This window comes from uncultured Amaricoccus sp., from assembly GCF_937891315.1.
In the GTDB taxonomy this organism is placed as follows: Bacteria; Pseudomonadota; Alphaproteobacteria; order Rhodobacterales; family Rhodobacteraceae; genus Amaricoccus.
Genome location: NZ_CALAGI010000042.1, coordinates 1 through 47,760, shown reverse-complemented (window position 1 = coordinate 47,760; position 47,760 = coordinate 1). Strand labels below are relative to the sequence as shown.

Annotated in this window: 49 protein-coding genes and 1 riboswitch; of the genes, 29 read left to right on the top strand and 20 right to left on the bottom strand. The window is 69.4% G+C overall.

Annotated features, from left to right (window positions below; genetic code table 11):
• Window positions 1-106: 106 nt before the first annotated feature.
• Together Q0480_RS03250 and mobA are read right to left on the bottom strand one after the other, a co-directional pair.
• Entirely contained in the window at window positions 107-1,231 is a 1,125-nt protein-coding gene (locus Q0480_RS03250; RefSeq protein ID WP_299130634.1) for an MFS transporter, read from the bottom strand.
• 205 nt (window positions 1,232-1,436) lie between these two features.
• Window positions 1,437-2,045: a molybdenum cofactor guanylyltransferase MobA gene (gene mobA, locus Q0480_RS03245; protein WP_299130632.1), complete on the bottom strand. Its 609-nt coding sequence runs from the start codon at window positions 2,043-2,045 to the stop codon at window positions 1,437-1,439.
• 158 nt (window positions 2,046-2,203) lie between these two features.
• On the opposite strand from mobA, the gene Q0480_RS03240 reads away from it, so the two are divergent.
• Together Q0480_RS03240 and Q0480_RS03235 are read left to right on the top strand one after the other, a co-directional pair.
• Window positions 2,204-2,911, top strand: a complete 708-nt coding sequence (locus Q0480_RS03240; protein WP_299130630.1) for an AzlC family ABC transporter permease — start codon at window positions 2,204-2,206, stop codon at window positions 2,909-2,911.
• Window positions 2,908-3,237 (top strand): AzlD domain-containing protein, encoded by a 330-nt coding sequence (locus Q0480_RS03235; protein ID WP_299130628.1) that lies wholly within the window; start codon window positions 2,908-2,910, stop codon window positions 3,235-3,237. Before Q0480_RS03240 ends, Q0480_RS03235 begins: the two co-directional genes overlap by 4 nt.
• A 13-nt stretch (window positions 3,238-3,250) precedes the next feature.
• Here Q0480_RS03235 and mscL read toward each other — a convergent pair whose 3' ends face one another.
• From mscL to Q0480_RS03205, 6 genes are all read right to left on the bottom strand, one after another.
• The gene (gene mscL / locus Q0480_RS03230; protein WP_299130626.1) at window positions 3,251-3,676 is read right to left on the bottom strand and encodes a large conductance mechanosensitive channel protein MscL; all 426 of its coding nucleotides are present in this window, start codon (window positions 3,674-3,676) and stop codon (window positions 3,251-3,253) included.
• A 132-nt stretch (window positions 3,677-3,808) separates the two neighbouring features.
• The gene (gene pheT / locus Q0480_RS03225) at window positions 3,809-6,214 is read right to left on the bottom strand and encodes a phenylalanine--tRNA ligase subunit beta (protein ID WP_299130623.1); all 2,406 of its coding nucleotides are present in this window, start codon (window positions 6,212-6,214) and stop codon (window positions 3,809-3,811) included.
• Complete coding sequence (locus Q0480_RS03220; RefSeq protein WP_299130621.1) at window positions 6,211-6,609, bottom strand: DUF2513 domain-containing protein; 399 nt, start codon at window positions 6,607-6,609, stop codon at window positions 6,211-6,213. The genes pheT and Q0480_RS03220 overlap by 4 nt, the downstream gene beginning before the upstream one ends.
• Complete coding sequence (pheS, locus tag Q0480_RS03215; RefSeq protein ID WP_299130620.1) at window positions 6,606-7,688, bottom strand: phenylalanine--tRNA ligase subunit alpha; 1,083 nt, start codon at window positions 7,686-7,688, stop codon at window positions 6,606-6,608. Before pheS ends, Q0480_RS03220 begins: the two co-directional genes overlap by 4 nt.
• Window positions 7,689-7,814: 126 nt before the next feature.
• Window positions 7,815-9,236 (bottom strand): magnesium transporter, encoded by a 1,422-nt coding sequence (gene mgtE, locus Q0480_RS03210; RefSeq protein ID WP_299130618.1) that lies wholly within the window; start codon window positions 9,234-9,236, stop codon window positions 7,815-7,817.
• A gap of 260 nt (window positions 9,237-9,496) precedes the next feature.
• A complete protein-coding gene (locus Q0480_RS03205; RefSeq protein ID WP_299130615.1) occupies window positions 9,497-10,129 on the bottom strand; it encodes a ribonuclease T2 in 633 nt (210 codons plus the stop codon).
• Between the two features lie 115 nt (window positions 10,130-10,244).
• Here Q0480_RS03205 and Q0480_RS03200 point away from each other — a divergent pair, with 115 nt between their 5' ends.
• On the top strand, window positions 10,245-10,997 hold the full coding sequence (locus Q0480_RS03200) for a cell cycle transcriptional regulator TrcR (RefSeq protein ID WP_299130613.1): 753 nt from the start codon (window positions 10,245-10,247) through the stop codon (window positions 10,995-10,997).
• Window positions 10,998-11,018: 21 nt separating this feature from the next.
• Here the strand turns inward: Q0480_RS03200 and Q0480_RS03195 are convergent, their stop codons facing one another.
• Window positions 11,019-11,831: an SDR family oxidoreductase gene (locus tag Q0480_RS03195; protein WP_299130611.1), complete on the bottom strand. Its 813-nt coding sequence runs from the start codon at window positions 11,829-11,831 to the stop codon at window positions 11,019-11,021.
• A 175-nt stretch (window positions 11,832-12,006) separates the two neighbouring features.
• Here Q0480_RS03195 and Q0480_RS03190 point away from each other — a divergent pair, with 175 nt between their 5' ends.
• Window positions 12,007-12,315 (top strand): antibiotic biosynthesis monooxygenase, encoded by a 309-nt coding sequence (locus Q0480_RS03190; protein ID WP_299130609.1) that lies wholly within the window; start codon window positions 12,007-12,009, stop codon window positions 12,313-12,315.
• 16 nt (window positions 12,316-12,331) lie between these two features.
• Here the strand turns inward: Q0480_RS03190 and Q0480_RS03185 are convergent, their stop codons facing one another.
• Together Q0480_RS03185 and bktB are read right to left on the bottom strand one after the other, a co-directional pair.
• Entirely contained in the window at window positions 12,332-13,804 is a 1,473-nt protein-coding gene (locus Q0480_RS03185) for an MFS transporter (protein WP_299130607.1), read from the bottom strand.
• A gap of 335 nt (window positions 13,805-14,139) precedes the next feature.
• Entirely contained in the window at window positions 14,140-15,318 is a 1,179-nt protein-coding gene (gene bktB / locus Q0480_RS03180; protein ID WP_299130604.1) for a beta-ketothiolase BktB, read from the bottom strand.
• Between the two features lie 288 nt (window positions 15,319-15,606).
• Here bktB and Q0480_RS03175 point away from each other — a divergent pair, with 288 nt between their 5' ends.
• Window positions 15,607-15,987: a response regulator gene (locus Q0480_RS03175; RefSeq protein WP_299130602.1), complete on the top strand. Its 381-nt coding sequence runs from the start codon at window positions 15,607-15,609 to the stop codon at window positions 15,985-15,987.
• A gap of 23 nt (window positions 15,988-16,010) precedes the next feature.
• Here the strand turns inward: Q0480_RS03175 and Q0480_RS03170 are convergent, their stop codons facing one another.
• A complete protein-coding gene (locus tag Q0480_RS03170) occupies window positions 16,011-17,456 on the bottom strand; it encodes an alpha/beta hydrolase (protein WP_299130599.1) in 1,446 nt (481 codons plus the stop codon).
• Window positions 17,457-17,578: 122 nt separating this feature from the next.
• Between Q0480_RS03170 and dgcN the strand changes: the two genes are divergently transcribed.
• Genes dgcN through Q0480_RS03155 form a run of 3 tightly spaced genes read left to right on the top strand, consistent with a single transcriptional unit; the run spans window position 17,579 to window position 20,398 of the window.
• Window positions 17,579-18,574, top strand: coding sequence for an N-acetyltransferase DgcN (dgcN, locus tag Q0480_RS03165; RefSeq protein ID WP_299130596.1), 996 nt, complete (start codon window positions 17,579-17,581; stop codon window positions 18,572-18,574).
• Window positions 18,571-19,536 (top strand): N-acetyl-D-Glu racemase DgcA, encoded by a 966-nt coding sequence (gene dgcA / locus Q0480_RS03160; RefSeq protein WP_299130593.1) that lies wholly within the window; start codon window positions 18,571-18,573, stop codon window positions 19,534-19,536. The genes dgcN and dgcA overlap by 4 nt, the downstream gene beginning before the upstream one ends.
• A 7-nt stretch (window positions 19,537-19,543) precedes the next feature.
• Entirely contained in the window at window positions 19,544-20,398 is an 855-nt protein-coding gene (locus Q0480_RS03155; RefSeq protein WP_299130590.1) for a D-amino-acid transaminase, read from the top strand.
• 42 nt (window positions 20,399-20,440) lie between these two features.
• Here the strand turns inward: Q0480_RS03155 and Q0480_RS03150 are convergent, their stop codons facing one another.
• Both Q0480_RS03150 and Q0480_RS03145 read right to left on the bottom strand, forming a co-directional pair.
• Window positions 20,441-20,728 (bottom strand): DUF1244 domain-containing protein, encoded by a 288-nt coding sequence (locus Q0480_RS03150; RefSeq protein ID WP_299130587.1) that lies wholly within the window; start codon window positions 20,726-20,728, stop codon window positions 20,441-20,443.
• A 14-nt stretch (window positions 20,729-20,742) separates the two neighbouring features.
• The gene (locus Q0480_RS03145) at window positions 20,743-21,492 is read right to left on the bottom strand and encodes an N-formylglutamate amidohydrolase (protein ID WP_299130584.1); all 750 of its coding nucleotides are present in this window, start codon (window positions 21,490-21,492) and stop codon (window positions 20,743-20,745) included.
• 193 nt (window positions 21,493-21,685) lie between these two features.
• Between Q0480_RS03145 and pyk the strand changes: the two genes are divergently transcribed.
• The 11 genes from pyk to Q0480_RS03090 all read left to right on the top strand — a co-directional run bounded on the left by pyk (window position 21,686) and on the right by Q0480_RS03090 (window position 34,168).
• Complete coding sequence (gene pyk, locus Q0480_RS03140) at window positions 21,686-23,143, top strand: pyruvate kinase (RefSeq protein ID WP_299130581.1); 1,458 nt, start codon at window positions 21,686-21,688, stop codon at window positions 23,141-23,143.
• A gap of 191 nt (window positions 23,144-23,334) precedes the next feature.
• Entirely contained in the window at window positions 23,335-23,535 is a 201-nt protein-coding gene (rpmI, locus tag Q0480_RS03135; RefSeq protein ID WP_299130578.1) for a 50S ribosomal protein L35, read from the top strand.
• Between the two features lie 14 nt (window positions 23,536-23,549).
• Window positions 23,550-23,912 (top strand): 50S ribosomal protein L20, encoded by a 363-nt coding sequence (gene rplT / locus Q0480_RS03130; RefSeq protein WP_299130575.1) that lies wholly within the window; start codon window positions 23,550-23,552, stop codon window positions 23,910-23,912.
• Window positions 23,913-24,150: 238 nt separating this feature from the next.
• A riboswitch (guanidine-I (ykkC/yxkD leader) is annotated at window positions 24,151-24,263 on the top strand.
• A gap of 74 nt (window positions 24,264-24,337) precedes the next feature.
• Complete coding sequence (locus Q0480_RS03125; protein WP_299130572.1) at window positions 24,338-25,414, top strand: putative urea ABC transporter substrate-binding protein; 1,077 nt, start codon at window positions 24,338-24,340, stop codon at window positions 25,412-25,414.
• 11 nt (window positions 25,415-25,425) lie between these two features.
• Window positions 25,426-26,244 carry an ABC transporter permease gene (locus tag Q0480_RS03120; protein ID WP_299130569.1) on the top strand — a complete coding sequence of 273 codons (819 nt, stop codon included), beginning with the start codon at window positions 25,426-25,428 and terminating at the stop codon, window positions 26,242-26,244.
• Window positions 26,241-27,056, top strand: a complete 816-nt coding sequence (locus tag Q0480_RS03115; protein ID WP_299130565.1) for an ABC transporter ATP-binding protein — start codon at window positions 26,241-26,243, stop codon at window positions 27,054-27,056. The genes Q0480_RS03120 and Q0480_RS03115 overlap by 4 nt, the downstream gene beginning before the upstream one ends.
• Before the next feature lie 118 nt (window positions 27,057-27,174).
• Entirely contained in the window at window positions 27,175-27,987 is an 813-nt protein-coding gene (locus Q0480_RS03110) for an urea amidolyase associated protein UAAP1 (protein ID WP_299130562.1), read from the top strand.
• An 8-nt stretch (window positions 27,988-27,995) separates the two neighbouring features.
• Window positions 27,996-28,592 (top strand): urea amidolyase associated protein UAAP2, encoded by a 597-nt coding sequence (locus Q0480_RS03105; RefSeq protein ID WP_299130559.1) that lies wholly within the window; start codon window positions 27,996-27,998, stop codon window positions 28,590-28,592.
• 4 nt (window positions 28,593-28,596) lie between these two features.
• Window positions 28,597-32,067 (top strand): 5-oxoprolinase/urea amidolyase family protein, encoded by a 3,471-nt coding sequence (locus Q0480_RS03100; RefSeq protein ID WP_299130556.1) that lies wholly within the window; start codon window positions 28,597-28,599, stop codon window positions 32,065-32,067.
• 267 nt (window positions 32,068-32,334) lie between these two features.
• Complete coding sequence (locus tag Q0480_RS03095; RefSeq protein WP_299130553.1) at window positions 32,335-33,645, top strand: tetratricopeptide repeat protein; 1,311 nt, start codon at window positions 32,335-32,337, stop codon at window positions 33,643-33,645.
• Between the two features lie 31 nt (window positions 33,646-33,676).
• Window positions 33,677-34,168, top strand: coding sequence for a hypothetical protein (locus tag Q0480_RS03090; RefSeq protein ID WP_299130550.1), 492 nt, complete (start codon window positions 33,677-33,679; stop codon window positions 34,166-34,168).
• A 4-nt stretch (window positions 34,169-34,172) separates the two neighbouring features.
• Here Q0480_RS03090 and Q0480_RS03085 read toward each other — a convergent pair whose 3' ends face one another.
• Entirely contained in the window at window positions 34,173-34,973 is an 801-nt protein-coding gene (locus Q0480_RS03085) for a hypothetical protein (protein WP_299130547.1), read from the bottom strand.
• 91 nt (window positions 34,974-35,064) lie between these two features.
• Here Q0480_RS03085 and Q0480_RS03080 point away from each other — a divergent pair, with 91 nt between their 5' ends.
• Both Q0480_RS03080 and Q0480_RS03075 read left to right on the top strand, forming a co-directional pair.
• Window positions 35,065-36,708 carry a thiamine pyrophosphate-binding protein gene (locus Q0480_RS03080; protein ID WP_299130544.1) on the top strand — a complete coding sequence of 548 codons (1,644 nt, stop codon included), beginning with the start codon at window positions 35,065-35,067 and terminating at the stop codon, window positions 36,706-36,708.
• Window positions 36,686-37,867, top strand: coding sequence for an OpgC family protein (locus tag Q0480_RS03075; RefSeq protein WP_299130514.1), 1,182 nt, complete (start codon window positions 36,686-36,688; stop codon window positions 37,865-37,867). The genes Q0480_RS03080 and Q0480_RS03075 overlap by 23 nt, the downstream gene beginning before the upstream one ends.
• Here Q0480_RS03075 and Q0480_RS03070 read toward each other — a convergent pair.
• The 3 genes from Q0480_RS03070 to Q0480_RS03060 form a co-directional block, all read right to left on the bottom strand.
• Window positions 37,839-38,474, bottom strand: a complete 636-nt coding sequence (locus tag Q0480_RS03070; RefSeq protein ID WP_299130512.1) for an NrsF family protein — start codon at window positions 38,472-38,474, stop codon at window positions 37,839-37,841. The genes Q0480_RS03075 and Q0480_RS03070 overlap by 29 nt on opposite strands.
• An 87-nt stretch (window positions 38,475-38,561) precedes the next feature.
• Entirely contained in the window at window positions 38,562-39,197 is a 636-nt protein-coding gene (locus tag Q0480_RS03065) for a DUF1109 domain-containing protein (protein ID WP_299130510.1), read from the bottom strand.
• Window positions 39,194-39,712, bottom strand: a complete 519-nt coding sequence (locus tag Q0480_RS03060) for a sigma-70 family RNA polymerase sigma factor (protein WP_299130508.1) — start codon at window positions 39,710-39,712, stop codon at window positions 39,194-39,196. Before Q0480_RS03060 ends, Q0480_RS03065 begins: the two co-directional genes overlap by 4 nt.
• Between Q0480_RS03060 and Q0480_RS03055 the strand changes: the two genes are divergently transcribed.
• Both Q0480_RS03055 and Q0480_RS03050 read left to right on the top strand, forming a co-directional pair.
• Window positions 39,699-40,178 carry a hypothetical protein gene (locus Q0480_RS03055; RefSeq protein ID WP_299130506.1) on the top strand — a complete coding sequence of 160 codons (480 nt, stop codon included), beginning with the start codon at window positions 39,699-39,701 and terminating at the stop codon, window positions 40,176-40,178. The two genes, Q0480_RS03060 and Q0480_RS03055, sit on opposite strands and share 14 nt — an antisense overlap.
• A 76-nt stretch (window positions 40,179-40,254) precedes the next feature.
• The gene (locus Q0480_RS03050) at window positions 40,255-41,538 is read left to right on the top strand and encodes an FAD-binding oxidoreductase (RefSeq protein ID WP_299130504.1); all 1,284 of its coding nucleotides are present in this window, start codon (window positions 40,255-40,257) and stop codon (window positions 41,536-41,538) included.
• Window positions 41,539-41,847: 309 nt separating this feature from the next.
• Here the strand turns inward: Q0480_RS03050 and Q0480_RS03045 are convergent, their stop codons facing one another.
• Window positions 41,848-43,437 (bottom strand): phosphoenolpyruvate carboxykinase, encoded by a 1,590-nt coding sequence (locus Q0480_RS03045; protein ID WP_299130638.1) that lies wholly within the window; start codon window positions 43,435-43,437, stop codon window positions 41,848-41,850.
• 305 nt (window positions 43,438-43,742) lie between these two features.
• Here Q0480_RS03045 and Q0480_RS03040 point away from each other — a divergent pair, with 305 nt between their 5' ends.
• From Q0480_RS03040 to Q0480_RS03015, 6 genes are all read left to right on the top strand, one after another.
• Window positions 43,743-44,168, top strand: a complete 426-nt coding sequence (locus tag Q0480_RS03040) for an HPr kinase/phosphorylase (RefSeq protein WP_299130503.1) — start codon at window positions 43,743-43,745, stop codon at window positions 44,166-44,168.
• 38 nt (window positions 44,169-44,206) lie between these two features.
• Window positions 44,207-45,142 carry an RNase adapter RapZ gene (gene rapZ / locus Q0480_RS03035; protein WP_366940814.1) on the top strand — a complete coding sequence of 312 codons (936 nt, stop codon included), beginning with the start codon at window positions 44,207-44,209 and terminating at the stop codon, window positions 45,140-45,142.
• On the top strand, window positions 45,139-45,552 hold the full coding sequence (locus Q0480_RS03030) for a PTS fructose transporter subunit IIA (RefSeq protein WP_299130501.1): 414 nt from the start codon (window positions 45,139-45,141) through the stop codon (window positions 45,550-45,552). Before rapZ ends, Q0480_RS03030 begins: the two co-directional genes overlap by 4 nt.
• A 25-nt stretch (window positions 45,553-45,577) precedes the next feature.
• Window positions 45,578-45,844 (top strand): HPr family phosphocarrier protein, encoded by a 267-nt coding sequence (locus tag Q0480_RS03025; RefSeq protein WP_299130499.1) that lies wholly within the window; start codon window positions 45,578-45,580, stop codon window positions 45,842-45,844.
• A gap of 44 nt (window positions 45,845-45,888) precedes the next feature.
• Window positions 45,889-46,518: a TetR/AcrR family transcriptional regulator gene (locus tag Q0480_RS03020; protein ID WP_299130497.1), complete on the top strand. Its 630-nt coding sequence runs from the start codon at window positions 45,889-45,891 to the stop codon at window positions 46,516-46,518.
• Between the two features lie 93 nt (window positions 46,519-46,611).
• A complete protein-coding gene (locus Q0480_RS03015) occupies window positions 46,612-47,037 on the top strand; it encodes a DUF2852 domain-containing protein (protein WP_299130495.1) in 426 nt (141 codons plus the stop codon).
• Between the two features lie 55 nt (window positions 47,038-47,092).
• On the opposite strand, the gene Q0480_RS03010 is transcribed toward Q0480_RS03015, so the two are convergent.
• Entirely contained in the window at window positions 47,093-47,662 is a 570-nt protein-coding gene (locus Q0480_RS03010) for a cytochrome b (RefSeq protein ID WP_299130493.1), read from the bottom strand.
• Window positions 47,663-47,760 lie beyond the last annotated feature (98 nt).

The window sequence follows — 47,760 nt, the reverse complement described above, 5'->3', positions numbered from 1 at the left end:
TGGTCGAAGGCCAACGTCCCGGGTCGACAGTCCACTGGACTGTCGCCTGATCCGGGCCGAGGCGCCGTTCGGGACAAGGGACCGAGCCGATCAGCCGGTGTTCGTATCAGACCGCCAGTTCCTCGCCGTGCCAGACGCGGGCAAGCCGGGCGCAGACCCCGAGGCCGATCGCCGACATCAGGACGCCGATGCCGTAGGTGAGGCCGCCAAGCGTCGGATAGACCGCCGCCGCCGCCGCCATGCCGAGGGCGAGAACGAGGCCCGCCGCCATCGCCGCCGCCGCGCCTTGCGCCGCCGCGCCGAAGCGGGGCGGGATGGCGCGCGAGATGAAGGCCATCGCCCCGAGATGACCGATCGCGAAGGTGAAGGCATGGAGCGCGGTCAGCGGCCAGAGGATCCAGCCCGTCGGATCGAACATCATCGCGCCCCAGCGCACCACCCCGGCGACGCCCGACAGGGTGAGCGACCCCACCGGCCCCAGGGCGCGCGTCATCCAGGCGCCGATGGTCACCATGAACACCACCTCGGCCCCGACCCCGGTCGCCCAGAGCGCGCCGATCCGCGATTCGCCGAGACCGAGCGCCGTCCAGTGGATCGTGCCATAGGCATAGAACACCGCGTGGCTCGCCTGTGTGAAGGCGAGCGCGGCGACGAAGACGGCGAAGACCGGATTGAGCACGAGCTGGCGGATCTCGCCGATCCTCGGCGGCGTCTGGCCCTGGAGCCGCTGTCCGCCCGGATGGTGCCAGGCGAGCGTCATGGTCGCGAGGAGACAGCCGACGATCCACCAGAGCGCGATCATCACGCCGGTCGAGGCGATCAGCGCCCCGACCAGCAGATTGGCGGTGAGAAAGCCGATCGAGCCGATGCCGCGGGTCGGCGCGTAGGAAAAGCCGAAGATGCGCGCGGCGGCGACGCCGAGCGCCTCGCCGATCGGACTGATGCCGGCCATCATCGCGCCCGCCGCCAGTGTCGCGAGCAGCAGCACCGCCTTGTCGCGAATCCAGAGGTGGCCGACGAAGATCAGCGCCCCGGCGAGCGCGCAGGCGACGATGGTCGCACGGCGCGCGTCGAGCCGGTCGGCCATCGCGGGGATGACGAGGCCCGCCACCACGCGTACGCCGATGCCGAGCGCGGTGAAGAGCCCGACCTCGCTCGCCGTCAGGCCCCAGCTCTCGAGCCAGAGCGGCCAGAACGGCAAATGCACGCCGTTGGCCATGAAGAAGGCCATGTAGAAAGCCGTGGTGTGAACACCCGGCCGCGACAACAGGGGCGAGGACAAGGCGATGGACCTGGGGCGATGGACCTGGGGCGATGGACCGAATGCGCGGACGACCGGGCGACGGGCTGTCGCCTCCCATTTCATCCCTCCGCGGCCCGGGCAAGCGTGATCGTCACGCGCGCGGAACGCGCCGGTCCCGCGTGGCCGGGACGCCTCATCCCCCGCTGGCGGCGAGCCGGCCGCGGGCAAGATCGAGATCGGCGGGGGTATTGATGTTGAAGAAGGCGTCCCCCCCTGGATCGGGAAAGATCGCCGCCGCGCAGCCCATGGTTTCCGCGAAGCGCCGGACGCGGCGCTCGCCCGCGGCGAGGGCGGCGCGCAATGGCGCGCGCAGGGCGACGGGCCAGAGGCCGAAGGTCGGATGCGCGCGCCGCCCGTCGGGTCCCTCCGTGACCGCGATCGCCAGCGGTCGACCCTCGGCGGCGGCGCGCAGGACAGTCACGAGGTCGCTCGGAAAGGCCGGCGTGTCGGCGGCGGCGGTCACGATTGCCTCGAACCCCCGCCCGGCGCCCCAATCGAGCCCGGCGAGCACCCCCGCGAGCGGCCCGACCGCGCCCGGCGGCCCGTCCGGCAGCACCGGCAGGCCGAAGGGGGTGAAGCGCGCCGGATCGCCGTTCGCGCTCAGCGCCAGAGCCTCGACGCCGGGGCGCAGACGGGCGATCACATGTGCGAGGATCGGCCGGTCGCCGAGTGTCAGCAGGCATTTGTCGCCGCCGCCGAGGCGGATCGAGCCGCCCCCCGCGAGGATGACCCCGCCGATCACGCGGCTGGCGATCGCGGGGGCGCCGAACGGCGGAGGAAGGCGAGGACCGTGATCATTTCCGGGGTTGAAGCGCGGCGGCGTCTCACGATAGACGCACGGACAAGGCGTCGCCAAGCGACAAGCTCATGTCCCGCCGCCGACCTTGGGGAAATTCGTCCATGGAACAGGCGCCGCGCCGCCGGGCATTCCTCCTCGGCCTGCGGGACGTGGTACCCTTCGCGCTGGTCGTAGTGCCCTTTGGCCTCATGTTCGGCGTCGCGGCGAGCGAGGCGGGCTGGAACCTCGCGCAGATTCTCGGGATGAGCGTCTTCGTGGTCGCCGGCGCATCGCAATTCACGGCGCTGCAGCTGCTGTCCGACCAGGCGCCGCTCCTGATCGTGATCGTGACGTCGCTGGCGGTGAACCTGCGGCTCGCGATGTATTCGGCGAGCATCGCGCCGTTGGTCGGGGCGGCGCCCTTCTGGCAGCGCGCGCTGGCCGGCTATGTGCTGACCGACCAGACCTACGGCACGACGATCTCGAATGCGACGCTCCGCCCGCCGATGAGCGTGGACGAGCGGATGTGGCATCTGTTTGGCTCCGCCGTCGCGATTTGTCCGCTCTGGTACGCGGCGAGCCTGGCGGGCGCGCTGGTCGGCGCGGCGATCCCGCCCGCGCTGGCGCTGGATTTCGCGGTGCCGGTCACCTTCATCGCCCTGGTCGCGCCGATGCTGCGCGGCCTGCCGCATCTGGCGGCGGCCTTCGTCTCGGTCGCGGTGTCGCTGGCGCTCGCCTGGATGCCCTACAATCTCTGGCTCCTGATCGCGGCGCTGCTCGCCATGCTGACCGGCGCCGGGGTGGAGCTGCTGTTGGAGCGGCGGCGATGAGCCGGAGCGCGTCGATCTGGCTGGTGATCCTCTGCCTCGGGATCGGCACCTATCTCATCCGCGTGTCGTTCCTCGGGCTGATCGGCGACCGGCCGCTGCCCGGCTGGGCCTCGCGGCTGCTGCGTTATGTGCCGGTCGCGGTGATGCCGGGCCTCGTCGCGCCGCTGGTGGTCTGGCCGGCGGCGACGGGGGGCCACGCCGACGCCCCGCGCATCGCCGCCGCCATCGCCGCGCTGGCGATCGGGGCGATCACCCGCAACACGCTCGGCGCCATCGCGGCGGGGATGGCGACGCTCTACCTCGCCATCTTCCTGTTCGGGATCTGAGGGTCCGCCTCCGTCAGACCGACGGCCGCGCCCGCAGCAGATCCCGGATCTCGACCAGCAGATCCTCCTGGGTCGGACCGGCCGGGACTGGCTCCTCCGGCTTCGTCACGGTGGCCTGGAGCTTGTTCATCGCCTTGACCAGCAGGAACACCACCCAGGCGATGATGAGGAAATTGATGATCGCGGTGATGAAGGAGCCATAGCGGAAGACCGCGACCCCCGCCGCCTCCGCCGCCGCCACCGACGGGAATTCCTCGGTCGACATCGCGAAGAACAGATTGGAGAAATCGACCCCGCCGGTGAAGAGGCCGATCAGCGGATTGATGAGATCGGAGACCAGCGAATTGACGATCGCGGTGAAGGCCGCGCCGATGATGATACCGACCGCCAGATCCATGACATTTCCGCGGGCGATGAAGTCCCGGAATTCCTTGAGCATCCCATGCGTCTCCTGATGTTTCACGCCCAAAGAATGGCGGCCCGGCGCGCCGTGGCAAGCTATTTCGCCACGCGGCGGATCGGTGGAAACCGCCACGCCGGCCGGCGCCCCGATGGCGCGCGAGAAATTCGCTCAGGCGCGGAGCACGCCGCCGGTGGCCTTGGCGACGCCGGCGACGACCTTGGCCGAGACGGCTTCGATCTCGGCCTCGGTCAGGGTGGCCGCGGTCGGCTGCAGGCGGACGGCGATGGCGACGGACTTCTTGCCGGCGCCCATCTGCGCCTCGGCCTTCGGCCCCTCGAAGAGGTCGAAGACGGACACGTTCGAGATAAGCGCCTTGTCGGCGGCGCGGGCCGCCTTCAGCACCGCCTCCGCCTCGACGCGCGTGTCGAGCACGAAGGCGAAATCGCGCTCGACCGCCTGCAGGTCGGAGATGGCAAGTGGCGGGCGGGTGGCGCTCCGGACCTTGGGAAACGGCACGTTGGCGAGTTGAAGGGTGAAGGCGACGGCCGGACCCTTGACATCGAGCGCGGCCAAAACCCGCGGATGCAGCTCGCCGAAGGCGGCGAGCACCACCTTCGGCCCGAGCGTGAGCAGCGCCGAGCGGCCGGGATGGAACCAATCCGGCGCCGCGCGCTGGATCATCGGCGTGGCCGGCGCGCCGATCGCGGCGAGCGCCGCCTCCGCGTCGGCGCGGGCGTCGTAGAGATCGACCGGCCGGCGGGTGCCATGGCTGTTGCGCGGCGCGGCGGCGCCGACGCGCAGGCCGGTCGCGACCAGCGTCTGCTCACCCGGCTCGCCGCCCGGAAACACCTGCCCCACCTCGAACAGCGCGAGATCGGCGAAGCCGCGGGCCTGGTTGCGCGCGGCGGCCCGCAGCAGGCCGGGCAGCAGGTCGGGGCGCAGATGGCTCATCTCCGAACTGATCGGATTTTCCAGCCGCGTCGCCTCGGAGCCGCCGCCGAACAGGCCCGCCGCCTGATCGTCGATGAAGCTGTAAGTCACGCATTCGTTGTAGCCGAGCGCGGCGACGGTTCGGCGGACCTGACCCTCGCGGCGCTGGCCGGGGGTCAGGATCGGTCGCGCCACGCCCGCCGGGCGGGTCAGCGGCTTGCCCTCGAGCTTGGTCAGCGAGGCGACGCGGGCGATTTCCTCGACCAGATCGGCCTCGCCATGCACATCGAGCCGCCAGGACGGCACGGCGACCTCGAACCCCGCCCCGGCCTCGGTGACGCCGAAGCCGAGCGCCTTCAGGATCCGCGCCTGTTCCGGCGCGGCGATCTCCATGCCGACCAGCGAGACGACGCGCGCCGGATCGAGCCGGAAGCCGCGCGCCGTCGCCGGCGGACGGCCGGCGGTGAAGACCTCGGCCGGCTCGCCACCGCAGAGATCGAGGATCAGCCGCGTCGCCAGTTCGATACCGGGCCGGGTGAACTCCGGATCGACCCCGCGCTCGAAACGATAGCGCGCGTCGGAATTGACGCGCAGGCGCCGCCCGGCGCGCGCGGTGCGCACCGGATCGAACCAGGCGGCCTCGACCAGCACGTTCACCGTTTCCTCGGTACAGCCCGAGCGCAGACCGCCCATGATCCCGCCGATGCTCTCCGGCCCGTGCGCGTCGCAGACCAGCGTCTCGGAGCCGTCGAAGGCATAGTCCTTGCCGTCGAGCGCGCGCAGGCTCTCGCCCGGCCGCGCCAGCCGCACGGTCAGGCCGCCCTGAACCTTGTCGGCGTCGAACACATGCAGCGGCCGGCCGCGATCGAAGGTGACATAGTTGGTGATATCGACCAGCGCCGAAATCGGCCGCAGGCCAATGGCGCGCAGCCGGTCCTGCAGCCACCGGGGCGAGGGACCGTTGCGCACCCCCCGGATCAGCCGGGCGAGAAACAGCGGGCAGGCCTCCCCCGCCACGTCGGGCGCCAGATAGACCGGCACCGGCGCGGGCTCCACGCCGGGAACCGGCTCGACCGCCGGCGTGATCACGGTACCGAGCCCGCGGGCGGCGAGGTCGCGGGCGATGCCGGCGACGCCGAGCGCGTCGGGGCGGTTCGGGGTGATGGCAATGTCGATCACCGGATCGAAACGCCGCACATCGACGAAGCGCGCCCCGACCGGCGCCTCGGCGGGTAGTTCGAGGATACCCTCATGCGCGTCCGACAGCTTCATCTCGCGCTCGCTCAGCATCATTCCGAAGCTCTCGACGCCGCGGATCTTGCCGACCTTGATCGTCGTGTCGATGCCGGGGATATAGTCGCCGGGTTTCGAGACCACGACCTTGATGCCGGCGCGGGCGTTCGGCGCGCCACAGACGATCTGGGTTTCGCCCGCCGCCGTCGCCACCCGGCAGACGCGCAGCTTGTCGGCGTCGGGATGCGGGCTCGCCTCGAGGATCTCGCCCACCGTGAAGGCCGCGAGCTCCGCCCCGGGATCGACCACCCCCTCGACCTCGAGCCCGAGATCGGTCAGCGCGAAGGTGATCTCCTCCAGCGTCGCCGAAGTGTCGAGATGATCCTTGAGCCAGGCGAGGGTGAATTTCATAGCTCAAGTCCAGTGTGTTTTTCTAGTTGCTTCTTCGCAAACCCAAGAGCTAGAGCTTTCACTACCTCTAGTGTCATGCTCCCTCCGTTCTCCGCTAAGGCACGGGTCGTTTGCTCCCAAACCGTGCCATTGCGGATTGCGTCCAAGTAATCATGTCCAATCCAGGTTATTTCAAAATAACTGAATCCATGTTCATCGCTATCTTTTTTTACGTACCCAGCTTCAAATAGTTTGTCTATTTGATACAATTCGTGATCAGAGAACTTTGAGTCCAGCGAAAAATCTTCATCATTCCACTCGTTACATCGAGACCAATGGCCAATCTCAAATAGTCTGTATTCAGAGTTTTCTGCCGAAAGCAGAATTCTTCGAATGGCCTCCAGGTCACGCTTCACCGGCTGATCCCCGCCTGCAGGGTCGGCACGTCGAGGGCGGCGAAGCCGTAGTGGCGGAGCCAGCGGAGGTCGCTGTCGAAGAAGGCGCGGAGGTCGGGGATGCCGTATTTCAGCATCGCCAGCCGGTCGATGCCCATGCCGAAGGCGAAGCCCTGCCACTCGTCCGGATCGACCCCGGCGGCGCGCAGCACCTTGGGATGCACCATGCCGGAGCCGAGGATTTCCAGCCAGTCGTCGCCCTCGCCGATGCGGAGCTGGCCGCCGGCCCAGGAGCAGCGGATATCGACCTCGGCCGAGGGTTCGGTGAAAGGGAAATGCGAGGCGCGGAACTTGAGCTCGACCCCGTCGACCTCGAAGAAGGCGCGGCAGAATTCCTCCAGCACCCATTTCAGGTTGGCCATCGACACACCGCGATCGATGCAGAGCCCCTCGACCTGATGGAACATCGGCGTGTGGGTCTGGTCATAGTCGGCGCGATAGACCCGGCCCGGCGCGATCACGCGGATCGGCGCGCCCTGCGCCTCCATCGCCCGGATCTGCACCGGCGAGGTATGGGTGCGCAGCACGTGGGGCGGGCGATTGTCCCCCTCCGACCGCGCCATGTAAAAGGTGTCGTGATCCTGCCGCGCCGGATGTTCGGGCGGGATGTTCAGCGCGTCGAAATTGTACCAGTCGCTTTCCACCTGCGGCCCCTCGGCGACCGAGAAGCCGAGATCGGCGAAGATCGCGACGATTTCCTCGGTCACCTGGCTGACCGGATGGACGGTGCCCTGCGCCGCCGGGCGGCCGGCAAGCGTCACATCGCGCCATTCGGTGGCGAGGCGGGCGTCGAGCGCGGCGTCGGCGAGCCGGGCGCGGGCGGCGCCCAGCGCCTCGGTCAGGTCGTCCTTCAGCAGGTTGAGCGCGGGTCCGGCGGTCTGGCGCTCCTCCGCGGTCATGCCGCCGAGCGAGCGCATCAGGCCGGACACCTCGCCCTTCTTGCCGAGCGCCGCGAGCCGCACCTCCTCCAGCGCCGTCTCGCCCTCGGCGGCGGCGATCGCCGTCAGATACTTGTCGCGCAGGCCGGTGATCCCGTCCATCTCTCGCCCCATCGCAGCGGATGATACCCGCGCGGACGCCTAGCGCGAGAGACGGCGGGAATGCAAGTCCGGCGCGGGCGAGAGGGGTTCAAGCCGTCCCTTCACGATCTCGGCCGTCGGCGAAAATCACATCGGCTGGCTGTTCAACACGAGGCTCGCCATGCCGAAATAGATGAGCACGCCCATCACGTCGCAGATCGAAGCGACGAGCGGACCGGAGGCGGTGGCGGGATCGAGGTCGAAACTCGACAGCACGAAGGGCAGCGACATGCCGATGAGCGCGCCCATCAGCACGATGGCGATCATGGCGGCGGCGACCACCATCGTCACATCGGGTGTCGCACGCACAAGGCCGATGGCCGAGACCGCGACCGCCATGGTGACGCCCAGCGCGAGGCCGATCAGCATCTCGCGGGACAGCATCTGGAACCAGTCGCCGCGGCGGACGTCGCCGGTGGCGAGCGCGCGAACCATGAGCGTCGCCGACTGCGCGCCCGCGTTGCCGCCCGAACCGATCAGCAGCGGCAGGAAGAACAGCAACGGCAGGTTGTCCGCGACCACATCCTCGAAGGCGGCGATCCCGGCGCCGGAGAAGATATTGCCGAAGACGAGCAGCACCAGCCAGGCGATGCGCGCGCGATAGAGCGAGAGAAACCCCGCCTCGCGCACGCCGCCCTCGATCGGGCCGACGGTCGAGGATTTGTATATATCCTCGGTCGCCTCCTCCTCGGCGACGTCCATCGCATCGTCCTGGGTCACGATGCCGACGAGGCGGCCTTCGCCATCAAGCACCGGCAGGGCGATGAGGTCGTAGCGCGCGATCAGTCGCGCCGCGTCGCTCTGGTCGGCATCGACCCGGAGCGAGACCGGGTCCGTGTCCATCAGGGAGCCGACCCTCTGATAGGCCCGCGCGACCAGCAACTCGCGCAGCGACAGCACGCCGAGCAGGCGGTGCGCGTCGTCGACGATATAGGCGGAATAGACCGTCTCGCTGTCCACCGCCTGCTGGCGCAGCGCCTCCAGCGCCTGAGGCGCGGTCATCTCGGGGCGCAGGGTCGCATAGTCCGAGGTCAGGATCGAGCCGACGGTGCCCTCGGGATAGGAGGCGAGGCGGCGGAGGTCGTCGCGCTCGGCCTTGGCGAGGCCGGGCAGCACGGCTTCCTGCGCGCGGGGGTCGAGAACGTTGTACAGGTCCGCCCGCTCGTCGTGGCTCATCGCGCCCATCAGCCGGGCGAGCTGCTTGCGGTCCATCGCCTCGCTGAGTGCGACCTGGGTGCTGGGCGAGAGATAGCCGAAGGTCTCCGCCTGATCCGCCGCCGGCAGCTGGCGCATGGCGACAAGCGCGTCGGCGGTCTCCATATGGTCGAGCAGGCCGGCGATATCGGCCACCTCCTGCACCACGAAGAAGCCCTTCACCGCGCCGAACTCGCCACGCCGCAGATAGAGCGCGAGCTCCGCCGCCACGATATCGAGCGCCTCGGTATCCTCGAAGGTCTCGGGATCGATGCGGCGGTCGGGCAGGCGTGTCTCGGTCTTGGCTTCGGTCATGGGCTGTTCTCCGGCGGATTCGCCGCGGCGCAGCAAAGCACCCTCGCCCTGTGCTGTCACGCGGCGAAAATCACATCGGCGCTGATCTCTCGACCATTTTTGGACGTTCGGGCTGTCATGGGAAAAACCAGGCGCCTTCGGCAACGGCGACTTCACCAAGCCGACCCTCACCACCAACGAGCTCGCCCTCCGACCCGGCGATCATCTCGGGCCGGAGATGAAAGGCGCGCCCGGCGCCGCGGCCCGGACGGCGGCCATCCTCAGGGGATCGGCGGCATGTCGAGCGGCTCGGCCGATCGGCAGGCATCGCGGATCACGTCCGGGCCACAGGCGCGGGGCTCCAGCTCCGGCGTGAGACAGATCCGCGCCTCCCGCACCTGTCCATCCGCGCAGGTCACGATCATGTCGTCGGGCCGAAAGTCCGGATTGGCGTCGAGCAGGGCCTGCTCCACCTCGGTCGCCGACCGCCGCCCCGGCGGAAAGGCCGGCAGCGAGATCGCTCCGTAGGCCCGGCGCGACAGGTCGAAATAGTCCGGCGCGCTCAGGCCCGCGCAGCGCCCGTGCTTCTTCCACTGATACCAGGCGAGCCCGGCCGACCCCATGATATCCGCCATGGCCGCCGTGACGCCGCGCGCGGGATCGCGGGCGTCGGTCCGGCAATTCTCCGGCCAGCCGCCATCGGCGTATTGCGGCCAGAGCCCGTGCAGCGAGAAGCCGAGGTCGCGGTCCGGCGCGCATTGCTCGGGCGCGTCGCCCCGCGCCGCCTGCGAAGAGCACCAACTCGGGCTCCAGCTCAGCGCCAGCACGTAATAGTCGAACTCCTGCGCCCGTGCCGGCGCCGCCAGCGCCAGCGCGGCCGCCAGGGCCGTTCCAAGCGAATGACCCTTTATCATCGTGACCGATCTGCCTATATACTGCGCGCTGATCCCCACGAACACGGCTCCGCGTGCCTTGGCACACCCGAGTTTTCGGCTCGGGGAAGGATTGTTTGGACGAAAGGAAAAGGTCATGGCGCTTCCATTGATGCAAAAGGCGACCGCCGTCTGGCTCGTCGAGAACACCACGCTCACCTTCCAGCAGATCGCCGAGTTTTGCGGCCTGCACGAGCTCGAGGTCAACGGCATCGCGGATGGCGAGGTAGCGCAGGGCATCAAGGGATTCGATCCGATCGCCAACCGCCAGCTGACCGCCGAGGAGATCGCCCGCGTCGAGAAGGACCCGACCGCGCGGCTCCGGCTCTGGAAGAACCCGGCCGCCGAGGGCGAGACCAAGCGCAAGGGTCCGCGCTATACCCCGCTCAGCAAGCGCCAGGACCGCCCCGCCGCCATCGCCTGGCTGGTGAAGTTTCACCCCGAGCTCAGCGACGGCCAGGTGGCGAAGCTGGTCGGGACGACCAAGCCGACGATCCAGTCGATCCGCGACCGCACGCACTGGAACATCGCCAATACCGCGCCCGTCGATCCGGTGGCACTCGGCATGTGCAAGCAGGGCGAGCTCGACGCCGCCGTCGCCAAGGCGGTGGCCCGCTCGGCCAAGACCGGCGTGGTGATGAACGACACCGAGCGGATGAAGCTGGTCTCGACCGAGCAGTCGCTCGCCATGGAGACCGAGCCGCGCATCCCCGCCAGCATGTCGGGCCTCGAGAATTTCAAGCTCGGCACCGGCCCGCTCCGCAAGGAAGACCGCGTCTCGCGCGAGGATGCCAAGGCTGATGCCGAGAGCTTCTTCAACCTCGCCCCCTCGCCCGACGAGGATGATTGATCCCGAAGCGCGCGACGCGCCTCACGCCGCGGGCGTATCCAGCGGATCGAGCAGCAGGCGGCCACCGTCCACCGCCAGGATCTGCCCGGTGACGAAGCTCGCGGCCGGCGAGGCGAGATAGATCACGGCCGCCGCCGCCTCTTCCGGCTCGCCGAGACGGCCGAGCGGCACGACCTCCCCGAGCGCGCCAGCCAGATCCTCGATCTCGCCGAGCGCCGATTCCATCGAACCGCTCAGCATGCCGCCGACCGCGACGCCGTTCACCCGCACACCATGCCCGGCGAGCGCCACGGCGAACGCCCGCGTCATCTGGTCGAGCGCGGCGCAGCTGACCGAATAGCCGAGCAGCTCCGGCAGGGTGCGCTTGCTCTGGATCGAGCCGATATTGACGATCGCCCGATCCACGGGGCGCGGCTTCTCGGCGGCGGCGAATTCCATCATCCGCCGCGCCACCACCTGGCTCAGCCGCAGTGGCGCGGTGACATTGCGCTCGAGCATCGCGTCGAACTGATCGGTGTCGGGCAGGAACGGATCGGCGGCGACCATCAGCCGGCTCGCATTGACCAGGACATGCACGTTGTCGAAGGCGTCGAGCGTCGCGGCGACCAGGTTGCTCATGGTCAGCTTCTGGCGCAGGTCGCCGGTGAAGGCCACCGCCCTGCCGTCATGGCCCTCGCGGGCGATGGTCTCGACCTCGCGTTCGAGCCGGGTCTCGTCGATATCGGCCATCATCACACTGGCGCCCGCGCGCACGAAGCCGCGCGCCGCGGCCCGCCCGACGCCACGGGCCGCGCCCGTCACGATCACCGATTTTCCGGCCAGTCCGTCGCCCATTCCGCCCCCGCTCGCCCGTGTCACCGCGAGAGTATCGCCGCGCCGCGCCCCCCGCGAGCGCGAAATGCGGATGACGGCGGCGTCCCCCGCCGCTAGAACGAACTCCGACCCGGCGAGGCCGGCGCGTCCGCCCTGGCCTTCTTCGCACCATCTCAACCACCGAACGAGAGACCCCATGTTCATCGCCATGAACCGCTTTCGCATCGTCCCGGGCGCCGAGACCGACTTCGAGGAGATGTGGCGGACCCGCGACAGCGAACTCGACCAGGTCGACGGCTTCGAGGCCTTCAAGCTGTTGCGCGGCCCGACCACCGAGGAGCATACGCTCTATATCTCGCATTCGATCTGGCAGGACCGCGCGGCCTTCGAAGCCTGGACCCGCTCGGCGCGTTTCCGCAAGGCGCATGCCACCGCCGGCGGCCGCGCTCCGATGTATATCGGCCATCCCCAGTTCGAAGGCTTCGAGAGCGTCGTCGAAAGCTGAGCGCCTTCCGCCACGTTCACTCATGCGCGGCCATCGCGGGCAGCGCCGTCGCCGCGCCAGGCCGGGGCAGCATCCGCGCCAGAGCGGCCACCGCGAGGAAGCTGAGCGCGTTGTAGAGCAGGGCGATCCCGAGCGCGCCGGCGTAGACCGCGTGCGGCGCGGTCCCGGCCATCAGTCCGGCGGCGAGGCGGCCGAAGAAGATCTCGCCCATCATCGCCACCCCGAAGGCGCCGCCAACCTGCTGGACCGATTGCAGCGCACCCGAACCGGAGCCGGTGTCGCGCGCCGACACCCCGGCGAGCACCGTCTGGAACATCGGCGCGACGGCGAGCCCGAGTCCGAGCCCGCCGGTCAGAAGCGCCGGTGCGAAGCGCGCCCAGACCACGGCCTCCCCGGTATCCGCCACCACCGCGCGCAGCCAGAGCATCGCAGCGGCCAGCAGCAGCGCGCCGAGGCTGATCCGGCGGCGAGGCCATCGCATGCCCGCCCGCCCCGAGATCAGCGAGGCCACCACCACGCCGACCGAGAACGGCACGGTGACCAGGCCCGATTCCAGCGGGATCAGTCCGAAGCCGTTCTGCAGATAGAGTGCCAGCACCAGGAAGAAGCCCGGAATCCCGGAGAAGAGCAGCGCGACCATCAGGCAGCCGATCAGGAAATTCCGGTTGCCGAGCAGGCCGACCGGCAACAGCTCGGGCCGGCCGCGCAGGTTTTGCCGGCGCTGCCAGCGGACGAAGATCGCGGCGAGCGGGACGGCGGCCAGCATCACCGCGAAGCACCAGAGCGGCCAGCCGAGCTGACGTCCCTCGATCAGCGGCGCGATCAGGCAGAGCAGTGTCACGCCAGCGATGCCGACGCCGACGAAATCCGTGCGCAAGCCGGGTGCCCCGGGCAGATCGGGGACGAAGCGGCGAGCGGCGAGGATGGCGATCAGGCCGACCGGCACATTGACGAGAAAGATCGGCCGCCAGCCGAGGCCGAGAATGTCGGCATGGATGAGAAGTCCGCCCACCACCGGGCCGGTGACCGAGGCGAGCCCGGCCGCCAGTCCGAACAGCGAGAAGGCGAGGCCGCGCTCACGCGGCGGAAACAGGGTGGGGACGATGGCCAGCGTCTGCGGCGTCATCAGCGCGCCGCCGACACCCTGCAATACGCGGGCGGCGATCAGGGCGTTCATGTTCGGCGCAAGACCGCAGAGCGCCGAGCCGAAGGTGAAGACCCCGACCCCGAGAGTGAAGACGCGCCGCCGCCCATGGATGTCGCCGGCCCGGCCGAAGGGCAGAAGGCCGAGGGCGAAGACCAGGATATAGGCCGCCACCACCCATTCGATCTGGCTGTCCGAGGCGCCGAGCGCGGATTGCATGCTCGGCAAGGCCACGTTCACGATCGAGACGTCGATGAGATTCATGAAACCGGCGACCAGCAGAACCGCCATCGCAATCCATCGGCCGGGATAGAGGCCCGGCTCGCCGGCGGTGATGACAGTCATGGTGGCGCCTCCGCGAACGGCCTCGGCGGCTATATGGCGCGCGCGCCCGCCGCGTCAGCCCGTTTTCGCCCGCTGAACCCATCGGGGCCACCGGACCCGGCGCCCTCGCTGAGCCGGGGCTCAGCCCTCCAGCGCGCCGGAAGCCCCGCGGGCCCACGCCGCCCCTAGGCTTCTTCCAGTTTCATATTGGCAGAATTCCTATCGGGCAGGACGAGGGGCCCCCGCCAACAGGCGGGGAGAAAAAGGCTCGCGGCCAACAGGCCGCCCCACCGCTCCGGCGTCAGCCGGAGCGGGACCCAAGGGCCACGCGCCCCGCGGGAGCCCCCCGTGGCTGTTCAGAGCGCCTCGATGGCCAGCGCGATGCCCTGCCCGCCGCCGATGCACATGGTGATCAGCCCGTACTTGCCGCCGATCCGCTCGAGCTCGTAGAGCGCCTTCACGGTCAGGATCGCGCCGGTGGCGCCGAGCGGATGGCCGAGGGCGATCGCCCCGCCGTTCGGATTGACCTTCGCCACGTCCAGTCCGAGGCCGCGGTTGACCGCGATCGCCTGCGCCGCGAAGGCCTCGTTCGATTCGATCACGTCGAAGGCGTCGGCGGACATGCCGATCTTCGTCAGCAACTGCCCCACCGCCGCGATCGGGCCGACCCCCATGGTGCGCGCCGGAACCCCGGAGACCGCGTAACCCAGGATACGCGCGCGCGCCTTCAGCCCCGCCTTCGCGGCCGCGTCGGCACGGGCGACCACCACCGCCGCCGCGCCGTCATTCAGGCCGGAGGCGTTGCCGGCGGTCACGCCGCCGTCCTTCTTGAAGGCGGGACGGAGCTTGGCCAGCGCCTCGACCGTGGTCGCCTTGGGATGCTCGTCGGTGGCCCAGGCGACCATGTCGCGCTTCACCTTGATCTCGATCGGCACGATCTGGCTGGCGAAACGGCCCTCCTTGATCGCGTTCGCCGCGCGGCTCTGTGATTCGGCCGCGAAGGCGTCCTGGTCCTCGCGGGTGATCCCCGCCTCGGCGGCGACGTTCTCGGCGGTGACGCCCATGTGGCCCGTGCCCATCGGGCAGGTCAGCGCGCCGACCATCATGTCGATCGCGGCGGCGTCGCCCATCTTCTGGCCCCAGCGGGTGGAGGTGAGCGCATAGGGCGAGCGCGACATGTTCTCGACCCCGCCGGCCAGCGCGAAATCGGCGTCGCCGAGTGCCAGCACCTGGAAGGCGGAAGCGATCGCCTGCGCGCCCGAGCCGCAGAGGCGGTTGACGTTCAGCGCCCCCGCGCTCTCCGGAATGCCGGCCTCGAGCGCGGCGACCCGACTCACATACATGTCGCGCGGCTCGGTATTGATCACATGACCGAAGAAGACCTGGCCGATCTGGCCGCCTTCGACCCCGGAGCGCTCCAGCGCCGCCTTGGCGACATGCGCGCCGAGCGTGGTCGGCGGCACGGCCGCGAGGCTGCCGCCGAAGGCGCCGATCGCGGTGCGGGCGCCGTCGAGAATGACGATGTCGGTAGTCATGAGCGTTGTCTCCCATTTTGCTTGCCCTACCCTTGGCGCCGGCGGGCGCCGCGCGCAATCCCCCTAGTGGTCTGGACGGCCCGCCGGAGCGATAAAAGGGCGCCTCGGGATCAAGGCACGCTCGCTTTTCAAACGGCGCGGTTCATGTACTATGATCCCCGGCGGCGCGCGGGGCCGGGTTCCGGCCAGGCGCGCCGCTCTTCCGCGTATCTGTCGTGGCGAATGTATCGGCGCCGCGTCCGCGGGCCATCCGGCCCCGAAGGACGCCGCGCGGGGCGGGGAACGGACGTGCAGGTCCTGATCGTGGAGCATAACCGGGACCTCGGCGACGTCTGGGCCGGCTTCCTGACACGCGAGGGCTGCGCCTGCACGCTCGCCTGCGCCGCGGCCGAGGCTTACGCGGCGCTGCGCGCGCGGCCCTATGCCGCGCTGCTCCTCGACATGGAATTCCCCGAAGGCGAGGCGCTCGCCATCGCCGATTTCGCCACCTACCGCAATCCGGACATGCCGATCATCGCCGTGACGGCGCGGGGCTTCTTCTCGGACGGCGCGATCTTCGAACTCATCCCGAACGCCCGCGGCCTGCTCCGCGCGCCGCTGCGGCTCGAGGATATGGCCGCGCTGGTCCAGCACTACGGCGAGAAAAACGCCGATGCCGGGCCGAAGTAGGCGCTCGGCGCCGATTCCCGCGTTCAGCCCCGCTCGTCGATCATCCGGCCGATGCGCGCGAGCATCGCGTCGAAAAACGGATTCGAGGTCAGGCGGCCGACCTGATCGAGGCTCACGGTCAGCGTTCCGGTCTCGCCCCGCGCCGACAGGCTGCCGAGGCTGATCCCGAAGCTCTCGCGCCCATCCGGGGCATAGCCATAGAGCCCGTCCCACGGCGGAAACGGCGGCGCCACGTGGCTGAGCGAGAAGATGTCGCGCGGATAGTCGGCGCCGAGCGGCGTCGCCACCTCCTCCGTGGCACCGGCCTCGCGCACCCGCTCCACCGCCGCCGTGTCCCCCGGGACGTTGCCGATCACCACGATCCGATAGGGCCGCGCCGCCGCCGGGACCAGCCGCGCCGCGCTGCTGAGCGCCGCCGGTCGCAGCATCGGCGCCATTTGCGCGGCCCGGTTCACGTCATAGAGCACCAGTTCGCTGCCGTTCGCCGGCAGCCGGTCATAGAGGTCGGAGACCACCGCCGGCGCGCTCACCGTCGAATCGACCACCGACTGGAAGGTCAGCACCGGCGCGACCCGCGCGATCGCACCCGAGCGGATCACCGCGTCCAGCCGAGCGCGGAGCTGCTCGGTCAGGAGATAGGACTGGCGACCAGCGTTCACCGGAAAGGAATTGTACTTGAAGGGGTTGTATTCGGGGATGAGGTCGAACCAGGCCGCGCGGTCGAAGGCGGGCAGGAGCGCGGGCCAGCCCGCGATCCCGGCGAAGCGCGCGAAGAAGGTCACCCCGATCATCGGCGAGATGAGCACGATCCGGTCCGGCGCCGGCAGCGTCGGGTTCCCCAGCGCGTCCGCCTCATAGATCATGGCGAGCGCGCCACCGTTCGAATAGCCGACGATGTCGAGCGGCTTGTCGGTTCCGGCCAGCAGCCGCGCCTCGCGGACCGCGAGCCGGGTCGCCGCCATCCATTGCGGCCATTCCGCCCGTTCGAGCCCGCCTGGCACCGTGCCGTGCCCCGGCATGCGGATGCCGACCGCGACATAGCCCTTGGAGCGATAGAGTTCGGCCACGTGCCGCAGGCTGTAGGGCGCGTCGGTCAGCCCGTGCAGAAGTGCCACGGCACCCTTTGCCTCACCCTCGGGCCGAAGCACGAAGGAGCGGTTCCAGTCGGTCGGGAAGGCGGGCGAATAGATCGGACTGCCCTCCCAGTACCGGTTCAGCGGTACCTGCTCGTCGGGAGTGAGCTTCAGCGTGACATTCTCGCGCACCTCGGCGAAGGCGCGGTCCTCGGCGGCCATCCAGGCCGCCCAGTCCATCGCGTCGATCTCCTCCGCGGTCGGCTCGTCGGGCGCGTAGCGGTGCCAGACCGCGAGCCGGTCATCGGTCACCGCGACATAGGTGCGCGCGCCGAGCACCACGAGGAGGAGCAGGATCACCGCCCAGGCGATCCATCGCAGCAGTCCAAGCAACATTCCGACTCCCCGCGACCGGACTCGACGACATCCCTAGCGCGCGCCCGGCCGCCGCGCCATAGTCTCGCCATGGCGGCGCGAAACGCGCTATCGCGGGGCTTGGCCCGCGCTGGGAGAGACCAATGATCGAAACGCCCTACCTGCTCTTTCTTGGCGACGCGCCGGACCCGCTCGCCGCCAAGGTCGCGCAGGGCATCCGCGACTGGCGCCCGGAGGCGGCGGTCGGCCAGTATCGCATGGCTGGCTGCCAGGCCGACATGGGCCTCCCGGACATGACGCTGTCCGAGGCGGCGGCGGCAGGCGCGCGCACCCTCGTCGTCGGCGTCGCCAATCGCGGCGGAGTGATCTCACCCGCCTGGATCACCGTGCTCGGCGAGGCGCTGGAGCGCGGCTTCGACCTCGCCTCCGGCCTGCACAACCTCCTCCGCGACGAGCCCGAACTGCTCGCCATCGCCATGGCCAAGGGGCGCAAGCTGCATGATGTGCGGGTGCCGGAGGTGAGATATCCGATCGCGAACGGGGTGAAGCGCGCCGGCAAGCGCTGCCTCGCCGTCGGCACCGACTGCTCGATCGGCAAGATGTATACCGCGCTCGCCATGGACCGCGAGATGCGCGCGCGGGGAATGAAATCGACCTTCCGCGCCACCGGCCAGACCGGGATCCTGATCACCGGCGACGGCGTGCCACTCGACGCGGTGGTCGCGGATTTCATGGCCGGCGCGATCGAATATCTGACGCCCGACAACGAGGCCGACCACTGGGACCTGATCGAAGGCCAGGGTAGCCTGTTCCATGCCTCCTATTCCGGCGTGACGCTGGCGCTGATCCACGGCGGTCAACCCGACGCGCTGATCCTCTGCCACGAGCCGACACGGACGCATATGCGCGGCCTGCCCGACTACAAGCTGCCGAGCCTCGAGGCTTTGCGCGACCTCGCCCTCACCATGGCGCGGATCGTCAATCCGGCGGTCGTGGTGACGGGCATCTCGGTCAATACCTCCGCCCTGTCCGCGGCGGCGGCGCTGGCCTATCTGGCCGAGACCGAGGCGCGGATGGGACTTCCGGCCGTCGATCCGTTCCGCACCGGCGTCGGGCGACTGGTGGACGCGCTGCCATGAGGCCGAGCGTCGCGGCCGAGGTCTTCCCGCTCGCCCAGGTCTTCACCATCAGCCGCGGCTCGCGGACCGAGGCGCGGGTGCTGACCGTGACGATCGAGGCCGAGGGCGCGCGCGGCCGGGGCGAATGCGTGCCCTACGCCCGCTACGGCGAATCGCTCGAAAGCGTGACGGCGCAGGTCGAGGCGCTCGGGCCGCTGACCACGCGCGCCGCCCTGCTCGACCAGCTGCCGGCCGGCGCGGCGCGGAACGCCGTCGATTGCGCGCTGTGGGACTGGGAGGCGAAGCGCGGCGGTCGCCGGGTCTGGCAACTCGCCGGGCTGTCCGCGCCGGGGCCGGAGATCACCGCCTATACCCTGTCGCTGGCCGCGCCGGAGGCGATGCGCGCGGAGGCGGCGAAGAACGCCCACCGCCCGCTCCTCAAGATCAAGCTCGGCGGCGAAGGCGACATGGCGCGGCTCGAAGCGGTGCGCGCCGGGGCGCCCGCCGCGCGCATCATCGTCGATGCGAACGAGGGCTGGACGGCCGATGCCTACGCGGCACTCGCCCCCGCGCTGGTCCGGCTCGGCGTCGAGGCGGTCGAGCAGCCGCTGCCGGCCGGCGGTGACGGCGCGCTGGGCGAGATGGCGCGGCCGCTGCCGGTGGTCGCGGACGAAAGCTGCCACGACCGCGCCAGCCTGCCCGCGCTCGCCGGCAAGTACGACATGGTGAATATCAAGCTCGACAAGACCGGCGGTCTGACCGAGGCGCTGGCCTTGCGCGACGCGGCGCGGGCGGCGGGCTTCGGCGTCATGGTCGGCTGCATGGTCGGCTCCTCGCTCGCCATGGCGCCGGCGGTGCTGGTCGCGCAAGGCGCGGCGCTGACCGATCTCGACGGACCGCTGCTGCTGGCGCGCGACCGCGACCATCCGCTCGAATATGACGACGAGGGCGTCCATCCCGCGACGCCGGAACTTTGGGGATAGAGCCGCGATGAGCCGAACCGTCTATGTGAACGGCGTCTATGTACCCGAGGAGGAAGCGCGAATCAGCGTCTTTGATCGCGGATTTCTCTTCGCCGACGGGGTCTATGAGGTGACCTCGGTCCTCGGCGGCAAGCTGATCGATTTCGCCGGCCATGTCGCCCGCCTCCACCGCTCGCTCGGCGAACTGGAACTGACGCTCCCGGTGACGGACGCCGAGCTCCTGGCCATCCATCGCGAGCTCGTCGCGCGGGACGGGGTCGAGGAAGGCATGGTCTATCTGCAGGTCACCCGCGGCGCCGCCGACCGCGACTTCGCCTATCCCGAAGCCGCGGTGCCGAGCCTCGTTCTGTTCACCCAGTCAAAGCCGCTGATCGACTCGGCGAGCGCGCGGAACGGGATTCGGGTCATCACCGTGCCGGACCTGCGCTGGGCGCGGCGGGATATAAAGACCGTGCAGCTCCTCGCGCCGTCGATCTGCAAGATGATGGCGAAGAAGGCCGGCAAGGACGACGCCTGGATGGTCGAGGACGGCTTCGTGACCGAGGGCACATCGAACAACGCCTATATCGTCACCACCGACGGCGTGATCGTCACCCGGCAGCTCGGCACCGAGATCCTGCATGGCATCACCCGCGCCGCCGTGCTGCGCCTCGCGCGGGAGGCACAGATGAAGGTCGAGGAACGCCCCTTCACCGTGGAGGAGACCAAGGCGGCGGCGGAGGCCTTCTTCACCTCGGCCTCCGCCTTCGTGACGCCGGTGATCGAGATCGACGGCGCCGCCGTTGGCGCGGGAACGCCCGGTCCGGTCGCCACCCGGCTGCGCGAGATCTACATCGCCGAAAGCCGCGCCCACGCGATCTGAGAGAGAAAGCCCGCCCGTGATCGAGAGGGTGACGGCGCGGGCTCAGGACTCGCCGGCGAATTTCGCCCGCGCCTCGGGGGAGGCGTCGGTCTGGTAGCGGGCGGTCCAGTCCGCATAGGGCATGCCGTAGACGATCTCCCGCGCCGCGTCCTTGTCGAGCGTCAGGCCGCGCTCCGCCGCCGCCTCCTGATACCACCGGCCGAGGCAGTTGCGGCAGAATCCGGCGAGGTTCATCAGATCGATGTTTTGCACGTCGGTCCGCTCGCGGAGATGGTCGCGCAGCGCTCGGAAGGTGGCGGCTTCCAGTTCGATCCGGGTCGCGTCGTCCATCTCTCGTTTCTCCCTCAGCTCGCGGCGATCACCTGCGCGAGGATGGGCGCGAGCCGAGCCGCCCAGGCTCGCTGATCCTCCGGCGTGGCGATGAGATCCTGCCGGAGCTCGATCAGCACGTGGCGGAGGCCGCGCAAGGTGCCGTGCCGGTTCAGCGTGTCGCCCTCGAGCTCGCCATGATAGGGCTGGTTGTCGCCGATGACGAGGTCCGGCTCCGCCCGCAACCGCGCGATCAGCGGCAGGGCGACGCGCCCGTCCTTGTCCCAGAGGACGCCGACATGCCAGGGCCGGGACTCCCGCCCGCGCAGCCGCGGCGTGTAGGAGTGAATCGACACCAGGGCCGGTTCGCGCCCGGCCGCGACCATCCGGTCGATCTCGGCGGTGATCGCCGCGTGATAGGGCCGGTGCCAGGCATCCAGCCGCCGCTCCCGCTCCTCCGGCCCGGCGTGGCGGTTGGCCGGGATGATCGTGCCGTCATAGAGCCGCATCAGCAGCGTCGGATCGTCCTCGCCGCGGTTCGGATCGATGACGAGCCGCGAGAACCGGGTCAGCAGGGCCGGCGCGTCGAGCAGCTCCGCCAGCGCCAAAGCAAGACCGCGCGCACCGATGTCATAGGCGATATGCCGCCCCATCTCCGCCTCGGGTAGACCGAGGTCGCCGCCCGCGACGGCTTCGGGCACCAGGTTCGTCGCATGGTCGCAGAGCACCAGAACGGCGGCCGCGCCCCCCGGATTCGCGACTTCGTATGCGGCGGAGGCGGTCATCGGCTGTCCGTTCGTTGCGTTGGAGCCCAAGTTATCCACGCGGGCTGACCGAAGCCAGAGCAGGCGCCAGTTTTCGCCTCGATGCGCGGCATTTTTCGTTTCAACGCGAGATCGTTCGGATATAACCGGCCGCGATAGACCCGGCCTCGCTCCCGGCCGGTCGGGAACCCCAACCGGATTGGATGGCCCTCGCATGAAAACGCTCCGTCGGACGCGCAACGTCAAGATCGTCGCAACCCTCGGACCCGCGTCCGACACCTACGAGATGATCCGCGACCTGTTCCTCGCAGGCGCCGATGTGTTCCGCCTCAACATGAGCCACGGAACACAGGACGACATCGCCCGCCGCCATGCCATGATTCGCAAGGTGGAGGAGGAGGTCGGCCGGCCGATCGGGATTCTCGCCGACCTGCAGGGCCCGAAGCTGCGCTGCGGCGTCTTCGCGAACGGCCCGGTGATGCTCGAGGTCGGCGCGCCCTTCCGGTTCGATCTCGACACGGCCGAGGGCGATGTGACCCGGGTCTGCCTGCCGCATCCCGAGATCTTCGCCGCGCTCGAGGCCGGCTCCACGCTCTTGGTCAATGACGGCAAGATCCGGCTGAAGGTCGTCGATTGTTCGCCGAACCATGCCAATACCGAGGTGGTGGTCGGCGGCGAGATCTCGAACCGCAAGGGCGTCAACGTCCCCGACGTCGTGCTGCCGCTCGCCGCGCTGTCCAAGAAGGACCGCAGCGACCTCGAATTCGCCTGCGAGCTCGGGGTCGACTGGCTGGCGCTCAGCTTCGTGCAGCGCGCCCGCGACGTGTTCGAGGCGCGCGAGCTGGCCGATGGCCGCGTCGCGATCCTCAGCAAGATCGAGAAGCCGGCGGCGGTGAAGGCCTTCGCCGAGATCCTCGAAGCCTCGGACGGGATCATGGTCGCCCGCGGCGACCTCGGTGTCGAGCTGCCGGTCTATCAGGTGCCGCCGATCCAGAAGCAGCTGACCCGCGCGTGCCGGGCGGTCGGCAAGCCGGTGATCGTCGCGACGCAGATGATGGAGAGCATGATCACCGCGCCGGTACCGACCCGCGCCGAGGTCTCGGACGTCGCCGCGGCGATCTACGAGGGCGCGGACGCGGTGATGCTGTCGGCGGAATCGGCATCGGGCGACTACCCGATCGAGGCGGTCACGATGATGAACAACGTGGCGATCTCGGTGGAGAGCGACACGATCTATCGGCAGGTGATCGAATCGTCGCGAACCCCCTACCGCCAGCGGGTGTCGGACGCGATCACCGTCGCGGCCCGCGAAGTGGCCGAGACGACTCAGGTCAAGGCGATCTGCTGCTTCTCCCACTCCGGCACCACCGCCCAGCTCACCGCGCGCGAGCGGCCGCGGGTGCCGATCATCGCGCTCACTCCGCTGATCGCCACCGCGCGCCGCCTCTCCCTTTCATGGGGGCTGCATTGCGTCGTCACCGAGAGTGTCGACCGCTTCAAGATGGCGGTGATCAGCGCCGCCCGCGCCGCCCGCGACCATGGCTTCGCCACGGACGACGACCGCATCATCGTGACGGCGGGCATCCCCTTCGGCCGTCCGGGCACCACCAACATCCTTCGCGTCGCCCCCTGCAACGAAAAGCAGATCTTCGAGGGCGGCACCGAGGACTGACAAGGGGCCAGACCGGCGGGTGGCCCGATGCCGACAGGCGCGGGCCGCGGGCGTTCCCGATGATCCGCCAGGCGGCGGGTCAACCGGCCCTTGTGCTTTCGCCGCGCACCGCCTATAGGGCGCGGCTTCCAGGACGCGGCCGGCGAACAGGGGCTGCCGAGTCGCGTCGCGACCTCTGACAGGAGACCGAAATGCCCAAGATGAAGACCAAATCAGGCGCGAAGAAGCGCTTCAAGGTGACGGCCACCGGCCGGATCGTCGCCGCCCAGGCCGGCAAGCGGCACGGGATGATCAAGCGGTCGACGAAGTTCATCCGTCAGGCGCGGGGCACCACGGTCCTCTGCGCGGCGGATGAGAAGATCATCAAGACCTACATGCCCTACGCGCGCTAAGGGGAGGCCGAACCATGTCCCGAGTGAAAGGTGGAGCCACCTCCCACGCCCGTCATCGCAAGGTCGTCAAGGCCGCCAAGGGTTACTACGGCGCGCGGAGCACGAACTTCCGCACCGCCACCCAGGCCGTCGACAAGGCGCAACAGTACGCGACCCGCGACCGCAAGGTCCGCAAGCGCAATTTCCGCGCGCTGTGGATCCAGCGGATCAACGCCGCCGTGCGCGCCTATGACACCGACCTGACCTATTCGCGCTTCATCAACGGCCTCGATCTGGCCGGGGTGGAGGTGGACCGCAAGGTTCTCGCCGATCTCGCCGTGCACGAGCCGGACGCCTTCAATGCGATCGCCGCGCAGGCCAAGGCCGCTCTGGCCTGAACCACCGCGCCCAGCGCTGTTTTTAGAAACTCGCCGGCGGCAACGTCGGCGAGTTTTCTTTTGACTCCGATTCGCGGTCCGGGATGACGAACGGGTGGCTTCCGACGGCCATCGGTTGCCCATCGGGCGGGCACTTGCCTTCCTTGCTGAGCACAGGGCGGGCAATGGCCATGCTTCCGCCCGAATGAGGGCACGCCACCCGTTGCATTCGTGCTCCGTGGCGGGCAACTCACGAGCATGAGTTGACGGCTAGGGTTCCGGCGCCCGCGAGAAGCGCGACTGGTCCGAGAGTTGTCACCGGGCGGGGAGAAATCCCGTACGGGTGCACGGCGGGACAAAAACCCGGGAGACCTCGTAGAAGCCAAGGGATTGGCGGTACGAAGGTGTCCGCCGATCCCTTTCAGGAAGACGGAAAGGGACAGAGCATGAAACCGATCGCAACCGCCTTCACCGCCAAGGTTCTTGCGGGGAGCCTTCTCGCGCTCACCCTCGCGATGCCCGCCGCGGCCGAGCAGAAGACCGATTTCAAGGTCGCCTGGTCGATCTATGTCGGCTGGATGCCCTGGGGCTACGCCGCCGACACCGGCATCGTCAGGAAATGGGCCGACAAGTACGGCCTGACCATCGAGGTCACGCAGTTCAACGACTATGTCGAGTCGATCAACCAGTATACCGCGGGCGCCTATGACGCGGTGACGCTCACCAACATGGATGGCCTGTCGATCCCGGCCGCGGGCGGCGTCGATACCACGGCGGTGATCGTCGGCGACTTTTCCAATGGCAACGACGCGGTGATCCTGAAGGACGGCGCCGCGCTGGCGGACATCGAGGGGCGATCTGTGAACCTCGTCGAGTTCTCCGTGTCGCACTACCTGCTGGCCCGCGCGCTGGAGACGCTCGGCAAGAGCGAGCAGGACGTGGCGGTAGTGAACACCGCTGACCCCGACATGGTTGGCGCCTTCCAGACCCCGGACGTGACCGCCATGGTCACCTGGAACCCGATGGTCTCGGAGATCGTCAAGCTGCCCGACGCCACCAAGGTCTTCGACTCCGCGCAAATCCCCGGCGAGATCATCGACCTGATGGTGGCGAATACCGAGACCATCACCGACAATCCCGATTTCGCCAAGGCGCTGTCCGGCATCTGGTACGAGACGCTCGCGCTCGCAACCGCCGACACGCCCGAGGGCGCCGAGGCGCGCGCCGCGATGGGCGCCGCCTCCGGTACCGATCAGGCGGGATTCGAGGCGCAGCTGACCGCGACCAAGCTGTTCGACAAGCCGGCCGAGGCCGTCGCCTTCGTCACCTCGCCCGACCTCGCGACGACGATGAACCATGTGCGGACGTTCCTGTTCGACAAGGGCCTGCTCGGCGCCGGCGCGCCCTCGGCCGACGTGGTCGGGATCGAGCTGCCGTCGGGCGAGGTGCTCGGCGACGGCGGCAACGTAAAGCTGCGCTTCACCGACGACTGGATGCAGCGCGCCGCCGACGGCGCGCTCTGAGAGGAAGCCCGATGCGCTGGATCAACCGTCGCCCGTCGCGCGGAAGCGAGCTCGTCTTGCTGTGCCTGCCGTTCATCGCGCTGATCATCGCCTACCTGATCGGCTCGACCATGCGGCTGGAGGCCAACCCGAACGACAAGGTTCTGCCGAGTCCGGCCCAGCTCTGGGCCGCCATCGAGCGCATGGCCTTCATTCCCGACCCGCGGACCGGCGCCTACCTGCTCTGGTCCGACACCGGCGCCAGCCTGACGCGGCTCGGCGCCGGGCTCGGCATCGCCACGGTGATCGCCCTCGTGCTCGGGCTGGTCATCGGGATGCTGCCCTATATGCGCTCGCTGCTGGCGCCGTTCGTCGCCTTCGTCTCGATGGTGCCGCCGCTGGCGCTGCTGCCGATCCTCTTCATCACCCTCGGCCTTGGCGAGGCGGCGAAGATCACCCTCATCGTCATCGGAGTGACCCCGATCATGATCCGCGACCTGGCGTTGAAGGCGCGGGACATACCCCGCGAGATGATCGTGAAGGCCGAGACGCTGTCGGCCTCCAGCTGGCAGATCGCGCTCCGCGTCGTGCTGCCACAGATCCTGCCGCGGCTCCTCACCTGCCTGCGGCTGCAACTCGGGCCGGCCTTCCTGTTCCTGATCGCGGCGGAGGCGATCTCGGCCGATTCAGGCCTCGGCTACCGCATCTTCCTCGTGCGGCGCTATCTCTCGATGGACGTGATCTTTCCCTATGTCGCCTGGATCACGCTGCTCGCCGTCTTCGCCGACCTCGGTCTCGACTGGCTGCGCCGGCGGCTCTTCCCCTGGTCCGAGCTGGAACGCGGTAGATGAGCGGCCGAACGAGCGGAATCGTCGTCGAAAACGTCTGGAAGGAGTATGGCGACCAGATCGTGCTGGAGAATCTTTCCCTTACGGTCGCCGAACGCGCCTTCGTCGCCCTGGTCGGTCCGTCCGGCTGCGGCAAGACCACCTTCCTGCGCATGCTGCTCGGGCAGGAACAGCCGACGCGCGGCCGCGTCCTGCTCGACGGCCAGCCGCTGCCGCCGGAGCCGGGTGCCGACCGCGGCGTGGTCTATCAGCGTTACTCGGTCTTCCCGCACATGACCGTGCTCGGCAACGTCATGGCCGGGCCGGAACTTCGCGCCTCGCGCTTCACCGGCCGCCTGCGGGGCGCGGCGAAGCGCGAGCTGGCCGTGCAAGCGCGAGCGATGATCGCCGAGGTCGGCCTCGCCGGGTCCGAGGACAAGTACCCCGCCCAGCTCTCCGGCGGCATGCAGCAGCGCCTCGCCCTCGCCCAGGCGCTGATGATGAAGCCGCGCGTCCTGTTGCTGGACGAACCCTTCGGCGCGCTCGACCCCGGCATCCGCGCCGACATCCACGTGCTGATGAAGCGACTCTGGAACGAGACCCCGATGACCGTCGTCATGGTCACCCATGACCTGCGCGAGGCTTTCACCCTCTCGACCCGCATCATCGCCTTCGAGCGCCCCCGCGACCGGCCGGAGGAAAAGGAGCGGTACGGGGCGACGATCACCAAGGACATCGCCATCTGGCCGCCCCGGATCGCGGGGGAGCGCACGCTCTTTGACCCGCCGACGATCGAGGACATCGCCGGCGCGGTCGAGCCCGTGCCCACGGCGTGAACCCCGCGCGGAGGAAGGCGGACCGAGGTCCGCCTTCGCAACCGCCCACAGCGCGCCGGGACGGCCCGGCGCGGCTTCCGCGAATCTCCGGGACGACCCGGAACCAAGGAGCCATGCGATGATCCACATCCCCCGCGCGCCCGACCAGATCGCCGCCGACCGCGCCCGTTACGAGGCGCACCAGAAGAAGGGCCTGGAGGCCGCGCCGAAGTCGCTTCCCTCCCCCTCGCCCGTCCCCGCGCCCGCCCTCGATCCGGCCCGCGTGATCGGCACCGAGGCGATCGCGCCCGGCTGGTACTGGACCACGCGGCTGCTGAAAGGCGAGGCGCTGCGCATCGCGCCCGTGGACACCACCTCAACCGTCGCGCTCGCGGTCTGGTCCGCCGCCGACCCGACCGAGCGGTTGAACCTGCCGGACACGGTCAAGGTCCAGTGGACCACCGAACTCGGCCGCGGCCGGGTGCTGTTCTCCGACATGGGTCGTGTCCTGCTCTCGATCACCGAAGACAGCTCCGGCGCGCACGACGCCCTCACCGGCGGCTCGACGCCCGCGACCAACGCCCGCTACGGCGACCCGCGACTGCGCAACACCCGCGAGAACATGGTCCTCGCCGCTGCCAAGGTCGGCCTCGACCGCCGCGACATCCCCGCGCTCCTGTCACTCTTCGCCCCGGTCCGGGTCGACGCCGCCGGCCGCTTCGCCTGGAACCCCGCGCTGCTCTCGGGGCGCGACTGGGTGGAACTCCGCGCCGAGATGGACGTCCTGATCGCCCTCTCCACCGCGCCGCATCCGCTCGACCCGAACCCCGCCTACGCCCCCCGTCCGATGATCGCGACCCGCCTCGCCGCCCTGCCGGTCGGCGCCGACGACATCTGCCGCGCCGCCACCCCCGAGGCCGTCCGCGGCTTCGAAAACAACGCCCGCGCCTGAGGTCCCCGATGGAACAGATCTTCGACATCCCCGCCGAAAAACCCTGGTCCGGCCTCGTGAAGAAGGGCCAGACCATCCGCATCGAGGACAGCCACGGCCAACAGGCGATCGACACGATCTTCTACGCCGCCGGGAACTTCGGCGAGCGCTACTCCAACCAGGAGACCATGCGCGCGAACGGCGTCGCCTATATCTCCAACGGATCGGCGATCGTCTCCTCCGAGGGCCGGGTGATGCTCACCGTCACCGCCGACACCGCCGGCCGGCACGACACCAGCGCCGGCTGCTGCTCGTGCGAATCGAACTCCGTCCGCTTCGGGCACGAGACCCGCTACCTCCACGCCTGCCGCGAAAATTTCATTGTCGAACTCGCGAAGCACGACATGGGCAAGCGCGACATCGTGCCCAACATCAACTTCTTCATGAACGTGCCGATCAGCCCGAACGGCGCGATGACCATCGATGACGGCATATCCTCGCCCGGCGACCATATCGAACTGGTCGCGGACATGGACGTGCTCTGCGTCATCTCCAACTGCCCGCAGATCAACAACCCCTGCAACGGCTTCGATCCGACGCCGATCCGCGTCACCATCCGGGACTGACGCGATGTTCACCAAGGTCCTGATCGCCAACCGCGGCGAGATCGCCGTGCGCGTCATCCGCACCCTCCGCCGCATGGGGCTGGCCTCCGTCGCCGTCTATTCCGACGCCGACCGCTTCTCCCTCGCCCCGCGCCTTGCCGACGAGGCCGTGCGCATCGGTCCGGCCCCCGCCACCGAGAGCTACCTCGACGTCAACGCCGTCATCGGGGCCTGCGAGGCCACCGGCGCGCAGGCGGTCCACCCCGGCTATGGCTTTCTCTCCGAGAGCATCGGTTTCGCCGAGCGCCTCGCCGCCGAGGGCATCGCCTTCATCGGCCCGCGCCCCGAACATCTCTCCGCCTTCGGCCTCAAGCATACCGCCCGCGAACTCGCCGAAGCCGCCGGCGTGCCCCTGCTCCCCGGCACCGGCCTGATCGCCTCGCTCGACGAGGCCCTCGTCGAGGCCAGCCGCGTCGGCTATCCGCTGATGCTCAAATCCACCGCTGGCGGCGGTGGCATCGGCATGCGGCTCTGCGCCGACGAAACCGCCCTCACCGCCGCCTTCGCCACTGTCCAGCGCACCGCCACGGCGAGCTTCGGCGACGCCCGCGTCTTCCTCGAGCGCTTCGTCGCCGACGCCCGCCACGTCGAGGTGCAGGTCTTCGGCGACGGGCAGGGCCGCGTCATCGCGCTCGGGGAACGCGACTGTTCGCTGCAACGCCGCAACCAGAAGGTGGTCGAGGAAACCCCGGCTCCCGGCCTCGCCGATCCCGTCCGCGCGCGCCTGCACAAAGCCGCCACCGATCTCTGCGCCAGCGTCTCCTACGCCTCCGCCGGCACGGTCGAGTTCATCTACGATCCGGTCCGTCAGGAATTCTACTTCCTCGAGGTCAACACCCGCCTGCAGGTCGAGCACCCGGTAACGGAGGCCGTCTTCGGCATCGACCTCGTCGAATGGATGATCCGTCAGGCCGCCGGCGAAACCGTGATCCCGGACACGCCGCTCGTCCCGAAGGGCGCGGCGATGGAGGCGCGGGTCTATGCCGAACAGCCGCATGCCGACTTCCGCCCCTCCGCCGGGCTGCTGACCGAGGTGCGCTTCCCCGCGACCCGCGTCGATACCTGGATCGAGACCGGTACCGAGGTCACGCCCTACTACGACCCGATGCTGGCCAAGATCATCGTCGCCGCCGAGGACCGTCCCGCCGCCATCGCCGCCCTGCGCACCGCCCTCGACGCCACCACCATCGCCGGGATCGAGACCAATCTCGGCTACCTGCGCGCCATTGTCGCCTCCGACCTCCTCGCCTCCGGCAAGGTCGCCACCACCGCGCTGCGCGGCTTCCCCTTCACCCCGCCCGGCATCGAAGTCCTCGCCCCCGGCGCCCAGTCCAGCCTTCAGGAACTGCCCGGCCGCCTCGGCCTCTGGCACGTCGGTGTGCCCCCTTCCGGCCCGATGGACGCGGCCAGCTTCCGCAACGCCAACCGGCTGGTCGGCAACCACCCGGACACCGCCGCGCTGGAACTCACCGTCACCGGCCCGACCCTGCGTTTTCTCTCCGGCGCCACCATCGCCCTCACCGGCGCCGCCATGGCGATGACGCTTGGCGGCACCCCCGTCCCCCACGGCGCCGCCGTCGTCATCCCGGCCGGTGCCACCCTGACGATCGGCAAGATCAAAGGCCCCGGCCAGCGCGCCTATCTCGCCGTCGCCGGCGGCTTCGACGCGCCGGTAATCCTCGGCTCCCGCGCGACCTTCGCCCTCGGCAAGCTCGGCGGCCACTCCACCGGCACGCTCAAGACCGGCGATGTCCTTCACCTCGCGGCCAACCCCGCCGGCAGTCCCACGCCACTGGAACCCGCCGCCCTCACCGACGAGTGGGACATCGCCGTCCGCCACGGCCCGCATGGCGCCCCGGACTTCTTCCAGCCCTCCGACATGGACACCCTGTTTTCAACATCTTACGAGGTACACTTCAACTCCGCCCGCACGGGCGTCCGCCTGATCGGCCCGACGCCCGCATGGGCCCGCGCCGACGGCGGCGAAGCCGGGCTGCACCCGTCCAACATCCACGACAACGCCTATGCCATCGGCGCCATCGACTTCACCGGCGACATGCCGATCATTCTCGGCCCCGACGGCCCCAGCCTCGGCGGCTTCGTCTGCCCGGCGGTGATTGCCCGCGAAGACCTGTGGAAAATGGGCCAGCTCCGCCCCGGCGACCGCGTCCGCTTCCGCCCGCTCGGCGCGCCCGGCCTCCTCTCCTCGCCGATCCTCGCCGAGACCGACGGCACCCCGCGCGCCGTCTACCGCCGGCAGGGCGACGACAATCTCCTCGTCGAATACGGCCCCATGGCCCTCGACATCGAGGTCCGCCTGCGCGTCCACCTGCTGCGACAGGCGATCCAAGACGCCGGCCTCCCGGTCATCGACATGACCCCCGGCATCCGCTCGCTGCAAATTCACACCGACAACTACCCGCGCGCCAAACTCCTCGATGCGCTCCGGGAAATCGAGAGCCAGCTCCCCTCCGCCGAGCAGGCGACCGTCCCCTCCCGCGTCGTCCACCTGCCACTCTCGTGGAACGACCCGGAAGCCGAACTCGCCATGCGCAAGTATCAGGAGCTGGTGCGCCCAAACGCGCCCTGGTGCCCGTCGAACATCGAATTCATCCGGCGCATCAACGGGCTTCCGGACGAGCAGGCGGTGAAGGACATCATCTTCGACGCCCGCTACCTCGTGATGGGCCTCGGCGACGTCTATCTCGGCGCGCCGGTCGCCACTCCGGTCGATTCGCGCCACCGGCTCGTCACCACCAAATACAATCCGGCCCGCACCTGGACGCCGGAGAACGCGGTGGGCATCGGCGGCGCCTACATGTGCATCTACGGAATGGAGGGGCCGGGCGGCTACCAGCTGTTCGGTCGCACCATCCAGATGTGGAACACATGGCGCCGCACGCCCGCCTTCCACACCAACCCATGGCTCCTCGACTTCTTCGACCAAATCCGCTTCTTCCCCGTTGACCACGAGGAGTTGACCGAGGCGCGCGCCGCCTTCCCGCATGGCGGCTATCCGGTCCGCATCGAGGAAACCACCTTCTCCTGGGCCGACGAGAAACGCCGCCTCGCGGCGCAAGCCGTCTCCGTCGCCGCCTTCAAGGACACCCAGCAAGCCGCCTTCGAGGCCGAACGCGCCCGCTGGAAGGCCGAGGGCCTCGACAGCTTCGTTCACATCGAGGAAGGCGGCGGTCCGGACAGCGACCTTCCCGACGGCTGCGTCGGCGCGGAAAGTCCGGTGCCGGGCAACGTCTGGAAAACCCTCGCCGAGCCCGGCGACCGCGTGGAGGCCGGCCAACCTCTCGCCATCATCGAGTCGATGAAGATGGAAATGTCGGTCCTCGCCCCCGCCGCCGGCAGGTTGCGCGAGTTCCGCGTCGCCCCCGGCCGCACCGTCAGGGCGGGCGACCTCATCGCCGTCCTCGAGGACGACTGACCCGGGCAATATCCAACCAGACGGGATCGTCCGGTGGTCAGGATATCGCGTTGAATCAAGCCTCTGGAGCGGACGGCCCGGCTCTGTCGGGACGGCTTTCGCTCCAGTCGAACCATCGCGTACCGCGGGGATCCTTTTCCCTTCTGTAACGAACCGGCGGCCCTGCCCGTAGGTCGGGACATGAGGCCGGTCGCGCGATGCGCGCATCCCCGACGGGCCCCGCGGTCCGCCGGAAGAAATCCTCCCGGCCATGATGGAGCGAGAGGCATGATACGCGACTCCTACGACCTCATGACCAGCACCGACAGCGATCCCGCGCGCCAGGCCTTCGAAGCGGCCGTTCTCGGTGTCGCGGCGCATCGGCCGAGCACGGCGGCGGCGCTGACGACGACGCTCGCCGCCGACCCGGATCACGTCGGCGCCCATGCCCTGACCGGTTTCGCCAACCTCCTCCTCGCGCGGAGCGAGACGGCGGCGCCCGCGGCGACCGCGCTCGGGCGCGCGCGGGCCGCGCTTCTCGCGCGGGACGGCGGGACGGCGGACGAGCGGATCCTCGTCGATGCGCTCGCCCTCGCGGAGGCGGGGTATTTCGGCGCGGCGGCCGACCGGCTCGACGCCGGTTTCGCGGATCGCCCCGCCCTGTTCCCGCCGTTCAAGATCGCCCACGCCCTGCGGTTCATGCTGGGCGACGCGGCGGGTATGCTGGCCGCGAGCCAGCGCGCGATGGCGGTGTGGGACGAAGACCTGCCGGCGGCGGGCTTTCTGCTCGGCTGCCATGCCTTCGCGCTGGAGGAACACGGGCGATACGACGCGGCGCGCGCGGCGGGGGAGCGCGCCATCGCGCTCGAACCCCGCGATGCCTGGGGACTGCACGCGGTTTCGCATGTCCATGAGATGCGCGGCGACACCGCGCGGGGCATCGACCTGCTCGAGGCGAACCGCGACTCCTGGTCGCGCTGCAACAATTTCTCGTTTCACGTCGCCTGGCACCTCGCGCTGTTCCATCTGGAACGCGGCGAGCACGAGCGGGTGCTCCAGCTCTATGACGACGAGGTCCGGCCGCGGCCGAGCGACGATTTCCGCGACATGGCGAACGCGGTGTCGCTGCTCTGGCGGCTTCGGCAGTCGGGCGTGGCGGTCGGCGGACGCTGGCACGAACTCGCCGAAATCGCCCACGCCCGCCGCGCCGACACAACGCTGGTCTTCGCCGCGCTGCATAATCTCGCGGCGTTGATGGCGGTCGGCGCGCGAAAGGCGGCGCTGGAACTCGTCGCGGCGATCGAGGCGAAGGACACGGAGACCGGCGATCAGGCCCGGGTGGCGGCGTCGGTCGGCGTCCCGCTGGCCCATCTGATCGCCGAGCACGGCGCCTTCGCCGACCAGCGGGCGCTCGACAACCTGCTCGAGGGCCTCCCGAGCATCGGCGGCAGCAACGCGCAGCGCGATGTCTTCGTGCTGGCCGTGGCCCGGGTCGCCGGGCGACGTGGCGACCGCGTCGCGCTGTCGCGCATCGAAAGCATCCGCCATGGCCTGCGCGCCGAGGATCGGTTGTTTCGAACCATCGAACTCCGCGCCTGACCCCCCTTTTCCCGACACGAGGAACGTCACGATGTCCATGACCGACATGAACCCGCGCGCCGCCACCGGCCTTTTTCCGCGGATCGAGCCCGCGCTGATCGCAACCATCCTGCTGGCGGGACTGGCCGCCGACCTCGGCTGGGAAATCTGGGCGCGAGGCATCACGCCCCTGCTGGTCGGCGGGCCGCTGGAACCCGCCGCGCTGGTGCAGTCGGTGTTCGGTCTGGCGAGCCGGACGCTCGCCGAACTGATCCACGCGGTCGTCGGGGTGGTGTTCTACCCGATCGGCTATCTCTTCGTCGCGCGGCCGCTCCAACGGGCGATCTTTCCGAAGCTGCCGCTGCTCCTCACCGGGCTTGGCTTCGGCTTTGGCCTGTGGATCTTCGCGCTCTACGTGATGGCGCATCTCATCGCCGGTCTGCCCGCCTTCCTCGGCTTCGTGCCGCTGGCCTGGGCGTCGCTCGCGGGGCACCTGCTCTTCGGCGTCATCGTCGCCCATGTCGTCGCATGGCGCCGTGCCTGAAGCCTCAGCGCCGGAAGCCGATCTCGTCCAGCCCCGCGTCGAGCTGGTCGGGATCGGTCTGGTGGCCGCCGTCATGCAGGCAGAGCACGATCGCGCCGCGCGCGCATCCGGTCGCCGCCTCGCAGGAAATCCCGGCCAGCGTCAGCGGCTTGCCCGGCCCGAGGTCGCAACCGGCGGTGTCCCGGAGGATCGCCATGCTTGCGAAGGTGTCGCCCTGATGGTACCTGCCCCCGATGACGCGACCGGCGAGCGGAAAGGTCCGGTCGGCCCGGCCATGGAAATGCACGACCGGCGGCACCGTCGGATCGCAGTCGCCCGGCTTCGGCGGCGGCTCCCAGAAGACACCGGAGAAGGTGATCATGCCCGCCGCGTGGCGCCCCTGATGACAGACCGTGTACCAGGCCATCGAGGCGCCCAGCGAGAAGCCGCCGAGCACGATTTCCGCCGCCGAAAAACCGAAGCGGGCATCGAGGTCGTCGAGAACCTCGGTGATGAAGGCCTGTTCGTCGCGAACACCTTCCGCCGGTGAGCCGGGCAACGACCAGGTGCCGTCGCGCCCGTTCACCGCGACGAAGGCGAGGCCATGGGCGAGCGCCATCTCCACCAGAGGACGGGCATCGCGCAAAGTCGCCGCGGCGGACCCGTTGTAGCCGTGAAAGAACACATAGGCGCCCCGAGCCGGCCGGGCGGGCGGCATCTCGACGCGGTAGTCGCCGTCCGCCACGTGATAGGCGCCGCCTTCGCCGGCCATGGCGGAGGCTCCGGCGAGAAGCGCGAGGCCGGCGACGACGGACGTTGTGATCATCGCGGCGGTGTGCTCCCAGTTCGGCCCGGCGCCGAGTGTCGGGAGCGCGCCCCGCTCCGGCAAGTCACTTGAGCGAGATGTGGGACCGATCATGAGAGACCGCGAGACGCCGACGGCCTACGCGACCGACCGCGTCGCCGACCAGGTGGCCGAGACGCTGGCCGCCCATGGTGTCCGCTTCGCCTTCGGCATGCCGGGCGGCGAGGTGGTGACACTGATCGACGCGCTGGCGGCGGCTGGCATCGCCTTTCACCTCGCACGGCATGAGACGGCGGCGGCGATCATGGCGGCGGGAGCGAGTGCGACGGGTGGCGGGCCGGGGCTGCTGGTGACGACACTCGGACCGGGGCTGGCCAACGCGGTCAACGGCATCGCGGACGCGGCGCAGGAACATGCGCCGCTGATCGTGATATCGGGCGTGGTCGATCGGTTGGCGCGCGCGCGCTACACGCATCAGGTGATCGATCATGGCCGGATTCTGGCGCCGCTGGTGAAGGGATCGTTCGAGATCGGCGCCGAGGGCGCGGCCGCCACCGTCGCGCGGGCGATTCGGCTGGCGACGACCGCGCCGATGGGACCGGTGCATCTCGACCTCTCGCCGGAGACCGCGGCGATGCAATCGGCGGAGCCGGGCGCGGCGCGGCCGGCGCGACGCGCGGCGCCGGGCATCGCCGCGAACGATCCCGCGGTCCTCGCCCTCGCGGCCCGGCTCGCCGCCGCCGAGCGGCCGCTGGTCCTCGCGGGGTTCGAAGCGGCCCGGCATCCCGGCGCCGCGCGGATCCGCGCCTTCCTGACCGCCTACGGCGCGCCGGTCGTCACCACCTACAAGGCCAAGGGGCTGATGCCGGAGGACGCGCCCCCGTCGCTCGGCGCCGCCGGCCTGTCGCCGCTGGCCGACGCCGAGCTCCGCGCGCTGGCGGATCGCGCCGACCTGATCCTGCTCCTCGGATATGATCCGATCGAGATGCGCGCGGGTTGGCTCGACGCCTTCGGCGATCCGGCGCGGATCATCGCGCTGAGTGCCGCGCCGGCCGATCACGGGATGCACGAGGCGGGCTTCGACCTGACGGCGGATATCGCCGATCTCGCCGGGGCGCTGACGCCGGGCCTCGCGCCGCGCCCGCTCTGGCCGGCGCGGGAACCCGCCGCGACGCGCGCCCGGCTCGACACGCTCTTCGCGGCGCCGGCGGCGTGGGGGCCGCACGCACTGATCGAAACGCTGAACGCGGCGCTGGAAGACGACGCCATCGTCACCACCGACAGCGGAGCGCACCGCATCCTGCTCTCGCAGAAATGGGCAGCCCGCCGGCCGCTCCACCTGCTGCAGTCGGCGGGCTTCTGCACCATGGCAACCGCGCTGCCGCTGGCGATCGGCGCGGCGGTCGCCAATCCGGGCCGACGGGTGGTCGCGGTCACGGGCGACGGCGGTCTGGAGATGGGGATCGGCGAGCTGGCCACCCTGCGCGACCTCGGCGCGGCCATCACCCTCGTCGTCTTCCAGGACCGCGCCCTGTCGCTGATCGGCCTGAAACAGGCCGCCGCCGGCCTCGCGCCGCTGGGTGTCGCCCTGGGGGCGACCGATTTCCCGACCATCGCCCGCGGCTTCGGCGGGCATGGCATTCACGTCAAGGACACCGCCACGCTCCGCCACGCCCTCGACGCGGCGGCGGGGGCCGACCGCTTCACGCTCATTTCCTGCAGGTTCAGCACCGATGCCTATGACCGCGCCTTCTGACTTCCTCGCCACCCGCGCCATGGCCGTCCCGGTCCGGCCGGCCCGCGACCTCCGGATCGATTTCTTCCGCGGCCTCGGGATGTTCATCATCCTGATCGCCCATGTGCCAAACAACAGCTGGGCCTTGTGGATCCCCGGCCGCTTCGGCTTTTCCGACGCGACCGAGATATTCGTCTTTCAGTCGGGCATGGCCTCCGCGCTCGCCTTCGGCGCGACCTTCGACCGGCACGGGGCGGGAATGCTGGCCGCGCGGACGCTCCGGCGCGTCTGGCAGATCTACTGGACGCATATCGGCGTCTTCATGGTCATCCTTGCGCTGACGGTCGCCGCCGGGGCGCGGCCTGACGGGATGACCTATGCCGACCAGCTGAATCTCGTGCCGTTCCTTCACGATCCCGGGGGCCTCGCCAAGGCGCTGCTCACGCTGCGATACGTGCCGAACTATTTCGACATTCTGCCGATGTACATGGTGATCCTCTTGTTGATGCCCGTGATGCTGATCGCCGAGCGGGTCCATGTCGGCCTGGCACTCACGCTGATGGCCGGCCTCTGGCTCGCGGCGCAGGCCGGATGGGCGACGCTGCCGGCCGAGCCGTTTTCGGACCGGACATGGTTCTTCAATCCCTTCGGCTGGCAACTCCTGTTCTTCACCGGCTTCTTCCTGGTGCGCGGGCGCATTCCCGCGCCGGGCTATCATCGCTGGCTGATCGCCGCCGCCGCGATCTTCCTGATCGCCAGCGTCCCCTTCTCGCTGGTGCGCTGGTACGAGACGCATCCGGCTTTCCACGACGTGGCGCGCCAGCTCGCCGGCCTCACCGACAAATCCGCCTTCGGCGCGCTGCGCTTCGCGCATTTCCTCGCGCTCGCCTATCTCGCCGTCCAGGCGGTCGGCGAACGTGGCGCGATCCTGCGGGGCGGGGCCGTCCGCGTGGTGACCGTGGTCGGGCAGCAATCGCTGGCGGTCTTCGCGACCGGCATGGTCACCGCCCAGATCCTCGGCATCTGGCTGTCGCGTGGCGACGACGGCGCGCTTCGGATGACGATGGCGAATCTCGTCGGATTCGCGGTGCTGATCGCCACCGCCTATCTGGTGCGCTGGTTCAAGGCCGCGCCCTGGGCGAGGTCCGCGCCTACCAGCGCAGCGCCCGCCGCCCGATGAAGAAGCCGGCGGCCGCGACCACCGCGACGGCGAGCGGATACCAGGCCAGCACGAAGAGCGGACTGTCGTCCGTGCAATTCGCGGCATAGAAGCTCGCGGCCACGCCGCTGGCCGCGAGCCCCGCCACCGCCCCGGCGGCGCCGGGGTTGGCCGGGGCGCCGTCCCGCATCGCCAGCAGCAGGCAGGCGAGCGGCCCGATCGACAGCAGCGGCACGACGGTCAGGCAGACGGCGGCGTTCTCGCCGATCATCAGCGTTGGCCAGCTCGCCGGTGGCATCGCGACGAGTTCGACAAGCCCCGCGCCGACGAGGAGCAGCGGCGCCGCCAGCAGCGCCCAGCTCGCCGCGCCGGGCGGCGGATCCGGCCGGCTGAGCCGGAAAACGAGCAGCCCCGCGCTGACAGCCAACGCGCCGGTGACGATGACCTTGAAGAGAAAGCGCGGGGTCCGCGCCGCCGCCAGGATATCGGGCCGCGGTCCGATGGCGACAAGGAACATCAGCGCCGCGATCGCGATCCCGGCGCAGAACCCGCCCGCCAGAACCACGGTCAGGCGGGCACGGACCGCGCCGTCCTGCGACAGGAGCCGGACAAGATGCGACGTATCCATGGCCAACGCTTTCATCGTCCCGGAAGGCGGGATGCATGTTCGATCTTCGCTGGCGAAGGGGCCTTCGTTACAGGCCGGCCCCGCCGCTCACCAGCGCAGGAGACGGCGGCCGATGGCCCCGCCGGCCAGGGTGACGAAGGCCATGGCGATGACATACCAGGTTGCGACGAACAGCGGGCTGTCGTCCGGGCAATGCCAGGCATAGAGCGAGGCGGCGAGCGCTCCGGCGGCCAGGCCCGCCGCCGCGCCGGCGAGACCCGGGCTCTCCGGCGCGCCGGAACGCAGCGCCCAGAGAAGGCCGCCGAGCGGCGCGAGCGCGAGCACCGGGATGAAGAACAGGCAGAAGGCGGCGTTCTGCCCGGTCAGGCTGGCCGCCCAGGCATCCCGCGGCACCGCGACCAGTTCCGCCGCCACCCCGCCGCAGAGCAGGAGCAGCGGCGCGACCAGCAGCCGCGCGCGCGCGCCAACCGGCAGGCCAGGCATGCCGACGCGAAAGACCACGGCGCAGGCGCTCGCCGCGAGCAGCAGCGTGAAGGCGATCTTGAACAGCACCCGCGCCGTCCCGAGCGCCGCGAGCAGCTCGGGCCGAAGGCCGATGGTGGCGAGCATGAGCAGCGCCGAGACGCCCACCGCGGCGACGAGGGCTCGGGCCAGCCGCTCGCCGAGCGAGGCTCCCGCCGGCGCGTCCTGTGCCAAGAGACCGATCAGCTCCTCCGTCTTCATTCGATCGCTCCCCTGTGGAACGCGGCCAGCGCCCGGAGCGCCCGGTGCAGCGCGACCCGTACCGCGCCCTCGCTCATCCCCAGTTTCGCCGCCGTGTCGCGCACGCTCTCGCCGCCGAGGGAAATCGACCGGACGATGGACAGTTGCGGATCCCGCAACCTTCGCAGCGCGTTTTCGACGTCGAGCTTGTCGGTCACTTCGCCCGCCTCGACCGCCTCGAGCGTCTCGATCACATCCTCGATCGGCACGCTGACCGCGCGCCCGCGCCGCCGCAGGCCGTCGATCATCTTGTTGCGCACGATCGTCGACAGCCAGGGGCCGATGGGCCGCGCCGGATCCCAGGTGCCGCGCTTGAGATGAATGGCAAGCAGCACTTCCTGCGTCACGTCCTCGGCCTCGCTCCGTCCGGCGCCGAACTGGTCGCAGCGCCGCAGTGCCATGGCGCGCAGATGCGGCGCCACGGCGGTCAGAAAGCGGTTGTAGGCCTCCGCGTCGCCGCCAATGGCGCGCCGCATCCAGTCGGCCCATTCCTCCTCGCGCGTCTGGACCGTCATCGGCGCGCCGCCTCTCCGGGCCGAGCCCTGGGCCTCGTTTCCCCCCGCGGAACCCGAAGCGGTTCCATGGAACAATCCCGACCATGAAACCCAGGGCCCGGCCGCGATCAAGACCAATCCGCGCAACGGTCGGTCGCTGATCGCCCGCGCGGTCGGCGCCTATCCGGCGCCGCGGCGGGTGGAGAAGCGCGGGCGGTCGTCCGGCGGGCGGGAATATGTGCGGACCACGCATCGGGGCGCCGGATCGAAATCCTTTTGCGAGCATTGGCTGGTGATCGGCGCTGGCCATGGCTGGTCGGGCGGCGGCCGGGCCGGCCGCTTCACCGAACCCGCCGGCCCCGACGCCTCGCGCGAGATGGCGCGCTTCTTCCTCCGCCACCGGGTGCCTTTCCGCCGACGCGGTCCGGCCGGCGGCGTGCCGGGTTAGACGGGCACAATGACGTTCCATTCCGCGGCGGCGCCTCGTACATTTTCCCCGGGCCCATCCGCGAGGATCTGAAACCATGTTGAACGACCCAAGGTCGCATGGCCTCTGGGAGCGAACGGCCCCGCCCGCGCCGCCGACCGGCGCACTCCGCGAAAGCACCGCTGCCGACGTCGTCATTGTCGGTGGCGGCTACACCGGGCTCGCCGCGGCGCTGTTTCTCGCCGAGGCGGGCGTACGTTGCGTCCTGCTCGAAGCGGTCGAGATCGGTTTCGGCGCGTCCGGCCGGAACGTCGGACTGATCAACGGCGGCCTGTGGGTCATGCCCGACGACGTCGCCGGCGTGCTCGGCGCCGAGCATGGCGAGCGCTGCCTCGCGCTCCTGTCCGACGCGCCCCTTCTCGTGCGCGACGTGGTCGAGCGTCGCGGAATCGCCTGCGAGCTCGAAAGGAGTGGTACGCTGCATCTCGCGGTGGGCGGCCACGGTCTCGAGGAATTGCGGACCCGGCACCGGCAATGGACGGCGCGGGGCGCGCCACTGAGGCTTCTCGACGCGGACGAAACCCGCCGACGCACCGGCTCGGACGCCTATGCCGGTGCGCTGTTCGACCCGCGGGCCGGCACGCTGCAGCCGCTCGCCTATGCGCGCGGGCTCGCCGCCGCCGCGATCGCCGCGGGCGCGCGCATCCATACCGGCAGCCCCGCCGTCTCGACCGAGCGGCGCGGCGCCGCGTGGCACGTGAGGACCGCCGGCGGCTCGGTCACCGCCGACTGGATCGTCGTCGCGACCGACGCCTATTCCCAAGGTCCCTGGCAGGTCGTCCGCGACGAGCAGGTGCGCCTGCCCTATTTCAATCTCGCGACCGCTCCGCTCTCCGGCGACCTTCGGGCTTCGATCCTGCCCGGCGGCGAAGGCTGCTGGGATACGCGGGAGATCCTTTCCTCCTTCCGCATGGATCAGAGCGGCCGGCTGGTTTTCGGCAGCGTCGGGGCGCTGCGCAATACCGGCCAGGTCATCCATCCGGCTTGGGCGCGGCGGGCGCTCAAGCGGATCTTCCCGCGGCTCGGGCATGTTGCCTTCGAAACCGGCTGGTACGGCCAGATCGGCATGACCTCGGACGCGGTGCCGCGCTTTCACCGGTTCGCGGAGAATGTCATCGGCTTCAGCGGCTACAACGGCCGCGGCATCGCGCCCGGCACCGCCTTCGGGCAGGTCCTCGCCGGATATGTCATGGGCCGCGTCGGGGACGGGGAACTGCCGCTGCCGCTGACCGAACCCGGGGCACGGTCCTTCCGCGTGGCAAAGGAAGCCTTTTACGAAGCCGGCGCCCAGATCGCACATTTCACGGGCGAGCGCTTCTAGCGCGATATCCAACCAGACGGAATCGTCCTGTGGTCAAGATATTGCGTCAAATCAAGACTCTGGGGTGGACGGACCGGCTCTGCCGGATCGGCTTCCGCTCACGCGCCGCGGAACCCGGACGGTGCGCGCGGCGTCGAGGTCGTACGCGCCGGCGGCGGGCTCGATGCGCGGGCGGTCACGGTCGGGCTCGACAACCGCGCAAGCGCCGATCGGCGCGCGTGGTCCGAAAGCGCGAAAACGAAAAACCCGGAGCCTCGAGGCTCCGGGTTTGGATGCCGCCCGTGTTCCCGGGCGAGTGATCCGACCGGATCAGATGGCGACGGCGAGGACGTCGTCCTCGACATGCTGGGCGTACTGGCCGAAGTTCGCGGAGAACATCGCAATCAGCTTCTTGGCCTGCGCGTCATAGGCATCGGGATCGGCCCAGGTATCGCGCGGATCGAGCAGGGCGGCATCGACGCCGTCGAGTTCGACCGGCACTTCGAAGCCGAAATTCTGATCCGTGCGGAAGGTCGCGCCGTTCAGGCTGCCGTTCAGGGCGGCGGTCAGGAGCGCCCGGGTCGCGGCGATCGGCATGCGCTTGCCGGTCCCATAGGCGCCACCGGTCCAGCCGGTATTGACCAGCCAGCAGGAAGCGCCGGCCTCGGCGATCCGGTCGCGCAGCAGCGCCCCGTAAACCTCCGGCCGGCGCGGCATGAAGGGCGCCCCAAAGCAGGTCGAGAAGGTCGGCTGCGGCTCGGTCACACCACGCTCGGTCCCCGCCACCTTGGACGTGAAGCCCGACAGGAAGTGATACATCGCCTGCGCCGGCGTGAGCCGCGCGATCGGCGGCAGGACACCGAAGGCGTCGCAGGTCAGCATCACGATGTTCTTCGGCTGCCCGCCGCGCGCGGTGACACTGGCGTTCGAGATCGCTTCCAGCGGATAGGCGCAGCGGGTGTTCGCCGTCAGGCTGTCGTCGTTGAAATCGAGCGCGCGGCTGCGCGGATCGTAGACCATGTTCTCGACGACCGTCGAGAAGCGCGTTGTCGTCGCATAGATCTCCGGCTCGGCCTCGGCCGACAGATTGATGGTCTTGGCGTAGCAGCCACCCTCGAAATTGAAGGTTCCGGCGTCCGACCAGCCATGTTCGTCATCGCCGATCAGCACGCGGGCCGGATCGGCCGAGAGCGTGGTCTTGCCGGTGCCCGACAGGCCGAAGAACACCGCGACGTCGTTTTCGTCGCCCTTGGCATGGTTCGCCGAGCAATGCATCGGCATCACGCCCTTCTCGGGCAGAAGATAGTTGAGGATCGAGAAGACCGACTTCTTGTTCTCGCCGGCGTAGGCCGTTCCACCGATCAGCACCAGCCGCTGCTCGAACGAGATGGCGATCACCGTCTCGCCGCGGCAGCCGTGCTTCTCGGGATCCGCCTTGAAGGACGGGCAGTTCAGGATGGTGAATTCCGGCAGGAAGCCCGCCAGTTCCTCTTCCGCCGGGCGGCGCAGCAGGTGGCGGATGAAAAGGCCGTGCCAGGCGAGTTCGGTGATCACCCGGACATTGAGACGATAGTCGGGATCGGCGCCGGCGTAGAGATCCTGTACGAAGAGTTCTCCGCCCTGAATATGGGCGCGCATGTCGGCAAGCAGGATCGTGAAGTGCTCAGGCGCCATCGGCGCGTTGTTTTCCCACCAGACCGAACCTTCCACCGAAGGCTCGCGCACAACGAACTTGTCCTTTGGCGAGCGGCCGGTGTGCTTGCCCGTGCTGACGAGCAGAGCGCCACCCTGGCCGAGTTCGCCTTCGCCACGAACGATCGCCTGCTGGACCAGCGCGGGCTCCAGAAGGTTGTAGTGCACATGGGCGACGCCGGGGAATCCGGTCTCCGCCAGAGAAGTGCCGGGACCGGTTTTTGCCATCGACTTGAACGCCATCGTCATATGCGGAATTTCCCCAGAACACGGCCGGATCGCAGCATGCGCCAGCCTGTGAAACCCTCAGATTCGGACCGGAAACCTTCGCATACGCAACAACCAGCCCTGTGGACCTGTATAGCATGGAAGACGGGCTTTCGCGTCCCCCGATATACTTAATGGAATTCAGGGGGCAAAAAAGCGCCGTGAGATTGTTTCATGATGTTGAAATGGGTGTTCGCTTGCGTTCGCTTTGCCCAGAAACAACTTGCTGCGCCGCGGCATGATCGAAGGCGATCGATGAGTCGGTGATGGAAACGCTCACGCTCCACGCCTCCGCCGTCGCGCTCAAGGGGCGCGCCTTGTTGATTCTCGGGCAATCGGGCGCGGGGAAATCCGCGCTCGCCCTGCGCCTCGTCGCCCTCGGGGCGGCGCTGGTCGCCGACGACCAGGTGAGTCTGCGCCGGCGAGGCGACGCGCTGATCGCCAGCGCTCCGGCGGCGCTGGCCGGAATGATCGAGGCCCGCGGCGTCGGCCTTCTCCGCGCGGCGCACGTTCCGGAGGCCGTGGTCACCCTCGCGGTCGATCTCGACTTCGCACCTGCGGCACGAATGCCACAGGTGCGAGCATTACGACATCTTGAAGTGGGGGTTGAGTTGATTTTCGGCCGCGACCTGCCAAATCTTGATCCGACGTTGATGTTTTTGTTGCAGAACAGCGAACGGATTCCGGAATGACGCGCGGGGCCCGACAATGTTCGAAAGCAGGGACTTAGGTGACCGACGCAGTCCGCCCCAGGGAAGCTGCCAACACTTCGGCGCATGACATCGTCATCATGACGGGGCCGGCCGGTGCGGGACGCTCCACGGCCATACGGGCGCTCGAGGATCTCGGGTTCGAGGCCATTGACAACCTTCCGCTTTCCTTCCTTCCGCGGCTGTTCGCGGGACCGCCGCTGACGCGGCCGGTCGTTGTCGGCGTGGATGCCCGCAACCGCGAATTCGCCATCGACCGCCTGACAGCGTTGCTTGAGGAGATCGCGGGGCTGGTCGGTCGCGCGCCGACGCTTGTCTATCTCGACTGCGACGCGGGAACATTGATCCGCCGATACAGCGAGACGCGCCGGCGCCATCCGCTCAGTCCGCACGAGACACCGCAGGTCGGCATCGATCGGGAGATATCTCTGCTGGCGCCGCTGCGCGCCCGGGCGGACGTGCTGATCGACACCGGCGCGCTCACCCCGCACGACCTTCGCGCCGAGATGGAGCGGCTGTTCGGGCAGGAGGATGGCGCCGAGACGCTGGCGGTGTCGCTGCAGTCCTTTTCCTACAAGCGCGGTACGCCCCGCGGCGTCGATATGGTGATCGACGTGCGGTTCCTGCGCAATCCGCACTGGGACGAAGCACTTCGCCCCCTTGATGGCCGCGACCCGCTTGTCGCGGCCTTCGTCGCCGCGGACCCGGGCTATGGCCCGTTCTATGCGCGGCTCATCGACCTCTTGCGGTTCCTGCTGCCCGCCTATCGGGCCGAGGGAAAGAGCTATTTCGGACTGGGAATGGGCTGCACCGGAGGGAAACACCGCTCCGTCGTGCTGGTCGAGGCGCTGGCGAAAACGCTTGCGGAGGATGGTTGGCGGGTGTCTATTCGGCATAGGGACCTCGAGCGAACGCCTGGTGGCGCCGCTTTGGGTCTGGGGATGGGTGTAGCGTGATCGGAATAGTTATCGTCGCCCATGGCGGCCTCGCTGGCGAGTATCTCGCCGTGATGGAGCATATCGTGGGCAAGCATCCGGGGACCGTGGCGGTATCCATTGGCCCCGAAGATGATTGTACCAAGAAGCAAGCCGAGATCGAGGCCGCGGCCGAATCCGTCGATGCCGGCCATGGCGTGGTGGTGGTGACCGACATGTTCGGCTCGACGCCGTCCAACCTCGCGGTCGGCGCCTGCAAGAAGTCCGGCCGGGCCGTGCTCTACGGCGCCAACCTGCCCCTCCTCGTCAAGCTCGCCAAGGCCCGGCGCATGTCGCTCGGCGATGCCTGCGCCTCGGCCCTGAACGCCGGCCGCAAATACATCAATTCCGTCGATGGCTTCGGGCCGGACAGGACGCCGATCGCGCTCTGACGCCGCTCGCAAATCCGAGGACGGAATGCTGTTCACCCTATTCATCGTGAATGACAAGGGACTGCATGCACGTGCCTCGGCCAAGTTCGTCGAGACCGTCGAGCGGTTCGATGCCAGCGCCCGGGTCAGCCGCGACGGAATGGACGTCTCGGGCGACAGTATCATGGGACTGATGATGCTCGCCGCCGCCAAGGGCACCTCCATCGACATCCGCGTCGAGGGACCGGAGGCAGAACCGCTGGCCGCGGCGCTGCGCGAGCTGGTCCGCGGCCGCTTCGGCGAATCGAGTTGAGACCCGCGCTTGCCCCGGTCGGATCCGGCGGCTAGATCCGGCCCATGGCCGACACCGAACCCGAGGCGCGCAAACCCTATCACCACGGAAACCTGCGCCAGGCCCTGGTCGAGGCGAGCCTCGCGCTGATCGAGGAAAAGGGGCCGCTCGGCTTCACCCTCGCCGAGGCGGCGCGCGCGGCCGGCGTGAGCCCGGCGGCGCCCTATCGGCATTTCCGCAACCGCGAGGATCTGATCGAGGAGGTGGCCCGCCAGGGTTTCGTCATCTTCGGCGAGCAGTTGGAGCGCGCCTTCGACGAGGGTCGGCCCTCGCCGCTGTCGTCCTTCTCGGCGGCGGGACGGGCCTATCTCACCTTCGCGCGCACCAATCCCGGGCACTACGATGCCATGTTCGGGGCGCGGGTGTCGATCGCCGCCAATCCCGACCTGGCACTCGCCGCCTCCCGGGCGATGTCGGTCCTCGCGCGGGCGGCCGCCAACCTGTCGGAGCAGCTGCCCGTGGATCGGCGACCGCCGGCGACCATGGTGGCGAATCACATCTGGGCGCTGAGCCATGGCGTGGTCGAGCTCTTCGCCCGCGGCCAGCCCGGCGCCCGCGCCCCCTTCTCGGCCGACGAAATGCTGGAAAGTGGCACCGGGATCTATCTGCGCGGCCTCGGCCTCATCCCCCGCTGAGGGCCTTTCCGAATATTTGAACGGGGCTCTTGACGGACGGGACCGGGTTTTCCATCTATGTTAATGTTAATCACATTAACATGGGAGCGCTTGATGCACACAACCACTGAATGGTCCCCGCCGGACGGGCAATGGCCGCGGCGGATTCGCGGTTTTGTCGAGCGGTGCCGCGACTGGCTCGACGAACGCGGGCGGGCGGCCTGGATCATCGCGATGGTCGCTGGCTTCATCCTCTTCTGGCCGATCGGCCTCGCCTTTCTCTTCTACATGATCTGGAGCAAACGCATGCGCTGCAATTCCTGGGGCCGCCGTGGCCCGGCCCGTCACCGCGACTTCGGCCGCACCGGCAATACCGCCTTCGACAGCTATCGCGAGGAGACGCTGAAGCGGCTCGAGGAGGAGCGCGCGGCTTTCACCAGCTTCCTCGACCAGCTGCGCGCCGCGAAGGATCAGGCGGAGTTCGACCAGTTCATGGCGAGCCGCTCGCAGATGGCGACGACGTCCGATCCGGCGGCGTGACGATCCGTGTGGAGCACGGGGCCGCGTAGCGCATCGGGCGAGAGGTCGGCGGCTGTCAGCGGCCGACCACCATCCGGCGCAGGACCGCGTCCCGCGCGCCGAAATGATGCCAGAGCGCCGCGGCGGCGTGCATGACAAGCAGCGCCGCCAGCAGGATCGCCGCCGCCGCGTGAAACTCGCCGGCGGCGGTTTCGAGTCCGGCATTTCCCGGCACCCAGGGGTCCGGCATCGGGAAAAGCCCGAACACCATGTTGCGGATCCCCAGGATATCGGCGTCCGGCGAGGCGGAAACCATGATCCAGCCGGAAAGCGGCATCGCCAGCATCAGGACGTAGAGAGCGGCGTGCGACGCGCGGGCGGCGACGCGCTGCCACGCCGGCATGCCCGCCGGCTCCTCCGGCGCCCGGTCCAGCAGGCGCCAGCCGAGCCGGGCGAGCGCGAGGAAGAAGATCACGAAGCCCCAGCTCTTGTGCAACTGGAAGAGCTCGAACTGACGCAGGAGGTCGGGGACGAAATTGGCCATATAGACCCCGAGGCCGAGCATGAAGAGGATGAGCCCGGCCATCCCCCAATGGAACGCCCGCGCGACGCAGCCCCAACCCGTCGCGGTGCCGCGCGCTCCCATTCCCTAGCGTGAGGTCATGACGAGGTGAATGTTCACGGGCAGCACGGCGGCGACATCCGGCAACCCACCGGTTGATCCGAATTTCGACCGGTCGATCT

What these genes read in the sequence shown, in the direction of transcription:
- Q0480_RS03075 (WP_299130514.1), top strand. Translation starts at nt 36,686, where the DNA reads ATGCCTATGACCGCGCCTTCTGACTTCCTCGCCACCCGCGCCATGGCC.
- Q0480_RS03235 (WP_299130628.1), top strand. Translation starts at nt 2,908, where the DNA reads ATGAGCCGGAGCGCGTCGATCTGGCTGGTGATCCTCTGCCTCGGGATC.
- Q0480_RS03025 (WP_299130499.1), top strand. Translation starts at nt 45,578, where the DNA reads ATGCTGTTCACCCTATTCATCGTGAATGACAAGGGACTGCATGCACGT.
- Q0480_RS03045 (WP_299130638.1), bottom strand. Translation starts at nt 43,437, where the DNA reads ATGGCAAAAACCGGTCCCGGCACTTCTCTGGCGGAGACCGGATTCCCC.
- mgtE (WP_299130618.1), bottom strand. Translation starts at nt 9,236, where the DNA reads ATGACCGAAGCCAAGACCGAGACACGCCTGCCCGACCGCCGCATCGAT.
- Q0480_RS03145 (WP_299130584.1), bottom strand. Translation starts at nt 21,492, where the DNA reads ATGACCGCCTCCGCCGCATACGAAGTCGCGAATCCGGGGGGCGCGGCC.
- Q0480_RS03195 (WP_299130611.1), bottom strand. Translation starts at nt 11,831, where the DNA reads ATGGGCGACGGACTGGCCGGAAAATCGGTGATCGTGACGGGCGCGGCC.
- Q0480_RS03090 (WP_299130550.1), top strand. Translation starts at nt 33,677, where the DNA reads ATGTCCATGACCGACATGAACCCGCGCGCCGCCACCGGCCTTTTTCCG.
- pheS (WP_299130620.1), bottom strand. Translation starts at nt 7,688, where the DNA reads ATGGACGGGATCACCGGCCTGCGCGACAAGTATCTGACGGCGATCGCC.
- Q0480_RS03250 (WP_299130634.1), bottom strand. Translation starts at nt 1,231, where the DNA reads ATGGCCTTCTTCATGGCCAACGGCGTGCATTTGCCGTTCTGGCCGCTC.
- mscL (WP_299130626.1), bottom strand. Translation starts at nt 3,676, where the DNA reads ATGCTCAAGGAATTCCGGGACTTCATCGCCCGCGGAAATGTCATGGAT.
- Q0480_RS03205 (WP_299130615.1), bottom strand. Translation starts at nt 10,129, where the DNA reads ATGATAAAGGGTCATTCGCTTGGAACGGCCCTGGCGGCCGCGCTGGCG.
- dgcN (WP_299130596.1), top strand. Translation starts at nt 17,579, where the DNA reads ATGATCGAAACGCCCTACCTGCTCTTTCTTGGCGACGCGCCGGACCCG.
- rplT (WP_299130575.1), top strand. Translation starts at nt 23,550, where the DNA reads ATGTCCCGAGTGAAAGGTGGAGCCACCTCCCACGCCCGTCATCGCAAG.
- Q0480_RS03240 (WP_299130630.1), top strand. Translation starts at nt 2,204, where the DNA reads ATGGAACAGGCGCCGCGCCGCCGGGCATTCCTCCTCGGCCTGCGGGAC.
- Q0480_RS03155 (WP_299130590.1), top strand. Translation starts at nt 19,544, where the DNA reads ATGAGCCGAACCGTCTATGTGAACGGCGTCTATGTACCCGAGGAGGAA.
- dgcA (WP_299130593.1), top strand. Translation starts at nt 18,571, where the DNA reads ATGAGGCCGAGCGTCGCGGCCGAGGTCTTCCCGCTCGCCCAGGTCTTC.
- Q0480_RS03080 (WP_299130544.1), top strand. Translation starts at nt 35,065, where the DNA reads ATGAGAGACCGCGAGACGCCGACGGCCTACGCGACCGACCGCGTCGCC.
- Q0480_RS03170 (WP_299130599.1), bottom strand. Translation starts at nt 17,456, where the DNA reads ATGTTGCTTGGACTGCTGCGATGGATCGCCTGGGCGGTGATCCTGCTC.
- Q0480_RS03055 (WP_299130506.1), top strand. Translation starts at nt 39,699, where the DNA reads ATGGCGCGCCGCATCCAGTCGGCCCATTCCTCCTCGCGCGTCTGGACC.
- Q0480_RS03085 (WP_299130547.1), bottom strand. Translation starts at nt 34,973, where the DNA reads ATGATCACAACGTCCGTCGTCGCCGGCCTCGCGCTTCTCGCCGGAGCC.
- Q0480_RS03010 (WP_299130493.1), bottom strand. Translation starts at nt 47,662, where the DNA reads ATGGGAGCGCGCGGCACCGCGACGGGTTGGGGCTGCGTCGCGCGGGCG.
- pyk (WP_299130581.1), top strand. Translation starts at nt 21,686, where the DNA reads ATGAAAACGCTCCGTCGGACGCGCAACGTCAAGATCGTCGCAACCCTC.
- Q0480_RS03060 (WP_299130508.1), bottom strand. Translation starts at nt 39,712, where the DNA reads ATGCGGCGCGCCATTGGCGGCGACGCGGAGGCCTACAACCGCTTTCTG.
- Q0480_RS03115 (WP_299130565.1), top strand. Translation starts at nt 26,241, where the DNA reads ATGAGCGGCCGAACGAGCGGAATCGTCGTCGAAAACGTCTGGAAGGAG.
- Q0480_RS03185 (WP_299130607.1), bottom strand. Translation starts at nt 13,804, where the DNA reads ATGACTGTCATCACCGCCGGCGAGCCGGGCCTCTATCCCGGCCGATGG.
- Q0480_RS03150 (WP_299130587.1), bottom strand. Translation starts at nt 20,728, where the DNA reads ATGGACGACGCGACCCGGATCGAACTGGAAGCCGCCACCTTCCGAGCG.
- Q0480_RS03020 (WP_299130497.1), top strand. Translation starts at nt 45,889, where the DNA reads ATGGCCGACACCGAACCCGAGGCGCGCAAACCCTATCACCACGGAAAC.
- Q0480_RS03070 (WP_299130512.1), bottom strand. Translation starts at nt 38,474, where the DNA reads ATGGATACGTCGCATCTTGTCCGGCTCCTGTCGCAGGACGGCGCGGTC.
- Q0480_RS03110 (WP_299130562.1), top strand. Translation starts at nt 27,175, where the DNA reads ATGATCCACATCCCCCGCGCGCCCGACCAGATCGCCGCCGACCGCGCC.
- Q0480_RS03050 (WP_299130504.1), top strand. Translation starts at nt 40,255, where the DNA reads ATGTTGAACGACCCAAGGTCGCATGGCCTCTGGGAGCGAACGGCCCCG.
- Q0480_RS03105 (WP_299130559.1), top strand. Translation starts at nt 27,996, where the DNA reads ATGGAACAGATCTTCGACATCCCCGCCGAAAAACCCTGGTCCGGCCTC.
- rpmI (WP_299130578.1), top strand. Translation starts at nt 23,335, where the DNA reads ATGCCCAAGATGAAGACCAAATCAGGCGCGAAGAAGCGCTTCAAGGTG.
- Q0480_RS03120 (WP_299130569.1), top strand. Translation starts at nt 25,426, where the DNA reads ATGCGCTGGATCAACCGTCGCCCGTCGCGCGGAAGCGAGCTCGTCTTG.
- Q0480_RS03015 (WP_299130495.1), top strand. Translation starts at nt 46,612, where the DNA reads ATGCACACAACCACTGAATGGTCCCCGCCGGACGGGCAATGGCCGCGG.
- Q0480_RS03190 (WP_299130609.1), top strand. Translation starts at nt 12,007, where the DNA reads ATGTTCATCGCCATGAACCGCTTTCGCATCGTCCCGGGCGCCGAGACC.
- Q0480_RS03100 (WP_299130556.1), top strand. Translation starts at nt 28,597, where the DNA reads ATGTTCACCAAGGTCCTGATCGCCAACCGCGGCGAGATCGCCGTGCGC.
- Q0480_RS03095 (WP_299130553.1), top strand. Translation starts at nt 32,335, where the DNA reads ATGATACGCGACTCCTACGACCTCATGACCAGCACCGACAGCGATCCC.
- Q0480_RS03065 (WP_299130510.1), bottom strand. Translation starts at nt 39,197, where the DNA reads ATGAAGACGGAGGAGCTGATCGGTCTCTTGGCACAGGACGCGCCGGCG.
- Q0480_RS03040 (WP_299130503.1), top strand. Translation starts at nt 43,743, where the DNA reads ATGGAAACGCTCACGCTCCACGCCTCCGCCGTCGCGCTCAAGGGGCGC.
- bktB (WP_299130604.1), bottom strand. Translation starts at nt 15,318, where the DNA reads ATGACTACCGACATCGTCATTCTCGACGGCGCCCGCACCGCGATCGGC.
- pheT (WP_299130623.1), bottom strand. Translation starts at nt 6,214, where the DNA reads ATGAAATTCACCCTCGCCTGGCTCAAGGATCATCTCGACACTTCGGCG.
- Q0480_RS03125 (WP_299130572.1), top strand. Translation starts at nt 24,338, where the DNA reads ATGAAACCGATCGCAACCGCCTTCACCGCCAAGGTTCTTGCGGGGAGC.
- Q0480_RS03200 (WP_299130613.1), top strand. Translation starts at nt 10,245, where the DNA reads ATGGCGCTTCCATTGATGCAAAAGGCGACCGCCGTCTGGCTCGTCGAG.